Origin of the sequence: Natrinema hispanicum, from assembly GCF_004217335.1 — an archaeon.
GTDB classification, from domain to species: Archaea; Halobacteriota; Halobacteria; order Halobacteriales; family Natrialbaceae; genus Natrinema; species Natrinema hispanicum.
In genome coordinates this window covers 228587-286257 of record NZ_SHMP01000007.1, presented here as the reverse complement: position 1 = coordinate 286257, position 57671 = coordinate 228587, and the positions used below count along the sequence as shown (strand labels likewise).

Annotated in this window: 52 protein-coding genes and 7 pseudogenes (1 of these 59 cut by a window edge); 24 read left to right on the top strand and 35 right to left on the bottom strand. The window is 54.0% G+C overall.

Annotated features, from left to right (window positions below):
* Positions 1-884: 884 nt before the first annotated feature.
* From BDK88_RS17980 to BDK88_RS17930, 10 genes and pseudogenes are all read right to left on the bottom strand, one after another.
* Complete coding sequence (locus tag BDK88_RS17980; RefSeq protein WP_092935826.1) at positions 885-2081, bottom strand: RNA-guided endonuclease TnpB family protein; 1197 nt, start codon at positions 2079-2081, stop codon at positions 885-887.
* A gap of 1 nt (position 2082) precedes the next feature.
* Positions 2083-2475, bottom strand: coding sequence for an IS200/IS605 family transposase (gene tnpA, locus BDK88_RS17975; RefSeq protein ID WP_092935824.1), 393 nt, complete (start codon positions 2473-2475; stop codon positions 2083-2085).
* A gap of 439 nt (positions 2476-2914) precedes the next feature.
* Positions 2915-3187, bottom strand: coding sequence for a PadR family transcriptional regulator (locus tag BDK88_RS17970; protein WP_092935822.1), 273 nt, complete (start codon positions 3185-3187; stop codon positions 2915-2917).
* Positions 3188-3374: 187 nt separating this feature from the next.
* Positions 3375-3668 carry a PadR family transcriptional regulator gene (locus BDK88_RS17965; protein WP_092935820.1) on the bottom strand — a complete coding sequence of 98 codons (294 nt, stop codon included), beginning with the start codon at positions 3666-3668 and terminating at the stop codon, positions 3375-3377.
* Between the two features lie 177 nt (positions 3669-3845).
* Positions 3846-4622: pseudogene (locus BDK88_RS17955) on the bottom strand (RNA-guided endonuclease TnpB family protein); the annotation flags it as partial.
* 38 nt (positions 4623-4660) lie between these two features.
* Positions 4661-5363 (bottom strand): annotated as a pseudogene (locus tag BDK88_RS17950) (DUF7437 domain-containing protein).
* A 218-nt stretch (positions 5364-5581) separates the two neighbouring features.
* Positions 5582-6028, bottom strand: coding sequence for a hypothetical protein (locus tag BDK88_RS17945; protein ID WP_092935814.1), 447 nt, complete (start codon positions 6026-6028; stop codon positions 5582-5584).
* The gene (locus tag BDK88_RS22385; protein ID WP_130501444.1) at positions 6021-6587 is read right to left on the bottom strand and encodes a DUF7342 family protein; all 567 of its coding nucleotides are present in this window, start codon (positions 6585-6587) and stop codon (positions 6021-6023) included. The genes BDK88_RS17945 and BDK88_RS22385 overlap by 8 nt, the downstream gene beginning before the upstream one ends.
* Positions 6588-6754: 167 nt before the next feature.
* Entirely contained in the window at positions 6755-7084 is a 330-nt protein-coding gene (locus BDK88_RS17935; protein ID WP_008015362.1) for a DUF7558 family protein, read from the bottom strand.
* On the bottom strand, positions 7084-7374 hold the full coding sequence (locus tag BDK88_RS17930) for a hypothetical protein (protein ID WP_008015364.1): 291 nt from the start codon (positions 7372-7374) through the stop codon (positions 7084-7086). Before BDK88_RS17930 ends, BDK88_RS17935 begins: the two co-directional genes overlap by 1 nt.
* A 271-nt stretch (positions 7375-7645) precedes the next feature.
* Between BDK88_RS17930 and BDK88_RS21365 the strand changes: the two genes are divergently transcribed.
* Complete coding sequence (locus BDK88_RS21365) at positions 7646-7798, top strand: hypothetical protein (protein WP_160162916.1); 153 nt, start codon at positions 7646-7648, stop codon at positions 7796-7798.
* 168 nt (positions 7799-7966) lie between these two features.
* Here BDK88_RS21365 and BDK88_RS17920 read toward each other — a convergent pair whose 3' ends face one another.
* The 4 genes from BDK88_RS17920 to BDK88_RS17905 form a co-directional block, all read right to left on the bottom strand.
* Positions 7967-8521 carry a DUF7342 family protein gene (locus BDK88_RS17920; RefSeq protein WP_008015366.1) on the bottom strand — a complete coding sequence of 185 codons (555 nt, stop codon included), beginning with the start codon at positions 8519-8521 and terminating at the stop codon, positions 7967-7969.
* 374 nt (positions 8522-8895) lie between these two features.
* A complete protein-coding gene (locus tag BDK88_RS17915) occupies positions 8896-9300 on the bottom strand; it encodes an HVO_A0114 family putative DNA-binding protein (protein WP_092933884.1) in 405 nt (134 codons plus the stop codon).
* 23 nt (positions 9301-9323) lie between these two features.
* Positions 9324-9629 carry a toxin-antitoxin system TumE family protein gene (locus BDK88_RS17910; RefSeq protein ID WP_092933780.1) on the bottom strand — a complete coding sequence of 102 codons (306 nt, stop codon included), beginning with the start codon at positions 9627-9629 and terminating at the stop codon, positions 9324-9326.
* 127 nt (positions 9630-9756) lie between these two features.
* Positions 9757-10221: a hypothetical protein gene (locus BDK88_RS17905; RefSeq protein WP_130501543.1), complete on the bottom strand. Its 465-nt coding sequence runs from the start codon at positions 10219-10221 to the stop codon at positions 9757-9759.
* A gap of 173 nt (positions 10222-10394) precedes the next feature.
* Here BDK88_RS17905 and BDK88_RS17900 point away from each other — a divergent pair, with 173 nt between their 5' ends.
* Complete coding sequence (locus BDK88_RS17900; RefSeq protein WP_092933776.1) at positions 10395-10802, top strand: hypothetical protein; 408 nt, start codon at positions 10395-10397, stop codon at positions 10800-10802.
* A 91-nt stretch (positions 10803-10893) separates the two neighbouring features.
* Here the strand turns inward: BDK88_RS17900 and BDK88_RS17895 are convergent, their stop codons facing one another.
* The 4 genes and pseudogenes from BDK88_RS17895 to BDK88_RS17880 form a co-directional block, all read right to left on the bottom strand.
* Positions 10894-12162: a phage NrS-1 polymerase family protein gene (locus tag BDK88_RS17895; RefSeq protein ID WP_130501542.1), complete on the bottom strand. Its 1269-nt coding sequence runs from the start codon at positions 12160-12162 to the stop codon at positions 10894-10896.
* A 367-nt stretch (positions 12163-12529) separates the two neighbouring features.
* A complete protein-coding gene (locus BDK88_RS17890; RefSeq protein ID WP_207225315.1) occupies positions 12530-15577 on the bottom strand; it encodes a type IV secretory system conjugative DNA transfer family protein in 3048 nt (1015 codons plus the stop codon).
* Positions 15567-16036, bottom strand: a pseudogene (locus BDK88_RS17885) (hypothetical protein); the annotation flags it as partial. The gene BDK88_RS17890 and the pseudogene BDK88_RS17885, both read right to left, overlap by 11 nt.
* Positions 16037-16370: 334 nt before the next feature.
* Complete coding sequence (locus tag BDK88_RS17880; protein ID WP_242611688.1) at positions 16371-17468, bottom strand: ATP-binding protein; 1098 nt, start codon at positions 17466-17468, stop codon at positions 16371-16373.
* 449 nt (positions 17469-17917) lie between these two features.
* On the opposite strand from BDK88_RS17880, the gene BDK88_RS21360 reads away from it, so the two are divergent.
* Positions 17918-18070: a hypothetical protein gene (locus BDK88_RS21360; protein ID WP_165396986.1), complete on the top strand. Its 153-nt coding sequence runs from the start codon at positions 17918-17920 to the stop codon at positions 18068-18070.
* Positions 18071-18788: 718 nt separating this feature from the next.
* Positions 18789-19058 (top strand): HalOD1 output domain-containing protein, encoded by a 270-nt coding sequence (locus BDK88_RS17875; RefSeq protein ID WP_130501541.1) that lies wholly within the window; start codon positions 18789-18791, stop codon positions 19056-19058.
* Between the two features lie 557 nt (positions 19059-19615).
* Here the strand turns inward: BDK88_RS17875 and BDK88_RS17870 are convergent.
* A complete protein-coding gene (locus BDK88_RS17870; RefSeq protein ID WP_130501540.1) occupies positions 19616-20515 on the bottom strand; it encodes a coiled-coil domain-containing protein in 900 nt (299 codons plus the stop codon).
* A 505-nt stretch (positions 20516-21020) separates the two neighbouring features.
* Between BDK88_RS17870 and BDK88_RS17865 the strand changes: the two genes are divergently transcribed.
* The gene (locus BDK88_RS17865) at positions 21021-21575 is read left to right on the top strand and encodes a hypothetical protein (RefSeq protein ID WP_130501539.1); all 555 of its coding nucleotides are present in this window, start codon (positions 21021-21023) and stop codon (positions 21573-21575) included.
* Between the two features lie 60 nt (positions 21576-21635).
* On the opposite strand, the gene BDK88_RS17860 is transcribed toward BDK88_RS17865, so the two are convergent.
* Both BDK88_RS17860 and BDK88_RS17855 read right to left on the bottom strand, forming a co-directional pair.
* On the bottom strand, positions 21636-22601 hold the full coding sequence (locus BDK88_RS17860; protein WP_130501538.1) for a transcription initiation factor IIB: 966 nt from the start codon (positions 22599-22601) through the stop codon (positions 21636-21638).
* A 101-nt stretch (positions 22602-22702) separates the two neighbouring features.
* Positions 22703-22849: pseudogene (locus tag BDK88_RS17855) on the bottom strand (transposase); the annotation flags it as partial.
* A gap of 148 nt (positions 22850-22997) precedes the next feature.
* On the opposite strand from BDK88_RS17855, the gene BDK88_RS17850 reads away from it, so the two are divergent.
* Positions 22998-24839 (top strand): formate/nitrite transporter family protein, encoded by a 1842-nt coding sequence (locus BDK88_RS17850; protein WP_130501537.1) that lies wholly within the window; start codon positions 22998-23000, stop codon positions 24837-24839.
* Positions 24840-24903: 64 nt separating this feature from the next.
* Here BDK88_RS17850 and BDK88_RS17845 read toward each other — a convergent pair whose 3' ends face one another.
* The 3 genes from BDK88_RS17845 to BDK88_RS17830 all read right to left on the bottom strand — a co-directional run bounded on the left by BDK88_RS17845 (position 24904) and on the right by BDK88_RS17830 (position 29071).
* Positions 24904-26175, bottom strand: a complete 1272-nt coding sequence (locus BDK88_RS17845) for an RNA-guided endonuclease InsQ/TnpB family protein (protein WP_130501536.1) — start codon at positions 26173-26175, stop codon at positions 24904-24906.
* Positions 26176-26715: 540 nt separating this feature from the next.
* A complete protein-coding gene (locus BDK88_RS17835; RefSeq protein ID WP_130501534.1) occupies positions 26716-28266 on the bottom strand; it encodes a TrkH family potassium uptake protein in 1551 nt (516 codons plus the stop codon).
* 118 nt (positions 28267-28384) lie between these two features.
* On the bottom strand, positions 28385-29071 hold the full coding sequence (locus BDK88_RS17830; RefSeq protein WP_130501563.1) for a potassium channel family protein: 687 nt from the start codon (positions 29069-29071) through the stop codon (positions 28385-28387).
* Positions 29072-29644: 573 nt separating this feature from the next.
* Between BDK88_RS17830 and BDK88_RS17820 the strand changes: the two genes are divergently transcribed.
* On the top strand, positions 29645-31183 hold the full coding sequence (locus tag BDK88_RS17820; RefSeq protein WP_130501532.1) for a TrkH family potassium uptake protein: 1539 nt from the start codon (positions 29645-29647) through the stop codon (positions 31181-31183).
* Between the two features lie 276 nt (positions 31184-31459).
* Here BDK88_RS17820 and BDK88_RS17810 read toward each other — a convergent pair whose 3' ends face one another.
* Positions 31460-31909, bottom strand: a complete 450-nt coding sequence (locus BDK88_RS17810; protein WP_130501531.1) for a universal stress protein — start codon at positions 31907-31909, stop codon at positions 31460-31462.
* A 59-nt stretch (positions 31910-31968) separates the two neighbouring features.
* Positions 31969-32709, bottom strand: a complete 741-nt coding sequence (locus BDK88_RS17805) for an Lrp/AsnC family transcriptional regulator (RefSeq protein WP_130501530.1) — start codon at positions 32707-32709, stop codon at positions 31969-31971.
* 231 nt (positions 32710-32940) lie between these two features.
* On the opposite strand from BDK88_RS17805, the gene BDK88_RS17800 reads away from it, so the two are divergent.
* The 4 genes from BDK88_RS17800 (at position 32941) to BDK88_RS21880 (ending at position 36124) form a co-directional block, all read left to right on the top strand.
* Positions 32941-33291 (top strand): hypothetical protein, encoded by a 351-nt coding sequence (locus BDK88_RS17800; RefSeq protein WP_130501529.1) that lies wholly within the window; start codon positions 32941-32943, stop codon positions 33289-33291.
* Between the two features lie 268 nt (positions 33292-33559).
* Positions 33560-34246 carry a potassium channel family protein gene (locus tag BDK88_RS17795; RefSeq protein ID WP_130501528.1) on the top strand — a complete coding sequence of 229 codons (687 nt, stop codon included), beginning with the start codon at positions 33560-33562 and terminating at the stop codon, positions 34244-34246.
* A 127-nt stretch (positions 34247-34373) separates the two neighbouring features.
* Positions 34374-35924, top strand: coding sequence for a TrkH family potassium uptake protein (locus BDK88_RS17790; RefSeq protein WP_130501527.1), 1551 nt, complete (start codon positions 34374-34376; stop codon positions 35922-35924).
* Positions 35921-36124, top strand: coding sequence for a hypothetical protein (locus BDK88_RS21880; RefSeq protein WP_130501526.1), 204 nt, complete (start codon positions 35921-35923; stop codon positions 36122-36124). The genes BDK88_RS17790 and BDK88_RS21880 overlap by 4 nt, the downstream gene beginning before the upstream one ends.
* Positions 36125-36218: 94 nt before the next feature.
* Here the strand turns inward: BDK88_RS21880 and BDK88_RS17780 are convergent, their stop codons facing one another.
* Positions 36219-38090, bottom strand: coding sequence for a cation:proton antiporter domain-containing protein (locus tag BDK88_RS17780; protein ID WP_130501525.1), 1872 nt, complete (start codon positions 38088-38090; stop codon positions 36219-36221).
* Between the two features lie 977 nt (positions 38091-39067).
* Between BDK88_RS17780 and BDK88_RS17775 the strand changes: the two genes are divergently transcribed.
* A complete protein-coding gene (locus BDK88_RS17775) occupies positions 39068-39460 on the top strand; it encodes an HVO_A0114 family putative DNA-binding protein (RefSeq protein ID WP_130501435.1) in 393 nt (130 codons plus the stop codon).
* 8 nt (positions 39461-39468) lie between these two features.
* On the opposite strand, the gene BDK88_RS21875 is transcribed toward BDK88_RS17775, so the two are convergent.
* Positions 39469-40320 carry an SWIM zinc finger family protein gene (locus BDK88_RS21875; RefSeq protein ID WP_242611704.1) on the bottom strand — a complete coding sequence of 284 codons (852 nt, stop codon included), beginning with the start codon at positions 40318-40320 and terminating at the stop codon, positions 39469-39471.
* 973 nt (positions 40321-41293) lie between these two features.
* Here BDK88_RS21875 and BDK88_RS17760 point away from each other — a divergent pair.
* From BDK88_RS17760 to BDK88_RS17755, 3 genes and pseudogenes are all read left to right on the top strand, one after another.
* The gene (locus BDK88_RS17760) at positions 41294-41665 is read left to right on the top strand and encodes a MarR family transcriptional regulator (protein ID WP_076610407.1); all 372 of its coding nucleotides are present in this window, start codon (positions 41294-41296) and stop codon (positions 41663-41665) included.
* Positions 41662-41805 (top strand): annotated as a pseudogene (locus tag BDK88_RS21355) (type II toxin-antitoxin system PemK/MazF family toxin); the annotation flags it as partial. The gene BDK88_RS17760 and the pseudogene BDK88_RS21355, both read left to right, overlap by 4 nt.
* 391 nt (positions 41806-42196) lie before the next feature.
* Positions 42197-42694: pseudogene (locus BDK88_RS17755) on the top strand (hypothetical protein); the annotation flags it as partial.
* A 17-nt stretch (positions 42695-42711) separates the two neighbouring features.
* Here the strand turns inward: BDK88_RS17755 and BDK88_RS17750 are convergent.
* Positions 42712-43542 (bottom strand): IS5 family transposase, encoded by an 831-nt coding sequence (locus BDK88_RS17750; protein ID WP_130501523.1) that lies wholly within the window; start codon positions 43540-43542, stop codon positions 42712-42714.
* Between the two features lie 76 nt (positions 43543-43618).
* Here BDK88_RS17750 and BDK88_RS17745 point away from each other — a divergent pair.
* The 3 genes and pseudogenes from BDK88_RS17745 to BDK88_RS17735 all read left to right on the top strand — a co-directional run.
* Positions 43619-44032 (top strand): annotated as a pseudogene (locus BDK88_RS17745) (hypothetical protein); the annotation flags it as partial.
* A 426-nt stretch (positions 44033-44458) separates the two neighbouring features.
* Positions 44459-44755 carry a toxin-antitoxin system TumE family protein gene (locus tag BDK88_RS17740; protein WP_092935798.1) on the top strand — a complete coding sequence of 99 codons (297 nt, stop codon included), beginning with the start codon at positions 44459-44461 and terminating at the stop codon, positions 44753-44755.
* Positions 44756-44773: 18 nt separating this feature from the next.
* Positions 44774-45166: an HVO_A0114 family putative DNA-binding protein gene (locus BDK88_RS17735; RefSeq protein WP_092935796.1), complete on the top strand. Its 393-nt coding sequence runs from the start codon at positions 44774-44776 to the stop codon at positions 45164-45166.
* 188 nt (positions 45167-45354) lie between these two features.
* Here the strand turns inward: BDK88_RS17735 and BDK88_RS17730 are convergent, their stop codons facing one another.
* A complete protein-coding gene (locus BDK88_RS17730; protein ID WP_130501522.1) occupies positions 45355-46242 on the bottom strand; it encodes a DUF7351 domain-containing protein in 888 nt (295 codons plus the stop codon).
* A 111-nt stretch (positions 46243-46353) separates the two neighbouring features.
* Here BDK88_RS17730 and BDK88_RS17725 point away from each other — a divergent pair, with 111 nt between their 5' ends.
* Positions 46354-47115 carry a CPBP family intramembrane glutamic endopeptidase gene (locus BDK88_RS17725; RefSeq protein WP_207225314.1) on the top strand — a complete coding sequence of 254 codons (762 nt, stop codon included), beginning with the start codon at positions 46354-46356 and terminating at the stop codon, positions 47113-47115.
* A gap of 143 nt (positions 47116-47258) precedes the next feature.
* On the opposite strand, the gene BDK88_RS21350 is transcribed toward BDK88_RS17725, so the two are convergent.
* Complete coding sequence (locus BDK88_RS21350) at positions 47259-47432, bottom strand: hypothetical protein (RefSeq protein WP_165396993.1); 174 nt, start codon at positions 47430-47432, stop codon at positions 47259-47261.
* A gap of 590 nt (positions 47433-48022) precedes the next feature.
* Here BDK88_RS21350 and BDK88_RS17720 point away from each other — a divergent pair.
* Positions 48023-49111: a M48 family metalloprotease gene (locus tag BDK88_RS17720; protein ID WP_130501521.1), complete on the top strand. Its 1089-nt coding sequence runs from the start codon at positions 48023-48025 to the stop codon at positions 49109-49111.
* 212 nt (positions 49112-49323) lie between these two features.
* On the top strand, positions 49324-50145 hold the full coding sequence (locus tag BDK88_RS17715; RefSeq protein ID WP_130501520.1) for an IS5 family transposase: 822 nt from the start codon (positions 49324-49326) through the stop codon (positions 50143-50145).
* Positions 50146-50231: 86 nt separating this feature from the next.
* Here the strand turns inward: BDK88_RS17715 and BDK88_RS17710 are convergent, their stop codons facing one another.
* Positions 50232-50846 carry a protein sorting system archaetidylserine decarboxylase gene (locus tag BDK88_RS17710; RefSeq protein ID WP_130501519.1) on the bottom strand — a complete coding sequence of 205 codons (615 nt, stop codon included), beginning with the start codon at positions 50844-50846 and terminating at the stop codon, positions 50232-50234.
* Between the two features lie 480 nt (positions 50847-51326).
* Here BDK88_RS17710 and BDK88_RS17705 point away from each other — a divergent pair, with 480 nt between their 5' ends.
* Positions 51327-51728 carry a DUF5518 domain-containing protein gene (locus BDK88_RS17705; protein WP_130501518.1) on the top strand — a complete coding sequence of 134 codons (402 nt, stop codon included), beginning with the start codon at positions 51327-51329 and terminating at the stop codon, positions 51726-51728.
* A 214-nt stretch (positions 51729-51942) separates the two neighbouring features.
* Positions 51943-52140 carry a hypothetical protein gene (locus tag BDK88_RS17700; RefSeq protein WP_130501517.1) on the top strand — a complete coding sequence of 66 codons (198 nt, stop codon included), beginning with the start codon at positions 51943-51945 and terminating at the stop codon, positions 52138-52140.
* A gap of 497 nt (positions 52141-52637) precedes the next feature.
* Here BDK88_RS17700 and BDK88_RS17690 read toward each other — a convergent pair whose 3' ends face one another.
* Together BDK88_RS17690 and BDK88_RS17685 are read right to left on the bottom strand one after the other, a co-directional pair.
* Positions 52638-53780 carry a tyrosine-type recombinase/integrase gene (locus BDK88_RS17690; RefSeq protein WP_130501515.1) on the bottom strand — a complete coding sequence of 381 codons (1143 nt, stop codon included), beginning with the start codon at positions 53778-53780 and terminating at the stop codon, positions 52638-52640.
* A gap of 263 nt (positions 53781-54043) precedes the next feature.
* Positions 54044-54391 carry a hypothetical protein gene (locus tag BDK88_RS17685; RefSeq protein ID WP_015298774.1) on the bottom strand — a complete coding sequence of 116 codons (348 nt, stop codon included), beginning with the start codon at positions 54389-54391 and terminating at the stop codon, positions 54044-54046.
* Positions 54392-54496: 105 nt separating this feature from the next.
* Between BDK88_RS17685 and BDK88_RS17680 the strand changes: the two genes are divergently transcribed.
* Complete coding sequence (locus BDK88_RS17680; protein ID WP_130501514.1) at positions 54497-56251, top strand: transposase; 1755 nt, start codon at positions 54497-54499, stop codon at positions 56249-56251.
* Between the two features lie 393 nt (positions 56252-56644).
* Here BDK88_RS17680 and BDK88_RS17675 read toward each other — a convergent pair whose 3' ends face one another.
* Positions 56645-57671 carry the 3' portion of a transposase gene (locus BDK88_RS17675; RefSeq protein ID WP_242611701.1) on the bottom strand. Its footprint extends 746 nt past the window's final position, so 1027 of the gene's 1773 nt are visible here — the last part of the coding sequence; its start codon lies beyond the right edge, outside the window; the stop codon is at positions 56645-56647.

Sequence of the window (57671 nt, the reverse complement as noted above, 5' to 3'; positions counted from 1 at the left end):
GATGTTCTTATTGAGCGACCACTTTGAGGCACATCAGGTGTACTCTGACCGCTGGCCGACCCAAAACCCGAATAGCATTACAAGTAGTAGACTGGCTACGATACCCCAAAATACGGAACTTGTGAATAGTCTGAGAGAGAGCATTTCAGGGTAGAGAACAGCCATCCAAAGTGGAATCCCAATCAATAGCCCTGTCGTAGCTGCGAGCATGAATTTAGGATAAGAATTCATTCCTGTTTCCAATTTATATTTATTCACCTATATATTTATTCGCTGTACTTATCGCTCGTCGGGTAATCACAGAGTGGGTATGTGAAACGTTCTATGAACCCTCTGACACTCTCAAAAAAAGTTACCCACAGAACTCTTTCCTAATATCATTTGAACGAAGGTATAGACACTACCGATTATGATGGCAAGTGCCCATAGGTACATCAGTATCTCTAAGAGGCCCATATGACAAATATGTCACTGGTCTTTAAAAATCTATGCGTGATTGTTGGCGGCTAGCGAGAAAATTTATAAGTTACCGACAGCTTCTTTGCCTGTACTAACCGGTAACTACGTGTGCGTACTGATCAGGTGAGAAGACGATTTCCAGTTGCTTTATTGATATATGTCTCGTTGATCAGCGCATGGTAGTCAGCTTGGCCGCGTACGTGTACGCATCGATACGGACGCCCGAACACAAATTTCAGGGATGGTTCGCTTTCGTACTGTTCCTCGCTGATGCCTCCGTTGCAGGTGCGATTGCATCATCTTCCCCGCTGGTGTGACATCCTCCGCGCCGTGAACGGCGCGGCTTCCCTGCAGGGGAATACCGGCTAACTACCGGCAGTGGGTTCCGACCCGACCTCTCCGAGCGTCATCTGCTGTGGTTGGCTCTACTCGGAGGGGGTCGTGGCGCTGTCACAGGCGCTCCCATCCCGTGAGATGTCATCGCCCGCCGGTTTCAGCGGCAGGCTCTCACCCCACGGGTCGTGGCGGTCAGCGATGTTGACCGCTGCGTTGATGTCTGCGTGGTACTCTGTGATCCAACACTCGTCGTTCTGGCACCGGAACTCGTCGCCGTTCCGGTGCCCGATGTAACCGCACTCGTGACACGTCTGACTCGTGTACTCCGGTCGAATGTAGCTAACCGGAAGTCCAGCCTCTCGTGCTTTGTCCTCGATGCGCTGTTGGAGTCGAGCGAACGCCCATGCGTGGAGGCGTCGGTTCATCCACTCACCGTAATCAAGGTCTTCGCGGATGTAGCTCAAGTCTTCCAGCACGAGGACTGGCTTCTCGAACCCGCAGGCGTACTCAACGGCACGTCGAGACGCCTTTTCGATGATGTCAGTGAGTGCGTTCTGGTAGTGGTCGAATCGTTCGTCAATCCGCCACTCTGCGGCGTCACGCTCTTGCAGTCGCTTGAGCGTCGTGAACATCTCTTTGCGAAGGTGACGAGCGCGACCACCGTTGATGAGCAGTGGGTGAGTCGGAGTGCCCTGCTCGCAGGCACAGCCCGCGAGCAGGTGGGCTTCACCAATATCGAATCCCACTGGTGTTACGTCGTCGTCGGTTGGTTCGTAGTCCGGTTCTTTGACCGGGAACTCGACAGTGACGTGGAGCGTCCACGACGTGCGGTGGCGTTGCAGTCGGAGCTGGCCCGCCGAAGCGTCCCCATGTACCAGGTCGTGCCACAGACCTTCTTGGGCGGGATTAATACGAAGCGGTATCCAGAAATTCGTCCCACGACCGGGTTGTGGTGCCCACCACGTGAACTCGTAGTCACGCGCCGGGGAGTGGTCGAACTCGGCGGCTTGGTTGGTGAGCCGAACCGGGTGGTTGTCGTCTAACTCCTGTGCGTCGTAGGTGTCATGAAGTTGTGGAACGTAGTTGCACAGCGCTGCTTTCGCCTGATACGGCAGGTCGTAAGGCGTCACCACGTCGCTGGTTGCACTCATCGTGTCACACCCGGCGTCGAACGCCTCATGTAGTCCCTCACGGTAGATTTCGAGGAGGTCACACAGTTTCCGCTCTTTGTGTGCTGTCGGCGGAGCGAGCGTGGCTTCCAGCGTTTTCGTGGTTGTCGCGGTCATGCTACTGGTCGTCCACGTAGTCCATTAGCACGTCGATGCTCACTTGGCCGGTCGTGGCGAGGAAGTACCCTGGTTGCCAGAACGCATCTTCGAGCGTCTGTGTCACTTCGGGAAACTCCGACCGAATCCGGCGGGACGTGACACCTTTGAGCGAGTTGATGAACTTCGTGAGGTCTGTGGTTGGTTTGGTCCGAAACAGGATGTGAACGTGGTCGGTTCCGCCGTCCACGTTCTTGATGTCAGCCTCGAAGTCATCTGCAATGTCGTGGGCGATTTCAGCGACACGCTCAAGCCGCTCATCCGTGAGAATATCGGCACGGTACTTCGTGACGGTCACGAAGTGATACTGGAGCGCGTATACTGTGTGCGACCCGGTTTGCAGATGATCCTCCATTTGGCCTCTCCAGATACGAGACACCCAAGACGGATAATTCTTGTGACGTGGGGTATTCAGAAGGGAGAAACCGAGTGGGCTGTTGCCCAGAGCTTACGCGATTCACTCCCGCCCTGTTCGCTCCTCGGTTCCGACAGTACGTCGGAACACTCGTCACTCTCCGGAAGGGCGGGATTCTCTCGCTGTATTAAGATAATTCTTGTGACGTGGGGTATTCAGAAGGGAGAAACCGAGTGGGCTGTTGCCCAGAGCTTACGCGATTCACTCCCGCCCTGTTCGCTCCTCGGTTCCGACAGTACGTCGGAACACTCGTCACTCTCCGGAAGGGCGGGATTCTCTCGCTGTATTAAGATAGCTGTCGGTAGCAACGCTCAGTACCGTCACTGTACTTACCGATTCGGGAGGGCAAAGCAAGAATCCAAATCGCTTCCGATTTCGATTAGTCGGTGTACTGGGATTCCCACTCATAACGATCCTCGATCGCTTGCTCTCCCTCGTCTGTAATTGCGTAGTAGTTTGTGCGCCTGTCGAGTTGTCCTTTCTCGACGAGTTCCTTATTCACGACCGTATCGAGATTCGGGTATAGCCGACCATGATTGATCTCTGAACTGTAGTACTGCTCGATCTCGTCTTTGACATCCTGTCCAGATGGCTGGTCAGCGCCCGCGATCACGTACAGCAGGTCTCGTTGGAATCCTGTGAGGTCGTCCATGGCCCAGCCATTCAGGCGAGATGATATTTGTTATTCTATACGTACGTAGATGTAAGCTGATCCAACTAGTCGGTTCTTTATATTACTAGCCGACTCTCTTTCCGTTCACGACATCCTGAGACAGTGATCGGAATGGAACGACATTCGAGGAGCCGACTCAGTATGCACGCTCAGGGTCGTAACCGTCTCACTCCGAACTCGAGAGTAACTCACCGACGTACTGCTCTTCCCACTCTCGCCGGGCCTCGAGTTCGCGTCGGCCACGCGCTGTAATCGTGTAGGAGTTCGTCCGACGATCGACCTTGCCTTTCTCGACGAGCCCTTTGTCGACGACCTCGTCGAGATTCGGATACAGTCGCCCGTGGTGGATCTCGTTCTCATAGTACTCCTCGAGTTCATCTTGGACCGCGAGGCCATGTGGCTCGTCTTGGCCGGCGATCACGTATAAGATGTCACGCTGGAATTTGGTGAGATCGTACATGTTTGAATGTATGTATATGTATTGAGTGATGAAGCTTCCGAGATTAGGAGGTAGTACAGAACGCACGAGACGACTGGATCGACTCAGATTAATCGCATCGAGTCGCCTGGGTCATCGCCAATGATGTCCGCTAATCCGTGAACCGCCTCGGGGTCAAGCCCCGAGGCTTCCCGTGGGTTAGTCGGACACTCCCATCCGACCATCGGCCTGATAGCCTCGAACGGTTGGATGGGTCACGGTCGGGGCGTCCACGGCCCCCGATGCCTGCCGTCGTCGTCCGAAAATCTTCGATTTTCGTGATCACGAAAGACTCCGTCTTTCGAACGACACCTTCCGAACAACGGGAAGGCTGTTGAGAGCAGGCACATTCCAATTGAGTTTCTTCACGCCTTTTACGGCGATATTGACACTTGCACCACGGTCGCTGTGGTCTTGGTGCCCACAGTCCCGACACTTGAACCGCTTTTTATAACGGTTCGCTCGCTCCGTGTGTCCGCATATCGAACACCGCTGACTGGTGTACTTGGGGTTAATCCATGCAGACGGAATCCCCTCGAACGACGCTTTGTACGACGTGTAGTATTGGAGGGCGCGGAACGGGAGGTGGTGCAAGCGTCGGTTCATCCGGGTACCGTAGTCGATACTGTCGCGCATCTCTTTGAGGTCTTCAAAGACGATGCACGTCTTCTCGAACTGACGGCTCCACTCCACAGTATGTCGAGACACTTTGTGGAGCCGGTCGCGAACGAACCGCTCCTCACGCCCTTCCAGCGTGTCGTGGATACTACCTTTCCCCGCGTTCTGTACTCGCTTTCGCATCGTGAAGTAGCGGTGACGCTCGAACTTGATTTCGGGGAAGTCGATGACAAGCGTGTCCTCAACGCCATCCTCAGAGAGCGCGGTCAGAGCCACGTTGTCCTCGTTCACGTCCACACCAACGACTGTTCGTCCTTCTCAGCCGATAGTAGATTTGCATGGCCCATCGAACAGACTCACTCGTGCGGCTCTGACTTCGCTGGGGCACCATCTGCACCGTCGAGATCAGGAAGTTCCATCTGGTCGGCGACATCGGGAAACAGATACTCGAAGAACGGGTCGTGTTCTCTCCCAACAGCGAGTGCAGGCTGGAAGCGCATAGATGATCATCATCGCCTCTGTCTCCCGAACATCGATATCGGTGGCGACCATCCGCTGGGTCGTCTTCCCCGCGAAATGGAGCCCTGCACCCCTTAGTGCAGCGATGAGTTTTCCAGTTCCGTAACGGTCCAAGAAGTAGTCGATATCGTCGTCAACCTCCTGGAGTGCAAGCGCATGCAGGACTGTTGGTGTGATCACGATCGGCGCGTACTGCTCGACAATGATGAGGGGCTCAGCAGTCAACTGCTGCGGACGCGTCGATTCATCTCGATCAACGAGCCCAACGTCAACCAGCTGATCGACGTATTCGTACGTCGTCGATTTTGAGAGCTCGAGGGCGTCCATGATCTCTGGCGGTGAAACGGGCCCCCAGTAGCAGACATACACGTAAACACGAGCGAGTGCTGGCTGGTTGAGGAGTTGCATCACTATCTCGAGCTTCGGCGCATTCTGGGCCAGCGCCTTTGGCTCGAGCGTTTCCTCATCCAGAATGTCTGTTGGTGGTGGATCTAATGCATCGATCCCGCCGTCAGGACGAATTCGATCGTCAGCAGTCATAGTCACTTGTTCGAAGTCCATGGACTTCAGACTTCCGGCGACTATTTGGCAGCACCACAGACTCTTTCAACGAACAGTCATTCCACTCTGTCAGTCACGATCAAAAGGCGGCGTTGGGTCACCCGGTGCTTCCAAACAGGGTTCGAATCCAACGCCGCTGATAGAAAATATAGATAGTCTCACAAAGATGTACTGATATGAGTGAGATGCGGTCAGATTTACTCCCAAAACGCTTCGATTCGATCGTCTAAGTCGCCAAGTACGTCCGAGAGTATATCTCGCCAGTCTTCCTCATACTCTACATCATCCCCTGGTGTCGCTGCATCTGGAGGCGGATGAAAATGTGAGCGAGTATTGTGATCATTTGGATGGCGGTCCCACCGACACTCCCAGCGGTCTCCGGTGTCGTATTGTTCAGAGTAGTGGATGTTGAAATCGTCTGTCTCGTACCAGCGAACCTGAAGATACGCACGCTCGATAGCAGTTGGAAAGTACCCCATGTCGTATTCAGCGACGACTGAACTTGGTGCGTACTCCGGCTGAAAGACGGTCTCTGAAAAGCGATTGGTTCGTTCAAGATGCTGCCCAATTTGTTCGAGAATGTCGGTATCGATGCCACCGACCTCTGGGACAGTATCGTCGTCAACTGGCCGGCGTTCAGGCATCGACTTTGGCACCGCCACTCGAGGGATGGTCGTTCTGACGTGCTGTATCTAACAGCTCTGCGCGTTGTTTGAGCGTTTTCCACTCACTCAGTGCTTCCCACACTTCTTCGACCGACGCTTCCTCGGTGCGATCCATGAGAGACACGTCTTCCGGACTGTCAGCATCGAACTGGGCACGATGCTCCTCGATTCGTTTCATCGTCTCTTTGAGCTCTTTGACGATCTCTGCCTCAGAATATTCGTCTCGGATTTGCTCAACTCTGCGCCACTGGAGATACGATTCGTTGCGTTCGTATCTCACAGGTCGTCCCGAGATCTCACGCGTCATTCCCATCGAGGTGAACCATTCAAGGTAGTCCCTTGCAGTCTCAGTATCGCAGTCTGCTTGCTCTGCAATTCTGGACACTTTTGTTGGAGTCCGTAACTGTAAAATAACACTGAGCAATCGTTCTCGTGTTGGACCTCCTTTCAAGACCTCTTCAGGAGAGTCCCATTCGGTAAAATCAGGTGGACTCTCAGTTGAATCACGAATGTCGTCGGGAGTATCAGTCAAGTCCATCAGTGTTCACCTACATCCAACTAACGATATGATCGGCCATATATCTACCGCACGCTGAATTATTTCTGCTTCGTTCAGCGAGTTACGTCGCTCTCTGTTCAGAACCATTGACGTATTTTCTTGCTCAACAGGAATTCCCAGCGTGTTCTCACATTCGCATCCAGTACTTATGCAGTCTTCACGATGTGCTCCTCGAGATCGCGCGTCCAGTAGGTAGCTGGCCCACCGGTACTACATCGCGCACACAGCTGTAGCGCCCCCTCGAGGTGACCAAGTTCAACGCGGAACCGCGTGAGCGCCGCGAGCGCGTCGACGATGAGTCCGCAGCCATCGCAGGTGCAGTGATCGAACTCGTCAGGGTCCGGCTCCGTCTGGATAGCGCAGTCGACACAGATAGGGTGAGAGACTCGCTTGTCTTTTCCCCAGGTATGTGCCTCACCGGCCTCGGTGCCGGGCAAGGCGTCGCAGAAGGCACAGCCAGCGAGCGTCTGCTGCATCACTCACCCTCCTTGTCGGCGTTGCGGGCCGCCGTCCAGCCTTGATGGAAAACAGCAAGCTGAGTGCTCGAGTCAAAAGCGGTCCCACTTGGCTCGTGGATGAACACCCGCTTGCCAGGGACCGGCGTCACCACACCGGTATCGATGAGTTCCGTAACGAGCTGTCGGGCGGTTGTCTCGCCGAGATCTGCTGTTACAACGCGAGTTGCATCCTGATCACGGGCAACGAGTCTGGCCTCGAACCGGCTGTAATCGTCTGCAGTGTCGTCAATCGGATTTGGATCAGTCATTGGAAATTCCATGACGGCTCACTGTTGAGCGCGCCTCGTGCCTCATGGCGCCAAAAATTCACTGCTGGAAGTACGGTCAGAGGGACCGTATCAGAAGGAGAATACAGAGATCAAGCAACCGTTCAATTAGGAGTAACCGGGTTCACTCTGGAATCGTCTCCTCGAGTTTTGGAGGAAGTCGCTGAAGACAGGTTTCCAGAAAGCTTAGCGGCGCTTCTGCTTCGAGATGTCCTGGTTCGTGGGTTAATTCCTTATCGGTCTCGATCTGGAAATGGGTTGTCCCAAGGTCTTCATGATCATCGTCTTTGTGCCATCCCAAGCTGACTACGTCATCAGCCCACTGAACACGCTGAACATCAATGTCGGCACGTGGCCGCCATGTGACCTCAAAGGTGGCCTGCTGCCGTGGGAATTCTTCGCCTAAGAATATCTCAGTCTCGACGTCAGCAACGACAGATCGAGGCCGGAGTCGAGATGGTCGATACCGAACATCGGAAAACCCCGGTTCTTTTTCGAGTCGTTCTTTGAGGCGACGAAGTCCTTCGCGCCGAGTGAATCCTCGGCCACCAGCAAGAAAGAGTACCATCTTTCCCTAGCCCTCTTGGGGAAGCGTATCTGAACCACGATTTGCGAGACGCGGATCTGCATCAAGTCGCGTTAGTGAACTCTGAAGGCTGATCGCAAGCTGAAGTGCTTCACGTACCTGAATGTTGTATTCCCATTCTTCGATCACTTCGAGGCGCTCGCGTCGATCGTCAGCCGACAGATCCTCACGTCCAATGCTCTGTCGAAGTTTTTCGAGAGATTCAACATTATACGTTGACTTCCACGAGTCGATTTCCTCACCAATCGCACGCAGTTCATTAGTGAGTTCGTCTACTGACTGCTCTTCAGCAAGGGAACGAACTTCACGGAGGAAGTGCGTAATCTCATCGGGCTTGTAGCATGTGCCGTCAGCTGTTTCAATGGCCTCGAGCTCTCCTTGATCAGCCATTCGATCAAGGTATTTAACAGCCGTATCTCTCGAGACATCCGCCTCTTCGGCGATCCAACCAGCATTCCGTGGTGTCGTTCGCGTCAAGGCGACATGCCTGACACGGTCTGCACTGTCCATCTCTTCTGGCCACACCTGTGATCGGTCGCTCATTGCTCTCTTTATGACCTCTTCGAACTAATAGTTTAGTGTCGGTCAGGATTATTTTGTATTCCAATGCTGGAAGTACAGTCAAGTCGAAGACACTGCGTGATGCGTATGGAGTCAGTGATCGATATTCAACAGCGGGCTGGAGTACTGACGGCTGGTGATTACCTCTTGCTGGTCCGGCGACCTGTTCGCAGTTGCCACGTCGGCTTCACCCTGAACGTATCTGGCTCCTCAACAGGATGGGTATGACTCTGATTCGTCGCCAGTGACGCAGGCTGTGCGAGGCGGTTGATCAGTTCATCACGTACGTCCGTCGACCACGTGTAGCGAGAACAGAGAGCGAAGGGTCGTTTCTAGATGGCCAAGAACAGGATCTTTCAGGGTGCTGCTGCACCGACACTCCCATTCGATCCTGCAAACGGGATATCAATTTCAAGACCGTCGTAGGCCAGTTTCGGCTTCTTTGCCTGACCAGGCCCGCCATTTTCAAACTCAATGACGCCGATGTCTTCGAGTTCGGAAAGGTTCCGATGGACCTGTTTGTAGTCTCGCTCCACCAGGTCAGCGGCTTCGCGGATGCTCTCGGGCTGGTGTTTAGAGATTGCTTCCAACAACTCTAGATTCTTTGGGCTAAGAAGGCGACTGAGCTCTGTATACGATCCGAAGTTCAACACCGGCTGGGCATCGTCAAGGTCTTCACCCTCTTGGGCAGCCTTGATGCGGCTACGCGTGCGCTGGTTGAGGCGATCACGTTCACCGACGGTGACTTTGAGCGTGGGCATGGTGTATACCTCCTGGAGACGTCCTACTCCGACCAGTTCCATGAGACAGGCGACATCTCCTCGGTTTCGCGTTGAAAGCGATCGTAGAGCGTCAACATCCCGGGGAATTCGATGATTTCAACATCGTTTCGGGTGTGGCGCTCATGGCCTTTCGTCAGTTCATGGGCGTTGTCGTATCGAAGGATGGTGTCGCCGCCGACTTCCCCGTGGTGTAGGCTGTAGTCCCATCCACACGGGTACTTCTTATCCTCCGTCTGCCGGATGGTCACATCGATGACGTACCCATCTTCGACATCCTGCCAATCTTCGATGGTAGTGTAGGACGCCACCCGTCATCTTATGTGATGGCCTCCATAGGCATAAATCTATGGACTTCATAACATAGGTGTGTGGTTTGCTTCTTTGCAAGAGCATGAGCCGCTTGACCAACCAGATTCAGAGACATTGAGAACGAGTTCACCTCTTGCTGGTCCGTCGACCTGTTCGCAGTTGCCACGTTGGCTTCACCTGGAACGTATCTGGTTCTTCAACAGGATAGGGATGACTCTGATTCGTCGCCAGTGACGTGGGCCGTGCGAGGCGGTTGATCAGTTCATCACGCACGTCCTGCCGAGACATCGTCTGTTCGTGCCAGCCGAGCCGTTCGTCGTAATGACGCTTCCTGAAGAGATGGCCAGTCGTCTCGGCGGCGATGTACTGGGTTCGTTTGACTCCCCAGACGTTCGACGATCGATACTCGGCACCGACGTCTGCATGCGTGAGTTCAACGAGAACACACTCGACGAACGAAATGAGTGACTCTCGACTCCGGTCGTTCGGAACCCGTAACTCGAGGCCGGACCAGGGTGGTTCAGTGGGCTGTCGGTGGGTTGGTGCTCGATCAATACCACGGTCTCGCGGGTGCTGTCGCTCAGAAGTCATACGCTATCTCGGGGCAGTTCGATCGCCCCGCACCCTTCCCAGGGACGAAAAACACGACCTCACAGTCACGAGGGTATCGGTGGGCCGTTGTCTGTTTCTTTATTCTGAACGGCTCACGAAACTCGCGGTCAGTACAAATAACATACTTACTTCGGCCGAATGTAGTCGGATATGTGCAACGCCGCCACGCCCTCCTCTCCGCGACGGCCGTGTTGTCCGGGTTCTCCGGCTGTATCGCCCCGTTCACGTCTAGCGGATCCCTCAGAGAGGTGAGTGTCGAACTCCGGAATGCGGACGATGGAGCGCGGACGTTCCACCTCGCGCTCGAAACCGAAGCTGGCATGCTAGACTGGGGGTCACACCGTGTCGACGCGGGCGTCGACGAGATAGTGACAATGGCTCCGGATGAAGACGTCTCCCCGGTCGCGTTACACGGAGTCGTTGAGGATTTCGCAGGGAGCGTCGATATCTTGGGTGTTGATGATCTCGACGAGAACTACTGTCTCCAATTCCATTTCTGGTACTCGCATCCAAGCGACGAGCAACCGCAGTTGGCTCAGGTCGCCGACATCGAATGCTAACCGTGAACCTATTCTGCCGATAGATTCGCAGACTTACTTACCGAGTTGAGTGCCTTACTCTGAATTGAAGAAACGATCCTCGCAACGACTGTTACTTGGAGCTCTCGCCGAATAATCGTCCCCACAAAGAGGATGTCTCTGAAGCGGTGTCACAGTCAGACGCTGTGTCGACTTGTTCTTCTCGAGCCTGCTTGATCTCTCGGTTACGCTCTGCAAGTTCGGTTTTGAGATCCTCGATCGTTGCCTCGAGGAGATCGATGCGCTCATTTTTCTGTTCGAGCGTGGCCTCGAGTTCGTCGACACGGCCAGTCAACAGTCGGTTCTTCTCAATCAGATACGCACGATTCTGCTTCCGATCCGATTTGTCACGGCTAGCAGTGGTCGACGGCTCGCTCGTTCTGGGAGCAGATTCGGTTGCCGTCTCTCGAGTGTCCGGATCGTAGAACTCAGAGATACTCGCAACCGCTCGTTCGATGGTCTTCTCGCCGTACGTAGAGCCGTCAGCATAGTGGACTTCATCCCACTTGTTTCGGAGCAGTCCCGATTGGCGGAAGAGCCGATCCATCTGCTGGAGGTCACCGCCAGTCCAGAATGCCAGCAAACAACACAGCGCCATGTCCGCCTCTGACTGACTCTCGTAACCGGCAGTCGAGCCACGCCACAACCGCTCGAACTTCTCACCGTTCGATGCGTTCCGTGCTCGCTCGAGCAGGTCCTCGTCCTCGAGATCAACGTCAGTATGGGCTGCACTGCCCGTCGTTTTCGTCACGTCCATACTGCGACGGTTCCCAGATTCGTGCTCTGGATCTGGGTCAGAGTCTTGGACGTATTCACGATGGATCGCTACCAGCGCGTCCTGCCGGCGTGCAACGCGAGGCGGCGTGTCCTCGAGGTAGTCGCCAGTCACGGTGAAAAACCGAGCAGTGTCATACAGTTCGATGCTACCACGGCGGTTCCGTCCATCCGGGAGCTCTCCCTTGATGAGTACGTGGAACCCAGTACCCGAGGGAGAAATCTCCGTATAGGAATCGAGTCGCTCGATGATGTCCAGCGCTATGTCGTCGACGTCGTCGCTTGCGGGATCTCGACAGTCATCCAGATCCACACAGACGATGGGATCGTCGTCGGTAAAGACGAAGCCGATGCCATCGGCGTTCCCTGTGTCAGCGTACTCGAGGGCTGTCTCGAACGACGCCCATGTTTCGGGATCCGTCGATGACGCGAACGCACCACTCCCTGGCGTCACTGGTATCTTCGTCGGCTTCCCATCCCGAAGTTCTTCTTTCCAGCACACCCACTGGTCACGATCTCGCAAGTCTGCTGGGAGTACTGTTCTATCGAATGATGGTGTAGAACTCATTGGCAATACCCCCGAGGGGCACTTACTGAGTCCCTCGAACAAACTATATCAGAATGTAGATAGAAGTGCCGATTCTGTGTATGGTGTCTAAGCTCCCTGTCCCCGCATCGTTCTGCGGATGGAACCCAGTGTATACTAGTTGGTTTTGGGTGGTGTTTTTGCGTGGACAGCATTCCCGTCATGCGATTCTGCGTGGACATAGGTGTCCATGCAGTTTCCGTGGATAGCCGATCTGCGTGGACAAGTGATGAAAATGCTCTATTTTGGCGGTATAAGCAGCTATGGCGACCAATGTCGAAAATTGAATTCCCTCGGCTAACGAACTCTCCTGAGACGTGATTACAGTACCTCATAGTTCTGATAGTAGTCATTGATCAAGGAGTGAGTACCCGTCTTGAGTCAGAGTCAGGCCGGTGTAGAACTGGATACGTTCCCCGTCCACTCTAGAGCGATCAACGTCGAAGTCAACAACATCCTGTAACTTTCGAGTGAACCAGCCCTTGGTTGTCCCATTAACATCCTGCTGCTCAGTCCAGATATCGTACGCCTGAAACAGATCATCCTGTGATACTCTAGCACCCTCGATCTGTCTGACATACATTGCTGCAAACGCCTCCACACCATCTCCGGTTGGATCGATCTCGATCGACTCGTCCATCGCTGACGAATCAGAACTTGGTAATGCTGACGGCCCGTTCTGATCAGTATCAGCGACCGGGTTGTCAAATTGGGCTGACTCACCAGTCGGTCCAGTAGGCCACAACTCCTCGCGACCAGGGTTTGCGGGGAGCCGATATGTCTCACCAGACTGGAAAACCAGTGGGCCGCCACCGGGTGGTAGAATCAACACGACATAACTGTCACGCGAATAGTCTGCGTCTGGCAGGTCGACAGCAGGAATGAACGGTCGTTTGATCAGCGTCCAGTCCTGCTCAAAGTCGTCTTTGGAGTCGTATACATGGGTCTCTCCAGCCTGATAGACAGTATACTGGCCAGTTTCATGGTCATGGCTGTAATAGGCCGGAACACTGTCCTTCGAGAGTACTCCGTCATCAGGGACGCGAGCAAACTCTGTGTTCCCATCGGAAAGGACGTACTCACCGTTGTCGCGCGTCCAGACAGTCTGATTTGTCTCGGTCGTCCGTGGTCGAACCGCAGTGACGCCGCCGTGAGCCGTCGCACCACCGCCGAAGGTCACAACCTCGTCGCAGTTATAGAACTGTTCAGTGCCGTCCGTTCGCTCTCGGAACGGCGGTGAGAGAATACTCTCGACTCGTGACGCCACTTGTGTCTCAGACTTACCAGGACGGACAACGAAGATCGGAATGCGGTCTTCCTCGTGAGCGCGTTTGAGATTCTGCAGAACCTTCGCCGGTCGGTCTGGCGTCGTTGTCTCAGCCTCGATGTTAAACACCACATCGTGATCTGGGTGCGTCGCAACGGCGTCAGGTTGCTCGCTCCCATCTTGCTCGAGGATCTCGACACTGAACCCGCGTTCAGTGAGCGCTACCTCAGTATCCAGAAGCACTGCGTCGTGGCTGGTTCCACCAGCTGAGCCAACAGTGCCCGTCTTGGGCCGGACCAACTCTTCACCCTCGTCGGTGAGCCGAGCGACGATCTCATCGTTCTGCAGGTCGACCTCGATCAACCGCGAGGCATCGCGCACGTCCGGCAGGTCTTCGTATGCATAGTCAATCTCGGGCTCGGTTTTCTCGAGGCGAGCCACGAGTTCCTCGTCAACAGCCGTGACCTCGACCCAGCCATTTGCCTCTCGTGCACCCTCTCGAATTTGGACTGTGCGGAGAGCTTCTGCCATTGTCTCACCCAGTATCTTCGTCGGGTTGGCGGCTTCATTGGCGTCGCTGTAGATGAGGTTCTGGAGGATCTCTGCGTCCGTTAGCGGGTCAGTTCCGTAGCGCTCTAAACTCTGTTCGATAAGATCGTCGACAGTCTCGGTTGACCGAAGCGGTGGATACGGCGGGAACGAGTTGATGAGGACCGGCTCAGAATAGCGCCCACCCTCGAGCGGAAGTTTCGTCCAGGCCTTGTACTGATCAGTTGAGATCAAATCCTCCGCCGTGTAACCCTGAAACCGCTTCATTAGCAGTTGGGCGTCGTCGACATCGTTGACCGAGAAGGCAAGAAGGTTATCACAGTTGTTCTGCATCGCTTTCAGCGTATCCTCATCGAACTGCGAGGGGTACTGGGAAGCGAGCGTCACCGATAGTCGCATCGAACGAGCACGGGCCAGCATCGACTCGATATCAAGATTGTCGCTAGCAATGTCGTCGAACTCGTCACACAGGACAAAATAGGGGTCTGGATCGGTATCGCGTTCGTACGACCGGTGCTGAATGGCACTCCAGAGGTTGCGCATCACACCGAGCGTGACCATCTTCTTGATATCTGTATTCTCGACGGGCGTTCGAACGATAACGATCCGATCGTTGTCGATGATGTCTCGGAAATCGATCGTACTCTCACGATGGGCAATGATCCGACGAATCACCGAATTCTCGACCCATGACTTGATCCGTTTCAGGAGGGGACGGATCGTCTCCTCCTCCATATTCGCAATCTCGAGGCAGAACTCCCTGATGTAGGGATCCTCAACGTCGAGGGCGAAGTCTTCGCGCCGCTCGGCGTTGAGCAACGTGAAGTACATGTCGATGATCGAGAACGGCTTCTCCGATTTCATCATCGCTCGAGCCATTGACTCGGTGATCGCCTCCATGTTGATGCCCCAGTAGTCGGAGGTGTCGAAGACCGCTTTCAGGTTCTCGACTCGGTTTTCGATCTCGTTCTCGAGTTCTTCGGTCGTCTCGCACTCGGGCACCTCAAGGAAGTTCATCCCGATCGTCTTCTCATGGGTGGTCGAACCGGGCTCAATCCAGACCACGTCCTCGAGTCGATGTTCAGGGAGTTTGCGCAGGAGCTCTCGAGAGTCTCGGCCTTTCGGATCGAAGTACGTGAAGCCATAGCCGGAGTAGGCCCACTGGACCATCATATTCAGTAGCGCTGTAGTTTTCCCGTAGCCAGTGGTGCCCGTAATCCAGATATGGCGGAAAAGCGAGTCAAAGCGGAGTGGAACTTCACGGAAGCCCCGCTGTGGGTCCTTATCGTAGCCGACCCAGAGTGGTGCAGACGGTGTCTCGACGCCTGCCTCGAACATCTCGCGGACAAATGGTCCTGCAACAGTGCCCTCCTGAGCCGTTTCGGTGATAGCTTGCTTCCCTCCGATGGAACTGGTCTTCTGCTCATCGATATCGTATGTCTCGCCGAGTTGGGATTGGGGAGCCGGTGGTGAATCGAGCGGAGAGTCACCGTCACCAGTAGCTTGTGTCGCTGGCTCGGTCACCATATCTTCTGTTGCCTCTTCGGAGTTGCTACGGTCAAAGAATCGATCAAACACCATCGTGTCCTCTGTTAGTAACGTTGTGTTCGGTGGAAGCGCTGCTACCGGTGGACTGTTCGTATTGGCCTAGATCGGCAGGGGCGCGGTCACCACGTCGGGTATATCGCCAGTCGATATTCGGCGTCTCAATCTCTGCATTGGGGATGTGTGCGACGCCGGCGAGTTCGTCGACGGTCATAATCATGTGCCGGTCGATCCACTCGCGGTCACACATTCGCTCAACGAACTGTCGAAGCTGCGTGGCATGTTTGCGCTCTCGCCGATGCCAAACAGGGTTGTCGTCAAGGCCCTGTTCAGTGATCGCGTTGTAGTACTTCCTGAACATCCCCGCGACGCCACGAGCACGGGCCTCAGCCTCGTCTTGCTCGCTCGAGGCAGCAAGCACGCGCGAATGTTCACGTGGAAGGCCTGCTGGCCACGTTGCTGTTCGATGGTTTTCGCAGCCTGTTTGTCCTTCTCGCATCACACCTGTCTCTGGTTCGTGCAGTGTGACTCCGGCATTCAGACGGTCAACGATCGACGGGAGAGATGGGTTCTTGTTTTCCATTATCAGATTATGCTTAGCCATAGGTAATTTCCTATAATAATAGTTTACCCAAATATATTTTACAGAGAACGTTACTACGCATACCAATTTATCGTCTAACTTGGTGCAACTCAGAAATAGTCAATTGCCAAATCAGTATCTCTAATCTGGAATATCCCATGCAGTGTCGGTCGAAGATTGAGCTGGACTTGCCAGTAGAGTCACAATCCCAGTTTCAACCAGAGGACGCGTATCTCGAATTAATTATCATTCCGATATTTCTTCCTGTACATCTGCGCGTGGAAGTTCCACAACGAATGTTGAACCACACGGCTCATTATCTTCAACTCGAATATTACCGCCATACGATTCAACTAGCGTCCATACCAAAGAGAGACCTCCGCCCCTGTCTGTCTCCGTTCCGTTCGTATTGAACAGTGTTTCTTTCTGTTTGTCAGAAATACCTGGCCCGTTGTCGCTGACAGTCATCCTGACAGTATCCACGTCAGCCTTCACCATGACTTCGATCAGAGAATCATCCCGATCGTTGTGTTCGACAGCGTTCTCAAGTAGGTTGTCTACAACCGACCGAAGACTGGCGTTTGCAGTGACGAGTGCTTGGTCTGGAAGATGAGTTGTTACAGCAGCACTGGACGAGGTCTCAACTTGAGAAGCCAGTTCAGCAATAACCGCAGCAAGATTAACTGGCTCAAGATCGGTTTCACCGATTAGTGAGTCAATGATTGCACGAGTAGCTTCAATTCGTGTAAGCGCTTCCCCGGTTTTCTCAGAAATCACCTCGAGATTATCACTTTCTGTCTCAGCAGTTGCAGGGGTTTGCTGATGGCTGATGAGTTCAGTATAGCCTTGGATCACAGTTAGATCATTACGGAGATCGTGACGGATGAGATCATTGACAAACACCAGTGTATCACTAACCTTTTCAGCGCGCCGAGCGTCGGCATGTGCTCGAGCGTTGTAATAGCCGGCGATCATTCCTGCAATCGCTCCTGCCTCAACTGCAATCAGAAGTGGAAAGACAGGTTCGGCGATAGGACGTCCTTCGAACAGTCGTACAAGAACTGTTGTTCCCATTGCGATCAGAAACACGACGCCTCCTATGAGAGACCAACTAACGACGATCCATCGACTTTTGAGTGTGAACTCGATTTGAGAGAGACAGTATCCCGCATAGATGAGTCCAAGTGCAGGCACCCCATCCAACAAAAGCGCAACCAGTGGCCCGATTAGAGTATTCAATACAAGAATTTCATGTGCATAGTGAACACCTGCAATCAGAAACAGTATCGCCCCGAACGCCATGAGGAGAAACGGCGACTGCTCCCTCATCTGGCGTTGATCCATATTCCGGGATAGCTATCGTTTCCTTATACGAATTCTGAATCGCTAGGCCTTGTAGTCCGAGTGTCAAGTTACTGTACCGAAACAAGAATAATGTTTCTATTATGTATTATTATGGAACGCACAAACAGCACGCATATTGATTACACCCTTCTATACAGTTCTTGTACCCTGCAAAAATACTGGACAGAGACCAACATGAGTTTTTCAAAGTTCGGATGGAACTCAAAAGCCAGAGATCGGAGACGAAACCAGTTGTGGATCTTGTGGGACGTGCCGATCTCGGCTGGCGTGGACAAGTGTTCCCCCTGACTTGTGATCGAGGAAGGGGCAACGATACAGGAGTGTAGGTTGACCCACCTTGTCCGCGCCAACCCGTCATATGTCCCATAGAGTTATCAACTTATTCCCTAACTGTACTAAGACGGTTGACTACATATTCTCCGAGAGATATGAATAGCCGACTTGCCTCCTGCTGTCTTCTGGGCTGTCTTCCCACTCTCAAGGACGTCGACAATCTCGGCGGACTCAACATCATGTGTGAGGTGACGATCGTCGGCCAGTTGCTAAGCGTGTTCGACAACTCGAGATCAGCCTGTTCGTAGGAACTGAGAACTCGGTCAATGCGACTGCGACCAGGGAAACCCCTTGTCAGTCGGTCGGTCGGTCGGTCAGTGCTATCATCGCCATTAGCCGTGGCTTCAGATATCAACTTCCGAATCTTGCAGAAACGCCGGCCAGAGGCCGACGTTGGCACACTCATGTCCCAGGTGGTGTGTCAGTGGTAGGTGATCTGAGATCCTGATGGCACCAGACAGTGGTGGAGCAATCCCAGTTGCGGCGAGGAGCCGTGTGTCTCGAATCGACTGCATTCCCTGTCTGGAGATCGATTAGAGCCACACTGTCCCTCCCCACGTGTGCTCTTAGGATATGTCTCGTATGAATCTGTCGAATAAGTTACCAGAATGTAAATAGTTAATAATGATCACCAATAACAATCAATTGCCTCCAACTCCCCCATGTTGACGGAGGCACTACCCCCCATCCCCATCGCCGACACTATTTCCCAGTCCAAGTGGGAGAGGACCTGGATTCGCTTCAAGTCAAAAGCGAGCTCGATATCCGCCTTCCGGAATTCCATAGCGGTGAGTCTGAGTATGTCATGCAGTGCCTCGTCATGACCAGCGCTGTTCAAGTTTGGTGCACAACACCGCTTTCGGATCTCTATTTCTCCAGCTTAGCCAGTAATAAGTTCTCCACGATATCATAGAAATTGGTATATTTGGCGTCACATATTAGTGCTCGAAAGGTCTATCCACCACTATGGAAAGAAGTCTTGGGGAAGAGAGTAATATTTCTTTGCAGATAGTTGATTGCGTTGCTAAAAGAGAACACACGGATCCACTGGAACTTCCCCCATTGTATGATGCGGTCGATCCAGATGCGCTCGACGATCTCTTTACGTCGGGACGTCAGAACGGGACGACCCAATCTGGCCGGATCAAGTTCCAATACAATGGCTATACGGTTATTGTCGAATTCGACAACGGACCAGAAATCACGGTCAAAGAGGAGCCAGAGCTCGTTGAGTAACACAATCGAACGAAAAATCACTTCTCAAGACAGGGTACCGACGGAGCCACCGAACGCTACCCTTTCCAGGTTGTACTGTTTGTCCCAGATGGCTCGTGTAGAGACGAGTATTCGACACGGTCCGTGTGTCTGAGTTGTGCCTCTGACTGAGCGTGAGCGCTATCTCCCCACCGCCTATCCTCACGCCCAAGTCACTGTCTGTATCACAGCCATATCAGTCTTTATGGTTTGACACAATACTACACAATAGTTCATTGTGGTCTGTTGAATGGGGTATCATCATACCAGTCCACGAGGTCATTGACATCCACCCCGAGAAGGGACAATCGCGTGCAGACCACAACTGAGCGGTCATGATCACACCCGTTGTGAGTGCGATCATAGCTATCACTGCAGAATGAGCGTTAGAGGGACAAACACTGTCTCTGAAAGGGAGGGTCTTCTCCTACACCTGCAGCTAGCGATAGCGGCGACGTCGTCAAACGAAGACGACGACCAAATCCGTTCGTTTGCTCGTCAGAGAGATTCTCCCTCTCGGGATGGATTCAGCCGTTCTCTCACACCCCCACCATGCTGGTTCGGGTCACAACGGGTGTGACGCCACCAGTGACCTGTCCATCCGAGTCGAGCAATTCGAGATGGTGATAGCGGGCCTCGAGCAGTCCCTCAGCAGTCTCGATGTCCATCGCGATGATCTCCGTCGGCGTCTGTTTCGCAGAAACACGACGCTCGGTGACATCGATGTCCGAACTTCCGAGCGCGACCATCTCGTCCCACACGCGTTTGAGTGTCTGTGCGTGGGGGCGCTTTCCGAGGATTGCAGTGAGCGCATCCCGGACATCGTCTCGCGTCCAGAAAATGCTGCTTCCGTTCGTACGCTTGGTTGCGAACTCGTTCCAGCGCTTCATCACAAGGAGTGCCCGGAATCGGTTCTTCCGCGGCGTCCCCTGGTCGACGAGGTGTTTTTTGACGCGGTGCTGGCGGCAGTTCGCAAGGAAATCCAGCGGACTGCTCGAGGGCTCGATGCCACCTGGCAGTTCCTCTGGATCCTCGCGATCGAACGCAGTCTCACCAGTCTCGGCAATCGACTTGGCCTGCTCTGCGTTCGCATTTGCAGTCTTCGCGATTTCCTTTGCATGGTCAGCCGTCTCGTCGGTTTCGGCAACCGACTCGGTGATCTCGTGGAGTTGACCGGCGATCTCCTTTCGGTTGCGATCGGCGCGGTTTTGTTCCTGCTGGAGTTCGTCAACACGCTCCTCGAGGCGGTCGATCGTCTGTGACTGCTCTTGGATGATGGCCCACATCTCTGCGCGACTCGGGAGTTCATCATCACCGTCGTGGGCCGTCAGGTCTGTGCTGGTGTGCGTATCGACGCTGTCGAAGCCAAGAGCGGCGGCAACGTCATGATCAGTGGGCGTTTCTGCGTCAACTGCGTCCGGATCTTTTCCAATTGTCATGGAGGGTCGTTGTGGTCGTGTGCTGCTGGTTGTCGGTCGAGGCGCGCTGCTGCTGGGGAGAGAGACGACTCTCGAAGGAGACGAGACGCCGTGCTGGACAGAGCCACAGCTCCTCGAGAGGCAAACTTTTATATCGATCCGGGTCGCAGGAGTAGGTAGCCAACCAGGGGGCGAATTGACGCCCCCGTTCTCCTGCAACCCACATCGATGAGCGGTGGGTATATTCTCCTATCTTCTTGCCTCACTGATAGTCATGGATGTCACTTAAAACTAGGAGTCCTCACTAGCGGCTCTTCCTCAGTATCGAACTACGGTAATCGCAAGCAGGCTCACGCATTATCCCCGATAAAACCAGTGCCAGACCGTCGTCAACATGCATCGAGAGCCATGGACTGTATCCAAGGACGACAAACGAGTACCAGTGGGGACTGTCCGAGATGTCTGGGCCCGTATTCGGGACGATATTGCTATGTGGCCCGAGTAGTCAGTCTATTGTATACAGAAGATGTCGGCAACTGAACAGGGAGTGGGTCGTGAGGCCAGATATACGCTGCTCACGGTGTTCCTCGTCGGACTCCGACGCCGGGATCCAGGCGCGGTCGTCAATGCCGTCGTTGCGGCAATCGGCACATACCTTCCCACGGTCGTCACGCGTGCGTATGGTGTTAAACTCCAGCCGTGGCAGCGAGCTTACGTGAACACCGCGATGGTTACTCATGCTGTCGGCATGCTCGGTCCCTATGACGACGTCTGGTGGTGGGATCACCTTACACACGCACATTCCTCGTCGATTCTGGCCGGAATCGTCTATGTGGTCAGTCGCAGGAAGGGGCGCGATCCTGGCCCACGAGTCGTTGCCGCCGTCATTAGTTTCGGGCTTGTCTGGGAAACCATCGAGTATGCTATTCACGCAACGGCGAAACGCCTGGATCTCGAGCCGATACTCGTCACGTACGGCCGGAAAGACACGTTCTTGGACATTGTCTTCGATCTGGTCGGCGCATTACTCGTGGTTGCGTTCGGTGACCGTGTTCTTGACGAGCTCGCGGCCAACGAGTAGCCGGTCTGGCAGCAGTCAGTCGTTTCGTAGCAGTGGTGTATTTCGTCCTCAGCCTCAGTGTCAGTTGAGACCCATCGCTTCGATCTGTTCTTGATACCGATTCCGAATGGTAACCTCAGTCACCTGTGCAACCTCAGCAACTTCCCTTTGGGTCTTTTTCTCGTTACAGAGGAGTGATGCCGCATAAATGGCTGCTGCCGCAAATCCCGTTGGCGACTTCCCTGAAAGCAGACCCTGTTCAGCAGACTCATCGATAATTTCGATCGCCTTCATCTTCACTTCTTCACTTGCCTCGAGGTCAGAACAAAACCGTGGGACGTACTCTTTAGGGTCGGCTGGTTTCATCTCGAGGGAAAGTTCCTTGGCAATATAGCGATATGTGCGGCCGATTTCCTTCTTCCCAACGCGAGAGACCTCAGTCACTTCTTCAAGACTCCGCGGAATCCCCTCTTGGCGACAGCCAGCGTAGAGACAGCTCGTGGCGACGCCCTCGATAGACCGTCCACGAATCAAGTCATTGCTGAGCGCTTGTCGGTAGATCACTGATGAGACCTCTCGAACAGAACGGGGGACACCGAGTGACGACGCCATGCGATCGATTTCCGAAAGCGCAAACTGGAGGTTTCGTTCACCTGCATCCTTGGTTCGAATCCGTTCTTGCCATTTGCGCAGTCGATTCAACTGATTCCGCTTCTTTGAGGAGATCGATCTTCCGTGTGCGTCCTTGTTTTTCCAGTCGATCTGGGTGGTCAACCCTTTGTCGTGCATCGTCTGGGTTGTGGGTGCACCAACCCGGCTTTTGTTCTGCCGTTCGGCATGATTGAACGCGCGCCATTCTGGCCCGTGGTCGATATTTTGCTCTTCGATAACGAGGCCGCACTCCTCACAAATGATTTCGTTACTATCGTTGCTAGCAACGAGAGCGCCTGAATCGCATTCAGGGCACGTCTGCTCTTCACTCTCATTTTCGTCGGCTTCCGTTACCGACATCTGGTCACGCTCGCGCTGCTGCGTTGGCCGCACCATGAATAGACATTCTGACTACTCGTATTGAATTCCAATAATGATTTTGCCCCATCTTCCAGAATTATTGGCTGTGGTGAATCGCCATACGGCATTGGATTTACCTAGATCACGGCACGCTTGATGTTATAGACGGCACACATCAGGACGATTTCACGGAACTCTCGATACCAGCTTCGCGCACGCACGGCATCGCCGAGCGTGCGCTTAATCACCGAGAAAACGGTCTCAGACAACGCTCTCTGGCCATAGAGAGTCCTGAACTAAATTCATCACCATCCATACAATTCGCTCAATAACTGTCGGACTCGATATACCGGCCAATAACGTTCCTGATCGAGGAGGTGTCACGATGGCAGATGCTAAACGGTTAGTTCCTCTAGGGGCGCGTAACTGATAATGAGCAATGCCAGCCCACCTGATCAGACACAACCTGACCGCGATCCCCCCGAACAAGAACAGGTCCGTGAAGCAGTTGAGCGGTCACGAAGCGGCGCACCGGCAGTCGGTGCAGTTGTTCGCGATCGTTTCTCGTCGGACGAGATCTTCCAGCGAATCGTCGCCGCAGCCGACGAGGAGGTTACCTCCGGGAGTCGCGAACTGTTCTTCAGCGCTCTAGCCGCCGGCTTCGCGATCACGATCACGTTCTTACTGTATGCGTCTCTGACAGCGTCGACCGACGGCCATCCGATCTTAAGCAAACTCCTGTACCCGCTTGGCTTTATTTATATCATCATCGGTGGCTACCAGCTCTACACCGAGAACACGCTGCCGCCGGTTGCGTTGACCTTAGAACGGCTCGCGAGTATTCCAGCATTGCTGCGCCACTGGTTGATCGTCCTCGCGGGCAACTTCACGGGCGGTGCCCTCGGTGCGATCGCGCTGTCATGGGGTGGGGTTTTCGACGAGCCAGCAGCCACTGCAGCGATGGAATTGGCCCAAAAAGGCGTCGCGACGCCGTGGTGGACGCTGTTCTCTAAGGCAGCGTTCGCGGGCCTGATTGTCGCTGGCGTCGTCTGGATCGTCTACGCCTCCCAAGACACCATCTCGCGGCTCGTCGTCGTCTACATGGCCTTCCTCGCGATTCCGCTTGGTAATCTGTTTCACGTCGTCGTCTCCTTTACTGAGATGGTCTACATGGTGCTGGCAGGCGAACTCGCCCTCATCGTCGGCGTGACCGAGTTCGTTCTGCCGGTCTTGCTCGGAAACACCATCGGCGGCATCGTGCTGGTCACCGTCGTCAACTACTTCCAGACCAGCGAACGCCGTCTCGAGTCAGCCCGGTTTGAGGGTGCCGATCGCCAGCTCTCGATTCGGGAGTGGCTGTTCGGTAGCCGCGCAGGCCGGTCGTACGTCCCGTTGATCGACACTGCCGAAACTCACGGGACTGGCAACGGTGACTATCGCGTGGTCGTCCCGATCGCGAATCCGCGAACCGAGTCGACGATCGTCGATCTCGCCTGTACCCTCGCCAGTGGCCACGAGAACGCGACTGTTCACGCCGTCCATATCGTCCAGATGCCGGGTCGCGCCTCGATGCGTTACGGGGCTGGACAGACCGACCGGATCGTCTCTGAATCCGAACAGCGGATGGAAACCGTCCGACAGCGGGCGCGATCCTACGACGTCGGCTACGAGACGTCGACCGTCGTCTCCCACCGCTCGTTCGAGGACGTCCTCCACACCGCGGAACGCGAACGCGCCGACCTCGTGGTCCTCGGCTGGGGTGACGACCGACCGTGGGGCGAGGGTCGTGCCGAAGGCCGGATCGACGAACTAACCAGCAACCTCCCCAGTGACTTCCTCATCCTCAAGGATCGGGATCTGGACACCTCGCGTGTCCTCCTCCCGACCGCTGGCGGTCCGGATTCGGATCTGAGTGCCGAGGTCGCGCGGACGCTTCGCGACCACGCCGACGCGGAGATCACGCTCCAGCACGTCGTCGCCAGCCCGGACGACCGCGAGCGCGGCGAACAGTTCCTCACCGAGTGGGCCACAGAACGCGACCTCGAGGACGCCGACCTCGTCGTCGACGATTCCGGCAACGTCGAACGGGCAATCTGTCGACAGGCCGAAGATCACTCGCTTATCCTTATCGGCGCAACAGAGGAGGGTGTGATCTCGCGGCTGATGAGTGACTCACTGCACATGGATATTGTCAACGAGATTGATAGTTCAGTGCTGCTTGCCGAACGACCGAGTGATCGAACTGTATTCCAACGACTGTTCGGCCACTGGTAGTCGCGGACACACATTATGTCACCGTGAACCGCCACGGGCGCGGTGGCCCGTGGCTTCCCGTGGATTAGTCGGACACACCCGCGACACCATCGGCGTGGTGACCTCTGGCGGTGTCGTGGGTCACGGTCGGCTGGGTCACACAGCCCGATGCCTGCCGTCGCAGCTTCCGCACGTTGGGAAGCGTCTTGAGAGCAGGCACATTCCTATCCAGTGTCGCCAATCCCTTCTTGGCGATGTTGATAGCCGCGTTCCGGTCAGCGTGGTCTTGCCGCCCACAATCCACGCACTTGAATCGCTTCTTGTTCCGGTTTGCACGAGTTGTCTGCTCACACTCGGTGAGTGAACACGCCTGACTCGTGTATTCCGGGTTGATTTCGTCGGACGGAACCCCCTGGAACGCGGCTTTGTACGTGATGAACTCTCGAAGTTTGCGGAACGGAAGTGAGTGGAGGCGACGGTTCATCCGGGTGCCATAGTCAATCGAGTCCCGCATCTCTTTGAGGTCTTCAAAGACGATAACGGACTTCTCAAACTGAGACACCCACTCCACGACTTGTCGAGAGACTTTGTGGAGTTGGTCGTGGACAAACCGTTCCTCTTGTTGCTCGAACGCCCGGTCGAACGACGACTTCCCGTTGTTTTGCATCCGCTTTCGCATCGTGAAATATCGATGGTGTTCCTCCTTGATTTCAGGGAAGTCGATGACCACCGAATCAACGATATCGTCCTCGTGGAGGGCAGCGAGCCCAACGCAGTCCTCGTTAATATCCACACCCACCACCATTCGTGAATCCTCTTTGTCTCGGACATTGGCCTCCGTGTGGGTGATGGTGATGTGGAGTTCGTACTTCTCGTTCCGCCTCATTGCTTCTGCCGTTCCGACACGCCACGCATCGGATTGGATGGCGTGGCGGAGTTGTTCGAGGGCGTCGGGTGACCCGCAAAGAGTGCCTTTCACCGGGGTGTATGGCTTCGCGCTGAGACGGTAACGGATACAGTTGTCTTCGAGGAACAGGTTGTACCCTTCCTCGTAGTTTGACCGGAGCGGGTACGCGCTGTCTGTGGTGTGGCTGGGTTGGTTGTAGTCGTCGTGCTCGTAATAGTTTTCCATCGCTTCGAGCGACTTCTGTACGACGAGTTGGGCGGTGTTGTTCACGAGGTCGGCGTCAGACTCCAAGTCTTTCCGAATCTCATCCCAGTCATCACCGTTCTTTGCTCGGCGGATGGTTTCGTTGTACACGCAGCGGGCTTCGAGGAAGGCGTCGTCCAGAAGTTGCTGACCGGACTCGTCTGGGTGGAGTTGGAAGACGAGTGTTTTGGTCAGCGACTTCTGCATATTCTAATCGTGGTACTGCGGTCTTGTAAAGGTATGAAAGAAGAGTGATAGGTTGGCCGAGTGTCGGGCTTCACCCCCGACCACGGTGGGTCGGGGTACTCACCCTCGTTTCTCTAGTATAGATTACGCGATTCACCCTCGGGGTCAAGCCCCGAGGCACTCTCGCTGTATCTCTGTAGACAACTTAATAACTAGACCATGACAACCGTCCGCCGGACAGCTGACATCACTTCACCCGTTCAGCGGCGGGACCGCTATCGGACGAGTGTGCCGATGTCTCGCTGAGGATGACAATGTTGTCGTCTGTGATTTCTTTTATTTCTGGCTTACCTCATTGTGCTCCTTTGTGTATGCCTTGATACAGGACATACCCGACGAAACTTGAGAGATATGCGACTGCGATAGCGGTCGTAAGCACCGATCGTCCGACGATGGCGATAAGTGCAATGATGACTGGACCAAGCAATAATAGCGAATCAAAGACTTGGTCCTCAGCACCGCCCTCAAGAGGATCGCCGACAAACGGGAGGTCACCGATTTTCATCGGTATAACCCTCCACGATCCAAAACTGTCCGCAGTGTAACGAGGACGGGAATAATCTCGAGACGGCCGATCCACATGTTGAATAGGAACATAATCTTACCGAGCGTCGGCAGCGACTCAGGACCGGTGATGCCTGCAGAGAGGCCGACGTTGCCCTGTGCACTGGCGACTTCAAAGATGACGTTTTCAAGAGCATACTCGTTCTGTGGAAGAATCACTAAAAGGATGAAAGTACTGACAGCAAGGAAGACAAACCAGAGGAAGCCGATGATTGCCGCCTCTTCGAATTCTTGGCGTACCTCTCGTTCGTTGAGACGGCGACCGTTGATTTGCAACCGGCGAACGGCTGTCTCAGGATAAAAAACCTCCGCGATACGGAAGCGGATCCCTTTGAGGAGAGTGAGTGACCGAATTAGCTTGATCCCTCCAGCTGTCGACCCGGCTGCACCACCGACGATCATCCCAAAGACCACCGTGAGCTGGGCGTGAGCTGGCCACCGACCAAGTGCGACATTAGTCGTATCGGTAGCAGTCTGAAAGCCGGCGCAAGTCGCTGCCGAAACGAACTGAAATGAACCGTAGCGAAACGCAGTAAAGAGAGTCTCATACGTCTCGGTGGCATAGACGAATGCGGTGAGGACGAGTGTACCAGCACTCATATAAATAAATACCCACCTCGTCTGGAGATCTGTATAGAAGTTTCGGAGGTCGCCTTGCAGAATGAGGTAGTGGACTGGGAAGGCGATACTTCCAAGCAACATGATTGGCAGAAGTGCAAAGTCAATAGCAGCGCTATCGTAGGTGGCGATCGAGTTGTCGGTAATCGAGAATCCTCCAGTCGAAAGTCCCGTCATCGCGTGGTTGATCGCACCCCAGAGCGGCATCCCGACAACCCAGAGTAGAAGAATTGAGGCAAACGTGAACAAAAGGAATATCCACCAGATTGTCTGGACGGTCGAAACAATGCTCGGGTGAATCCGCTCGGACCGAGCTTCACTCTCGTAAAGCGTCAGTGACCCACTGCCAGGACGGGCAAGGATCGCCGTCGTGAGAACGATCACGCCGACACCGCCAACCCACTCAATGAATGACCGCCACCACTGCAACGTTCGCGGCAAGACTTCCTCGTTGTCGGTCATTGTTAGCCCAGTACCAGTAAACCCACTCATGCTCTCGAAGATGGCGTTAAGCGGATTGGTGAAAGCCGAGAGCGTCGCTGTCTGAGACGGTGTCTCAATGACCGGCAATCCGATCTCAACTGTCCACGCGATGAGAAGGAACGGGACCGATCCGAAGAGTGCGACGCAGAACCAGCCCGTCGCGGCGATGATCATCCCATGTAACTTGCTGGGTTGGGCAGCCCCCTGAAACCGTGTTGTTAGGATATAGCCGATGAGGAACGGTAGCAGTCCAGAAACGAATAACGCTGGCATCGCCCAATACTCGCCCCAAACCAATGGAACGAGCAGCGAAATAAGCAGGAGACCAGCCAACGCCTGAAAGATCCGCCCTAGATCTCGGCCAATCGTTTCGGCCGCCTTATTCATATATCGCACACTGCCCGGTCGCGGTTGATATACACGTCGAAAACTGAGATGTGTCCAAACCTAGTCTTATCGCAGTCGGTGTCGACAGCTACAGGTTCGCAACCGGTCAGGTAGGTCATCATTTCACTCGATCCTCATAGTGACCAAATACGTTCGTAAGTTCGGGATCGGCACCGAATCCCGAATAGACAGTCAACAAATCGCCTGTTTGGATGGTCGTACTTCCCTGAGGGGTAATCGGAGGATCCTGGCCTTCACGTTCGATGGCGACGATCAAGACATCGTCAGGAATGATTTCCTTATTTGCTGCCTCGAGGATTGTCTTCCCGACGATCGGTGCGTTATCAGTGACCCGGATCTCAAACACCTCCGCCTCCTCGCCAATTCGCATATAATCAACAATGGCTGGCCGGGCGACCGACCGGTAGAGATATTCGGCAATAAGTTCTTGTGGGTTCTCCATTGTATTGACCCCAATTTGGCGAAACACATTCATGTGATCGGGATCATGGACGACTGACACGATCGCGGGAACGTTGTGTTCCTGTGCGAGCAGACAGACCATGATGTTGGTCGCATCCCGGTCAGTTGTGCTAATCAGGGCGTCGGCCTTCCCAATTCCGGCGTCAATAAGCGCTTCGTGGGACGTAGCATCGTCGTTGAGGATCAGACAGTCGTACTCACCGGCAGCCCGATCCGCACGCTCGGGATCTTTCTCGATGACGACGACTTCATTCCCTGATTGGGTCGCGATGTCGATTAGGGGGATACCGATATCGCCTGCCCCGACGACAATGATGTACATTGTGTCTGCCTTATTGCGTCTCCGATGAAAATATACCGCTTCGGTGACGTGCATATCGCGGCCTCAAGCGACGTTAGCCAACCTACGGGCGGAGCAGGCCGAATGTCTCGTGGTCAAGCCCCGAGACGGGCCAGGTGAAATAACAGCCACCGCCGTTACTGGTCCCACCAAGGCGGTTGCTTCCCTCGTTGCTTCGACCGTTCTTCGGATTCGGCTAGGATCCGCTCAATTGCCCATCCGGCCCATAGAAAAACTATCGCCATGAACACGACCATCTCAATCCGGATAAATGAGCCATGCCAGATGGTAAGGACAAGGGCCATGATCGCCACCGCAATAGCGGAAACACCGAAGACATCGTAAAACGAGTGCGGATGGCGAACGCTTGGTAATCGAATGTGCATAGTTCATAATACACACGAGCCGCATAAAGAACCTTCACTCAACCATACTTGAGGTCAAGCCCCGAGCACTCCCTCGCTTACCTTGTGGCAGTCACGATGGATTCATTATGGCCTTAGCGAAAGGCCATTACAACTATGTCTATATGTGACTATGCGAGTGGGGTGTTCGATGCGGCTCCGAACTGACTGGCGCGCCAGCTTCGCGCTCGTCGGGACCGTTCTCAAGTATCTCTCCGTTCCGTTAGTGATCCCAATCGTCGTGGCGCTAATCTACGGCGATCCCCTGTTCCCGTTCATCGCAACAATTGCACTGACGATCACCGTTGGCTACGGACTCGAGCAGCTCGAGGTCGAGCCGAACCTGCAGATCCGGGAAGCGATGTTGTTTGTCGCGATTTCATGGCTCGCCGTCGCCGCCGTGGGCGCGGTTCCGTACGTACTCGCGGGCTGGGGGACCGAGTCGACGCTTGCCGATCCCGTCAACGCGCTGTTCGAGTCAATGTCCGGCTTCACGACGACTGGGGCGACCGTCCTCGGGGAAATCTCGCTGGAGCGGCACTCCCATGCCGTGATGATGTGGCGACAGCTCACCCAGTGGCTCGGCGGGATGGGGATCATCGTGTTGATGGTCGCGATCCTCCCAGAGATCGCCGTCAGCGGTGCTCAACTCATCGAGTCAGAAGCCCCGGGCCCGGAGCTACAGAAACTGACACCGCGGATCGCCGAGACGGCACGGATCCTCTGGCTCGTCTACTTCGCCTTTACCGCAGTCTACATTGCGTTGCTCTACGGCTTTCATCTCGCAGGGATGGCCCCCAACATGGGGCTGTACAATGCTATCGCCCACGGGTTCACGACACTCCCGACGGGCGGGTTCTCTCCAGAGGCCGATAGCGTCGCGGCCTTTTCTGCGATCGTCCAGTGGACAGCAATCCCCTTCATGATCATCGCTGGGACGAACTTCGCCCTGTTCTGGCACGTCTTTAGCGGCGAGGGCCACCGCTTTGTTCGCAACTCCGAGTTTCGCGCCTACATCGCCGCGATCGCTGGTCTAACCGTCCTCCTCGCCGGAATGCTCTACTCTGGCACCGCACCGGCGCTTGCGGGCCTTGGCGGCGTAACCGAGGGCATCCTCGAGAACTCGCTGCGACAGAGCGCCTTCCAGATCGCGTCGTTGCTGACCTCGACCGGCTACGCGACCAGCGACTTCGTCGAGTGGTCCTCGACGGGGAAGATCGTCCTTCTGTTTGCCATGCTCGTCGGCGGTTCGGCTGGCTCGACCGGTGGTGGTGTCAAGGTCGTCCGGTGGCTAATTGTCCTCAAGGTCCTCCAACGAGAGCTGTTTACGGCCTCCCATCCCGAGGTCGTCCGGCCGATTCGCCTGGGTGGAAACGTTGTCGACGAGGATGCTATCCGCGGCGTCCTCGGATTCACGTTCATGTATCTCTTTATTTTCGCCATTGCGACGCTGTTTCTCGCGCTTGATGCCAGTCGCATTGGCTACACGCTGACGCCGCTCGAGGCGTTCAGCGCCAGCCTCGCGACGATCGGCAACATCGGCCCCGGGTTCGGCTCAGTTGGACCCTACGGGAACTACCTCACGTTCCCGGACAGCTCGAAGCTCGTCATGGTCTTTCTCATGTGGATCGGCCGCCTCGAGATCGTCCCCGTGCTCGTGCTGTTCACTGGTAGCTTCTGGAGACGGTGAATTCCTACAATTGGGCTGACAGCCATCAGTTGTCGGATGCCGAATTACACATTGAAACGGATGATACCGAGACTGTGATTGAGCGCATCAATGCTGATCACGATTTTGTCACACTCGGTTTGGCAGAGCATCGACTCCTGTCACGGGTCGTTCGGAGTCACTCGTATTCAAGATTATCGAAAATTTCGACACACCAGTGTTGTTAGCTGAACGCCCATCGTCGCGTTCGTTCCGTGATAGACTGTTTGGCTGTCATTGAGAGCCGAGAGTGTGAGATCACTCGGCTGACTCGTCTCTATCTGCCTGTGGCAGTGCGATAACAGGCCGATTGGCTTGGGTAACGAGTTTGAGCGAGCGATCTCCCGACAAAAACTGCATGATTCGGTTTCCACCACGGGAACGATACGCGATAGCGCTCGCATCAATCTCAGCAGCAGCTTCGAAAATAGCGTCAATGACATCCCGACCATAGGTAGTGTGATCATCAGCATTAGGAAATACCCTACGGACAGCGGCGTACGATTCTGCAGCGATGTTTTCAGATTGCTCAACGGGTGTCTTATCCGGAACGCCTTCTCCCTTTTCGACAACATGAAGCACTGTCACCTTATCTGGATCGTACGGTTCAAGCGCCAGCGCTGTCTTCTCGGCATCGTTCTCGTTTGCGACCGGAACAAGAACGTGTGCAAGAAGATTACCATGAGAGGAATCAGGTGTACTGCCCATACAAGAGAAAGAAGATAACACACAGCATAACAGTTGGGTACCTCAATTACACTGCCAAATCAGCCAGTGAATACCTCTAAGGTATCATCAGTGATTCCCGATCGTGAGTGAATCGTCACGAAGTCATCCTCTCTGACTATGGTCTCTCCTGTTGGAGTAATGGCCTGATCATCCCGATCAATTCTCACCACCAGTACGCTTGCGGGAATGAGGCCCTCTTCGTTGGCTTGTTGGAGCGTTTTGTCAGTGATTGGTGCACCTTCCTTCACGATGACTTCGATTACATCTGCATCTCCAGCAAGACCTGCAACACCGGTTACTGGCGAAATTGGTTCCTTTTCCCGAGGACCGAACTGAGCGTATGGGCGGACATATTCTCTGTGAATAAGACCCTCATCATCAATTTCGATACCGAGAGCTGTAATATCCTGTGCGATGCGTGTGAGGTCATCGGTATCCATCCCGACGACCTTGATTTGGAGATCTCCTTTGCCAGTCATGATCTCTCTGACGTTGATAACACCAGGAATATCAAGCACCCGCTGGGCCTGTTCCTGCCGATCAGTCGCCGGTGTGGTACAGGTGAACAGGTTTGCTAATCGACCGTCAGCTCGCTCGTAGTCCACATGAGCATGGTAGCCCTTAATGATCCCATCTTCTTCGAGACGGCGAATCCGATTACGGACAGTCGGAGCAGAGACATCTACTTTCTCAGCGATATCTGGTGCAGATGTGTGACGGCCCTCCCGCGTAAGATAATACAGTATCTCCTCATCGATCTCATCGATACCTTTGGACATACTTATACGAGACAATTGGTTCCCTTTCGGCATTTAATTTGACTTTTGTTCTCGATTGGAACCAGCATCGACCGCACCACAGATGCGATGCTGTCTGATGGATAAGTAGGGATTTCACTGGGGACACGGCACCTCGAGAGCATTAAACGATAAGAAAGATTGCCGTGATTAAGAGAACGAATCCGTAAATACAGCGGAAGTTATTTTGCTTTCCAGAATGGCGATTCATGTATGAGCAATTCAGACAACGGACGAGCGCCCACAGAGCGGCTCCCGGATACCCTTGTTGAGCAACTTGATACCCTTGAGCCACCAGAACTTCGCGCAGTACACAAATATGCCGAGCAGCTTCTGGAAGAGGCCCATCCGCCGCTAGAGCAACAGATCCGCGAAGAAGCAAAAGGGGATGTCCTCTCGATAGAGGATGAGGGAGTATACACGTTAGTCAGAATGCGGTCTCCTGACACGGACGATTCCGACGGCGATTCGTCCCCTGTTTCACTCTACCATGTGACTCGGGAGAGACATCCAGATGGCGAAGAAACCCTCAACTGGTCATTTATCGGAGATTTGAGAGAGTGATCTGCTAATGCAAATTCTTGTAGAGTGTATCTCTGTACCACGTTGTTCCAGTTTCCGACGAGGCGAACGCATGGGACACGGCAGCTATCTTCGAACGCTATCAGTTCCACCGCGTCACAGGTATCCATGCCGTAGAAAAGACGATGGCTCCCTTGTGGAGAGCATTGGCGAACAAACAGACGGAACAATCATGATGGCACGTGGGCCAGAGGAGTCTCCCATGTCGATTCGGGAAGCGATCATGCAGTGACTCGAGGTATAAGTATACATGTATATTATCATTGTTGGAGCAGGAGATATCGGAACGCCATTGATGAACATCGCGACTCGGTCAGGCAACGAAGTCGTCGTCATCGAGAACGACGACGAACGGGCCGATCGAGTTGCCGGTGAGTACGATTGTCTGGTTCTCAATGACGATGCGACGGCCCATGGGACACTCATGGATGCCGGTATCGAAGAAGCAGACGCTCTAATCAGCACTACCGACCGAGACGCAACCAATATCATGGTCTGTCTGCTCGCGCAGGAACACGAGGTACCAGCAGTCGTCTCAGTCGTGCACGATCCTGAGCACATGAACGTGTTTCGCCAGATCGGCGTCAATACGATGGAGAACCCGCAGGAGCTCATCGCCGAATATCTCTACCGCGCGGTCGCTCGACCGGCGATCGTCGACTATATGCGAATCGGCGAAGAGGCAGAAGTCTTCGAGATCACTGTTACCGAAGATTCTCCAATCGATGGCAAAACGATTGTCGAGGCAGCGGAAGAGGAGGTTCTCCCTGACGACGTTCTAATCGTTGCGATCGAGCGCGAAGGTCAGGACTCACCACTTACCCCAAAAGGCGGGATGGAGATCAAAGCCGGTGATCTACTGACCGTCTATTCGGCGTTTGGCGCTGCTCCCGAACTGACCAATGTATTCGGTCATCCCGAAGACCGAACCAAATGATGACCGAAACTAGAGATCAGAGTTTTTATATGTATGTACTACTCCAGCTGCGGCAGCGAATCAGAGCTCAAACAGCTGATCAGTACACCGCTGCAAGTGGGAATACGAAACTGGAGGTGAAGCGTGTATGAACGAAGCGATGGAAACGATCAGCCGAGACTTAGGGCGCATGTTCCAAGCGCTGGCCGGATTACTGTTCGTTTCCCTGCTTGTCCCGCTTGTCTGGGGAGAATACTATGCGATTCCGGCTCTTGTCGTCTCCGGGTTGCTCCCGCTTGGTATCGGCTATGCCCTGGCGTCGACGTTTGAGGAAGCGACCCAGCCTGGGAAGCTACACGGGATGATCATCGCCGCGACGGGCTGGTTCTGTGTCGCGCTTTTCGGATCGGTCCCGTTCCTCCTCATTGCGTGGACCGTTGAGCTTGGGCTCCCAGTCCTCGAGACGCCGGCACAGACGGAGACACTCGCGGCGTTTACTAATCCACTCAACGCCGTCTTCGAGAGTATGAGCGGCTTTACCGGGACTGGCCTGACGATGACCGACAACGAGGAGGTCTTACCACGGACGCTGCAGTGGTGGCGGTCGTTCATCGAGTGGGTCGGTGGCGTCGGCGTGATCGTTCTCACGACGGCGATCCTTGCCCGTCCTGGCAGTGGGTCACTGACGCTCTATGAGAGCGAAGCACGATCCGAACGGATTCATCCAAGTATCGTCTCCACGGTGCAGACGATCTGGTGGATCTTCCTCCTCTTTACGTTCGTCTCGATCCTGTTACTCTGGGTCGTCGGGATGCCACTCTGGGGTGCAATCAACCACGCGATGACAGGCTTATCAACTGGTGGATTCTCGATTACCGACAACTCGATCGCCACCTACGACAGCGCCGCTATCGACTTCGCGCTCCTGCCGATCATGCTGCTCGGTAGTATCGCCTTCCCAGTGCACTATCTCATCCTGCAAGGCGACCTCCGAAATCTCTATACGGATCTCCAGACTCGGTGGGTATTCATCTACATGAGCGCTGGCACGCTCGCTCTTACCGCGCTCGTCTACGTCACCGAAACGTATGACACCCTGTTTACGGCGTTTCGCTACAGTTCCTTCCAATTCGTCTCGGCGGCGACCTGCGCTGGCTTCCAAACTGCAGTCGACTCGACGAATGTCGCGCTTGGCCGGTGGCCAGCACAGGCCCAACTCACGGTGGTCTTCGGGATGATTGTCGGCGGTGCAGCTGGGTCGACAGTCGGCGGAATTAAGCTCATCCGGGCGCTCACGCTATTAAAAGGAATTCGCTTCCGTATCATGGATGTCTTTTATCCTAAGACAGCAGTTCGCCGGTTGAAAATAAACGGTCGCCGACTTACCGAACAAGAAGTCCGTCAGGAGTTCGAGGAAGCAGCCATCATCGGCTTTCTCTGGTTTGTCTTCCTTGGCATTGGGATGTTTGTGCTTCTCCTGATACTTCCACAGGGTGAATACTCCCTCGAGAACGTCATCTTCGAGGTTGCGAGCGCTCAGGGCAACGTCGGCCTCTCCGCGGGCATCACCGGGCCGGAGTCGCTGCCGACGCTTGGGAAACTCATGTTCCTGTTCAATATGTGGATCGGTCGCCTCGAGATCATCCCCGTGCTGGTGACACTCCGAGCACTCTTCCGTCGTGGAGGGATCTACCAATGAATCTTCGTGGCCTCCCGGTCGTCGGAGACCTCCTTGAGGCAGGTGCTGAGGATCGGGTCTTCGATGTACTGCTGCTTGTTGGCCCACTTCTCATTCTCTTTATCGCTGTCGTGGGACGGTCGGTCCTCACGTCTGGAGGCGCAATCATCTACATACTATTTTTCATATTATATATTATTTATCGAGGAACACATCAATAAGACGATTAAACACTGCACTTTGAGATTTTCTTCTGGAGACTCGCTAGAATCCAGTGTGGTTTTTTCGACCGTGCGGCAGAATGCAACGCGATTCTTAGGTACGAAGGTGTGGGTGGCACTGCTCGAGTGCCTCATGAACCGCGTTTCGCCGACCGACGAACGTGAGATGGTCTCCGTGTTGAAGAACCAAGTCTGCATCAGGTACTTCCGACTCACCATCGCGACTAACGAGTGCAACTAAGACGCCATCTGGGAGTTCTTGATCGAGTTCGCGAATCGATTTGCCGACCAGTTTTTCGGATGTTACTTCAATTTCTTGAACGTCGCCGGATCGACCGAGTTCAGTCATCCACTCCGAGAGAGCAGGCCGTTCAATTGCATTATCCATGGACTGGGCGATCGATTCATCAGCTGCAATTGCTCGCACACCCAACTCCTCAAATGCATCGGCGTTACCCGGTGTATTCACCCGAGCAATGACTGTCTCGCTGTCAAACTTCGAGTTTGCCAGTTGAGCGATGAGTAAATTTGTGTCATCGTCACCCGTTGCCGCAGCGACAATTTTCGCATTCGCCGCGCCCGCAGATTGCAGAACGGATATATCTGTCCCATCGCCATGGTAGACAGTGAACCCAGCGTTCCGTGCCGTCTCGACTTTATTCTGATCATCGTCGATAAGAATAACATTTTCACCACGATCCTCCAGCCGTTCGGCGAGGCCGCGACCGACACGACCACCGCCAACAACGATTACGCGCATTGGTAGTACCTTGAGTACTTGTGCGATATGCCTGGCAAACCCTCCTTCGAAAATGACCGTTGTCAGAATCACCAGAAACACAGTTCCGACGAGAATAGTCGCCGCTTCGGGGTTCGACGACCGGAGTTCAAGTGCAAAGAGCGTCGCCACACTTGCCGGGATGATCCCCCGTGGACCAACGACACTCATGAACAGTTGCTCACGGAACGAGAACTGTTCTCCGTGCGTACAGAGAAGCACTGAAACAGGGCGAATGACTGCTATTACAGCAAGGACGACGACAACACCACCGACTCCAAGTGAAAAGAGATCCTCGAGAGAGAGGAGCGTCGTAAGTGAAATGAAGACAAATGAGAGAACGATCAGCGTGATATCTCCCTTGAACGCCTCAATCTCGTCCTCATAGGGAACTCCAGCATTTCCGAGGAGTAGCCCTGCTGTTGCAACCGCCGCAATACCTGCCTCTGTGATAATCGTGTTTGCGATTCCATAGGTGGCAAGCGCTCCAACGAGAACGATTAGTCGTGAATTCCGGACTGCATTCGACGGAGACAGATCAACGTGGTTGAGGAGATACCAGAGGAACCCTGCCGCCAGGACACCGATGAGGAGACCAATTCCAAGTCGGGAAACAAATTCTTCGACTAACACCTGTATCTCGGTCTCCTCAGAAACAACCATTTCGAAGACAGCGACAGCCAAAATCGCTGCGGTCACATCGTTGACTATCCCTTCCGTTTCGAGCGCTGCTGCGACGCGATCTCGGACCGGGACAACATCTAAAATTGGTGTGATGACCGTCGGACCAGTCGCGATGAGGAGTGAGCCAACAAGAAACGACAACTCCCACGAGACGTTGAGCGCGAATCTGACAACGGCAGCTGTCCCAACAAGAGCAATGAGTGCACCCACTGTAATCAACCGAATCGCTTCACGCGGTGTCTGTCGGAGTTTTGTAAGCTTTAGGTGGAACGCACCCTCAAAGACGATAATTGCGACAGACAGTCCAACAATTGCTGAGAGAGGACCGGGACCACCGAACGATTCTAATCCGACAAGATCAGCCCCTTCAGGCCCAACAGCAACTCCTGCGAGAATGAGAAAGAGTACACTGGGTATCTCCAAGCGGTCAGCTAACACCTGCGAAGCAACACCCAATCCTAAGATGATTACGACGAGAGCAACTAATTCAGTCCCAGCACTCATAGAGGATACACCTATATGTTTAACTAAACCCCTACTATAAAACCACCATGAAACCAACTGAAACCGGAAGTGGTGTTAGCTTCTAAAATCTTAGTCGCCAGAAGGTACACAGATACTATTGAAGTCAGATTTTAACGTCAAAAGTACAATATTGGGTGCGAAATTTTTCCTGTCATATGTGGAGAGGTTGAGAATAACAGGAGGTGAAAAAAGAATATTAATCACTCAAGCAATATTTGGATGAGAAACGCGACCAGGATCAGAAAGATACCACTGTATCCGATTATATTCAGGATCGAATTTGGAACTGGATGTGGAAAAACACCTGATTGTAGAGTTATAGAAATAACAGCAGATAGGAATCCAAAAAGCATGACATAACCAATCCACCAATAAGCTGGTTCTGAAGGTTGACTAGTTTGTTTAGACATACAGAAGTTACATTCTAATATCGGAAGAGCATTTATATCATGCCCTCGCTGGATATATTTGGTGAACTATCACTATTTACTTGTCGTCTTCAATATCTATCTATTCTGCTTGTACCGTTCCTGTTGTATCTTCTGGAGACGATAATTGACACCCCAGATGACCCAAATAAGGAGAATTCCAGTTCCGATGAGGGATTCTAACCGTACAATTGGCCCGTCAAGAATGTAAGCAGAAGCGAACACGATAATAGTCCAAACCATAATAACATAGACCATTTGGTCAAGTGAGTCCGGTCCCACAACCTCCCGGATCGACATGGTTCTACGTTTGCAAACAATACCGATAAAGTTCCCGGCGATCTTGTAGAAACCAGCACACAGAGTGTCCTATATGAGAATAGATTTGAACAGTTTTCTTGAATTACAAGTGGAATCGCAATCTTCCTACGAGGCCGATATCCGGGACTGCAGACGCTGTATCGTGCTTGGCGTTCGGCACTTCCGTTCGCCAAACGAACCGGCTGGTAATACACCGATCCCACACCCATGACCCAAACACTTCACGTCCGTATCAACTCATCGTCCGACCGTAGCGATCTCGAAGACACGCTTGCTGCTCTCGATGCTGGCGAGAGTGTCGACCCCAAGCCGTCGACGCTCTCGGTAGAGGACCTCGAGACGTTCGGTCGAATCTTTCGGTCGACGAATCTCAAACTCCTCGAGGCGATCGCTGATCATGAGCCAGACAGTATTCGTGAACTCGCTCGAATCGTCGGCCGTCATCCGCCAGAAGTCACTGAGAACGTGACCGAACTTGCCGACTACGGACTCGTCGAACTCGAGCAAAACGGTCGCGCAAAGCGTCCGGTTGTGTGGTACGATGAGATCGATATCGACCTTCCCATCGGCCAGCACTCCCCCGATGTTGCACCAGCGTGATATCCTGCTCAGTCTTCGCTCAATTCCTCATAGAGGCGCTTGCGAAGCCCTATATCTTCGTCCGCGATCTCAGAAAGTACACTCCGGAGCTCTTCGGCGGACGCCGCTGCAAGGAGAGCTTCCAGCGATTGATCACCGCCGGCGGCTTCGACGTCACCGCTAGCCAGTACGGCTGCGACGATATGCTTACACGGCACTGCATCATCAGGACAGCTACACTGGCCACTGACATAGCTTCCCTGCGAGAGTGTAACCCGAACATCGTATGGACGGCTCCCTTGGACTGTTGCTTGGAGAGTATCGTCTACGTACTCGAGCTCAGTCACTGATCCACGTTCGTAGTAGCGGCTTCCTCGCTCATAGCGGCCTGGCTCGGTTACTTCTTGAAGTATCTCGAGATCGACTGATTGAGATGGTGTCTGTGTTTGGAGACGTGGAAATGCGTCTCCAACGGGCTCGTCACCAGGAATAGAGGGATCAGCTGACCGACGGTGGATCCACCCTTGCTCTGGCCATCCGATCGGGTACCACTTGGTCGGATCGCTCACGACATCCCAACACGTTCCGATCACCGATGAACTATCCTCGGGAAATATTCCTTTGATCGTTGCCGTACGCGGCGTCATACCGATATCTAGCGTGACATCAGTCTGGTGGGCGGTGTCGTCAGCAACTCGATCGGCGTAGTTCGAACGAATCTCCTCGAGTGCAGCGATCCCGTCGGCTGAGAACGCGTGGCCGGTTCGCTCGAGTTCAAGCACCAGCTCAGCATATTTGTTCTTTTCGCGGTATTTGATCAGTGGGCGATTGCTCCCAACCAGTTCAGTGGGGTCGTAGTCTGGGAGTGTTGCTCCGAACACAATCGGCTCAACCGGCTCTGTTGGCGTTTCCGGCAGGAGATCTTCGTCTGGTGAATTTTCAGCAGTTGGCTCACCGAGTGATGTCTCGAAGAGGCGGCCACAGGCTGGACAGACCGTACAGTTGAGCTCACTACTGTGCCATGTCGTGAGTTCGTGGGCGCAGCACCAGTCACAGGGGCGTTTAGTCTCCTCTTCAACCATCTCCCAATCGATGTCACGAACCGGCGTCACTCGCTTGAGTTGAGTGATGACTTGTGAGCGCTGCTTCTGCTGTTGTTCTAGTTGTAGGCGGCATGACTCACACACGTCAGGGCTCTTCTCACGAATGTCAGTCGGGAAGACAAGACGCTGCTCAGTGGTTCGGCCCTGTAGAACGGGTCTCCCTGTAGAGGAGAGTGATCTCGAACGAGATTGAGTACTGTCTGGTGATTCGGGTGGTTCGTATGCGACAATATCTGTTGCTGTGATGGACTTATCTGGTGAGTTCCCTGTCTCATCAGCAAATGCTCGTCCATATCGGCATCCATCAGGCCCGACGATGTGCCATTTCCCAGATTGTGTTCGGCCAAACGTTGGCACGGTTGCTTGCGAGAACGAGACGAACTCCTATAGAGTCTTTCAAGCACTTGTACTCGAGTATCCGGAGGAACGTTCCCCACCCAGATGTTACGTGGGAACGCTGTCATCAGTCAAGTGACGGTCATCATCAACGAAGCGCTGGACATTCGCAATCGAGAGAGCAGCGTTCGCGAATGCTAGGTTGCGGCGGATCGTCTGCCATTTTTGGATCGTCTCGGCGTCGATGTCTCGTTGCACAGAGGCAGATTCAGAGAGTGCTTGGTTTGTCTGCTCAATGGCCAAACTCGTCCACGAACGCGTTCAACCGTGTAAGAATAGTGGATAGCATTTCAGTGTTTTCGTAGCTTTCACTCCTAACACTCTTTACAGTGCATAACGTATCCCCCATTCAACGATGTCCATCGACCGAGATACCTTCGAGAACACGAGCGAGGACGAGCTCGCGGATCTTTCGGTCGCAGATCAGGTCCTCGGGTTTCTCGCCGCCAACGAGGAGCGAGCGTTCAAGGCCCGCGAGATCGCCTCTCAAATTGGCGTCGACGAGGGTGCGGTTAGCACCGCTCTCTCGCGATTGAAGAACCGCGACCTGGTCGAGCACAAGGCAACGTACTGGGCGGTGACCGACGACGCAGAGCGCCTCGACGGATACAGCGGCTACGAGCGGGCGACCGAACTGTTCAACGACCAACTCGGTACCGAGGACAAGGAGGCGTGGCGCGAGCACGCACCTCAGAAACCACACCCGAGCGTCGAGGACGAACAGTGACCGACGAAGAAGCAGCCCCTGTTTTCGAACGGGGCGATGTCGTCTACGGCGATGACCCATTCAAAGGTGACGAGGACGCTCGGCCCTGGCTCATTCTCTCGAACCACGAGGAACGTCCGTTCTACGGCGAGCAATATATTGGTCCCGTCCCAAAGTCGTCTAAAGTTTGATCCCGTTCTAAAGTCGTCTATGCTCGTATCTGGTAAGCCAACGAACATCAGCAGTGTGATGGCTGTTTTGGCCGACTGTTTGAGTAGTTCGTCGACGAACACCACGGAGCCATTCCAGAATCGAAGAATAAGGGATATTCGGAGTCGTAAGATCGGTAGGCGACCCGAAGAAACCCTATTTTTTCGAGTGAAAGAGCCACCGTTGCTGGAGCGACTGATCAACGACGCTCAAAAAGACATCAACAACGACCGATACTCCAAGAGAGGCCCGCTACCGCTACACAGCCGAGGGCTGAGGTTTAGCTAAAGACAGATGAAAACAGGACTGCTTTACCGACCCACCTCAAATACCTAGAGAGAAATGGACCGGCTCGTCTTCTATCATCATCCACAAGCCGAAAGTTTCTCACTCAAATTTAGCTCAGCGTCACTGACAGAGATCCGTTCTCGGCGAGAGCAGTCCGATGAGCCGACCAAGCTGATCGGTTATCCCTTTGAAACACCAGTTTATGTACTCTACGAGGGCGATACAGAGATCGAATCTGCCCAAGAGATTGACTTCGACAGGAAGTGGCTGAGTGACCGTATTCGTGATCTCCCTCGTGCTGGGCAAGTTGTCGCATTCCGGTTAGTGGAACTGCTTGAGGCCGCTGTCGATGCCCGAGAAGCAGATGAGTTCCGGCTCTACAAGGAGTTCGAGCCGCAAAAGATCCAACAGGCACTCGATCACGTGTCGTGGGGATCATCGGTTCATGAAGTCGCCGGCGAAGTGATGTCGAATTTGATCCTCCGGCATTCTCTCCCGAATGCGAATCACCGAACCGGCATTGCGATGCTTCAATTCGGCTGTGTTGAATCGCCATACGGCGGTGGATTTCACCGTTTGACGGCCCGCTTGATGTTATAGACGACACACATTAGGGTTATTTCACGGAACTCTCGGTACCAGGTACGCGCTCGCACGGCGTAGCCGAGCGAGCGCTTGACTGCGGAGTTCACGGTTTCAGTCATTGACCGCTGAGCGTACCGATCGTCGTCAATACGAGCGTTGTGAGCGTGATCGTAGGGAGCAAAGATCCGGTGTTTGATCAGCGGACGAATGTCGAGTTCACGGAGCTGTTCGCGGAGCGCTTGCTTATCGTAGCCCTTGTCAGCGGCAAGTGACCGCAGATCGCCCGCGTTCCGGCGGGCGATCTGCTCGGCGAGGTCTGCGTCGCTTCCTTCTAACGTCGTCGAGCAGTGAAGATCGAGAACGGCTTGCGTTGCTGTATCGACGAGTTTTGTGACTTTGAGCGTTTGAACGCGGTAATTTGTTCGGTGGCAGTAGTGGCGGCTCGCACGATCACGTTCGTAGAATGTTGCATCGATAGCAGCATGTTCAGAGGGGTCGTGCAACTGCGCCGACTGGCGCAGTAGCACTCGACAGACACTCATCTCGATCCGATCAAACGCCTTACACAGCGTAGATGGAGCGGGGAGATCGGCCACGTCAAGGCCGATCTCCCCTGTTATTTGCGGCATTTCCTTCAACAGATCGATCGTCATCCGGTAGGACGTATCAAGGTAAATCCGGAGGCAATGCAGCGAAATGAGGGCATAGTCGGCGAATCCGCCGCCACCAGTCGGGGCGGCGGATTCGCCTCGTTCACCCGTAACTCTTTGTGCAATCGAGACGCAACGCTCGGTGAAGCGGGAGATTTGCGTCATGGACAACCAAGTTTTCCCGCTTCAACTCCTTCGATTTACTGACCTTCCCCGACGCCGTCTAGTGATTCAACGCAGCCTTCAATTCTGTATTGAGAGTATCGAACCGGATTTTGAGATGCCACGAACCCACGTCGACGATAATACCTGGCGTGAGTGGGTCGATCCCTACATCGTCGATTCCAAACGGCTCATCACAGTCCGCCGGAATAATCTTCGATTCAAGAAACTCGAAGAGTTAGACGTTGACCTCGTCGAACGGAAAGATGGAATCCAAATCCGACTAACCAAATTCGAGCTGGATATGCACTGGCGAGAGGCCCTCACGGAGTACGCTAGTCTGCACGAAACACACTGTACGGAATTCGCTCAGGCAGTCCTCAAACGTGCTGAACGGGATTATCTACTCGATCAGCCAGGGCCAACGAAACAGGAGTTCATCACGTATCTGGAGGAAGGACTCGTTGAGCGAGACTTCAGGGAAATGTTCTGATCAGTCGCGAAGCTCTGCGACCGACTGACCGACCTCACGGACGTGTTCACTTCGCTCGAGGTCAAGTTCCTCGGCGAGGTAGTCAACTGTCTCTTTGAGGCTCATACTGGAAGGAAGTCTGCCGAGCGGTATAAACCTAGTGCTGGAGCAGTTATTTTGTGCCGTCTCAAAGTGGTCTAGAGTTTCGCGCTGTGGGTGAGTAGACGGTCAGTAGTGCCTACCTCTAACGCTCTCTCAACTACGTGCACTCGGTGCACGCCATTCTAACGCAGTATCACTGTCTGTAGTAGGTGTCGCCGCGACTCTCAGCGGCAAACTCGAGACGGCTTTGCAACGCGACCAAATGATCGTGGTCGCATATTCCTCAGGCTATGTTAGGGAGAACCCTAACGCTTATCGTGTTAGGACTCATACTAACAAACAGGGATGAGTGATGACGTCACAGTTGTTCGTGACGAGATTGAAGCCTATTCGGATGGTACTGTCGCCCGTGTCCGCGTACTTTCGGTGCCCGAGTCCGAGAAGTTTCCAGACGGCATCAAGTACGCCTTCCACTACGGCGTCGCCGGCGCTGATGATCCAATCATCCGATTCGATAACCACCACGGAATTCACGAACTGCATCTTGACTCGGAGGTCTACGAGACCGACTATCCGGGACTACAGACGCTGTATCGTGCTTGGCGTTCGGCGCTTCCGTTCGCCAAACGAACCGACTGGTAATACACCGATCCCACACCCATGACCCAAACACTTCACGTCCGTATCAACTCGTCGTCCGACCGTAGCGATCTCGAAGACACGCTTGCTGCTCTCGATGCTGGCGAGAGTGTCGACCCCAAGCCGTCGACGCTCTCCGTGGAGGACCTCGAGACGTTCGGTCGAATCTTTCGGCCGACGAATCTCGAACTCCTCGAGGCGATCGCTGATCATGAGCCAGACAGTATTCGTGAACTCGCGCGAATTGTCGGCCGTCATCCGCCAGAAGTCACTGAGAACGTGACCGAGCTTGCCGACTACGGACTCGTCGAACTCGAGCAAAACGGTCGCGCAAAGCGTCCGGTTGTGTGGTACGATGAGATCGATATCGACCTTCCCATCGGCCAGCACTCTCCCGATGTTGCACCAGCGTGATATCTTCCTCAGTTTTCGCTAATCACCGCAACCCACGCTCACTGGCGTCTCTGGCAGCATCGTCGGATGCACCGATACATCCGGAACAGCAGCGTGCTTTCTGGCGCGGCTCGACATATCCGCGTAGCCGTCTCCACGATGGGAGACCAGAGTGAGGATGTTAGACAAACAGCCGACTTCGAGCGCTATCAACGCCGGTGATCGAGGACACTGCAGGTCTCGTCAAGATCGAAGACCACCTGATTGTCTCTGAGTTCGACGACGATTCGAGCAGCCGGTGAGTCTCTTTCGGAAAGAGACACGTCACTCACTCGCGCCAGATCGTGTGGCCCGAGCTGAGCGTCCCGTGGTCCGAGCCCACAGTTGGCGTATAGCGTCTCGACGGCAGGGTGACCGAGAATCGTGTGTGCGATCGGGATCGGATACGACAACCAGCAAATGTCACATGCTGCAGTCGCGTACGGTACATCATCGAGGAGGTACGTGTCCGGGACGGAGTCGCGAGGAAACGACAAATTGGCAGTTCCCCAGCAGTGTGGACAGACACCCTCCCGAAGCAGTCGCACGTCGCAAGCGTGTTTCCGTAGCGAGCAGTCGATGACTTCGTCTATCGTCCGGCTCCGGGCCGCCCGTGGAGGCGTAGGATACGCGACCGCAGCACCATGCTCAGGACAGCCGACGTACAGCTGGTGGTTCCGGTAGGTCGCGACGAGCGCTTGATCACAGTGCAGGCACTCACAGTCTATTTCTCGTTGCTCAATGTCGCTCTCCTCGTCGCCAGCTCTAGCTTCGCCATATGTGCCCGCCCGAATCGCGGCCACGATTTCGAGAGCCGCCACTCGTGGCAGATACCGCCCATCGACTTTGCGGACGAACTCGTCTTGGAGTTCGGTGAGGTGATAACTGAAGCGGCTCGTGTCGTTCACACCGACCTGCGTGCGCAACTCTGAGAAGGTGGGCCACTCAGACGACCATGCCTCGTCGTATCGGTCCGCGAGCGCGAAGAGGATGCGAACGCGGGTCTCGTCAGTCAACACCGCGTAAGCCGCTTCCCGTGTACTGTCCTCGTCCGTCATACTCTGGATACCTGATTTCTGCCCCGTACGTATTCCGGTCAGACCTGTCAGCCTTTCAACTTAATGGTCATTGAGATAACACTTACAACTGATCCAGTACAGTCACTTACCGTGCCAGATTCGCCCTCGATGCCGACCGCGGTCATCCCTAAGCGACTCGGCGACAAGACTGGAATTGCTCGCACAGGAATCTTCCTCGCTGGCGTGGTGCTGGCTGCGGTGGTCGGGAACTTCGCGGCATCACTGGCCGTCGTCGTCACGATCGGCCGCGACGCGGGTGAGGTGGTCACTTTCGTTGCGGGTACTCTCGGGACTGAACTGTCTTTCCTCCTGATCGGGGCGGCCTATCTCCGGGTTGGGTCGTCGTTCCGCCCGTCCGTCCAGATGCTCAAGAGACGGGCCGTTCCCTACCTGATCAGTGGCTTGCTCGCGAGTTTCGCTACGGCGTTTCTCTCGCTCGCGGTCACCGATGCGGTCGTCCCGGCGATCGACCTCTCGCCAGGGTACATGGAGTACAGCAATCTCGGCGAGCCAACTGGTGCAGGGCTGGTTGCCGCAGCAGTCCTGTCACTCGCGGTGATCGGGCCCGTTGAAGAGTTGTTCTTCCGTGGCGTGATCCAGAGTCGGCTTCAGGCAGCGCTCGGTTCCGTGAGTGCTATCAGCATCGCGGGCGCGACGTTCGCGCTGTTCCACGTCTACCCTGTCGCTCTACTCTCGCCACCAGCGATCATTATCAGCCACATGGCGGCATACTACACGCTTATGGGGGCAATCTTCGGTTGGGTGTACTACCGAACAGACACCCTCATTGCACCCGCTCTCGTTCATGGGACGTTCAACGCTACTGTGTTCACGCTCCCGCTGTGGATGTAATGGCAACCCGCACCGTCTCTTGGGAAGGTGAGCGTGTCATAGAATCGGTCACAGGCCAATTCGACTCCGCAGTGTACGGTCGGTATAGGGCAAGCAAGTAACAGAGTACGATTAAATATCTTAGACACACTTTTTTATTCCATTTAGAATGGAGACGGGACACTCCCAAAAAGAAGGTCAAGAAGCATGTAAATCGCCCAGAAAACCCCCCACAGTACGACACCGATTGCTATCCACTTGGGAACGTTCCCTGAGAGACTGGGAGTTTCTGATGGGAAGTACGGCGACAGTGGGTTGTTCGGCTTCTTATCACTCATGCTTAGACCTTGTTTCGAAAACAGTTTAAATCCTCACATTAGTTAATTGACTATAACCTCCATTAGTGTTATCTTCGCACATCTACTCACCGGCTAATTCACTCAAAGGGAGTTGAAACAAATTGCCTGCGAGTCTTTCTATGACAGACTCAAGGTAGCATCCGCGGACACCACGACCGGAAAACGGCACGCACGAACGGGACTGACTCGCCGACATCGACACACTCATGTCCCAGATGGCGTGTCATCAGCGGGAGATCTGAGAGGATAATGGCACCAGACAGTGGTGGAACAATCCAGTTGCGGCGAGAGATCGTGTACCTCAAGTTGGGTACCGTCTCAAAGCGGTCTAGAGTTTCGAGCTGTAGGTGAGTAGACGGTCCAGTAGCGCCTATCTCTAGCGCTCTCTAAACTACGTGCACTCGGTGCACGCCATTCTAACATTGTAATAAGGTGCCACCGCGACTCTCAGCAGCAAACTCGAGGCGGCTTTGCGACGCAACCTACCGATTATCGCTGAGCGGATGAACTAAGTTCACTCACGATATGGGACCAGATAACCCAGATTTTCGCGGGTGTGTGCCCCCATAATGAAGAAATCAGATTGGCCTCGGGATGAGAGATTGATTGGGAATATGATTTTTGCAATTACCAACATTGTTATCCTGACAGGGACTTTCGCTGCAGTTATCGCGTTTTTATCTCGATCCCTCATCATTCTTATTTTCGTCAGACCGCTGGATAAGATCCCTCATAGCCTCATTTCTATTGTCCCTGGTGGAATTCCGTTGTGGCTGTCGATGGGTGTTCCAATCTTCATCACGCTCACCATATTTATTGGATTGCCGTTACTGAATCGTTGGCTACGTGGATTACTCATTCAACGATTTGAATCTGGGACTCATGATCCACCTGCTGACATCCATCAACGGGTCACAATGCTTTCAAAGAGTGCTAATATGCCACCGCCGTCAGTTGCAGTGGTGGACTCAGAGGTTGCGACCGCCTTTACCACCGGTTTACGACCTAACGAAGCACAGATCACCGTCACCTCTGCGCTCATCGATACATTATCTAAATCTGAACTTAACGGGGTTCTAGCGCACGAACTGAGTCATATTAAGAATCGAGATGTTACAATCATGACTGCGGTGATGATCCCTATCGTTGTCGCTGCTGGACTGTGGACAGTTATGACAAACGACACCAGTCATCAACCTGGGCAAGCATACAGACACAGAAACCAGAACACATCACACACATTTGATGGGCTTATCTCAGGAATGTTTGGACTGATCGCTGGCATGTTCTGGGTACTAGCCTGCCTTTGTACGGCTCCGTTTGCGCGATACCGCGAGTTCGCTGCAGATCGAGGTGCCGCCGTTATTACAGGAGAACCAGCAACCATCGCGGCAGCATTAGAGACTATCGATAGCCGAAGTCCGCCTACCGTTGATATGAGGTTAGTCGACATGTCACCGATGGCAATCCTTCCAATCACGGATACTACAGATGTCTGGACAGCAGGATGGGATACACCGTCTGATTGGCTCCCTGAAACATTTCGTGAACAATTGTCAATATACTCACGCACTCACCCAGAGACCAAGGAGAGACTTCGCCGACTTCGGGAACTCGAGAAAACACTCCATGGAACAGATACATCTGGGTCCAATTGATCAGTTAATCTCTCTCTGTTAGTTTGATCCGGACGTCGTCAGTAGTAAACTGCTAGTCGATGGATCGATTGGCCGCGTCAAATGAAAGGCCATTTATTACCACTATATATTTAAAAATTGATTGGATAAAAACAACATATCATTAGATTTTGTCCATCGAGGCTCTGTTGAAATCCTCAGAGAGTTACAGGTTCGTCTAGTAGTCTGACTGGATGGAGTCCCTCCCGAAGTCGCGGTTACTCCGGTTCGTTGAGCAAGCGATGCACTTGGCTCGGCGAGCTGTCGCTCGTTACTCGTCGAAGTTCTCGAAACGGCGGTACACACTTCATCAACACATCGTCCTGCTCTGTCTCAAGGTTCGGAAGAATACGACGTACCGGACGCTTCTGGACGAACTTATCGAGATGCCTCGGATTCGAAGCGTCCTCGATCTTGAGGAACTCCCGTCTCCTTCGACATTGTGTAAGGCGTTTAACCGCCTTGGTATGGCTGTTTGGCAGGTTCTTCTCAATCTCTCAGTCACGCTTCTCCCGAGCAACGGTGTCGTCGGGATCGACGCCTCTGGATTCGACCGCAGTCACGCCTCTAAGCACTACACGAAACGAACGAAGCTGACGATTCAACAGTTGAAAGTTACACTTCTCGTGGACACGAGAGTGAATGCAATCATCGACTTACACGTGACGACGACCAGAAAGCACGACTCGAAGATCGCGCCTTCGCTAATCAGGCGGAATACGGATGACGTAACGATTCTCCTCGGTGACAAGGGATATGACGACCAGAAGATTCGCACGTTAGCCCGTGAAAATGGTGTTCGTCCGGTCATCAAGCATCGAGAATTTTCGTCGCTTCACAAGGCGTGGAACGCTCGGCTGGACGCCGACCTCTACGGTCAACGTAGTCAGAACGAGACGGTGAACTCTCGGCTTAAACGGAAATACGGCGCATTCGTCCGCTCACGGCGCTGGTGGAAGCAGTTCCGCGAACTCGTTGTCGGCTGTCTCACTCACAACATCGACAAGGGACTCTGAACGTGCAATATACTACACATAGTCAGCATCGAACTCGGGTTGTCGGAGCGCGTTGATTGGGAGGAACAGTCTGGACCCCTTATGATCTATTCACATTCCTCTTCATCTGGATCAAATGCTAACATTGTCTGGCCAGCATACACGGTATCACCAACTTCAACAGCGAGATCTTCTTCCGTAAATCGAGGTGGGAGAATAACATCTGCTCGACTTCCAAAAGAGATATGACCGATACGGTCCCCTTTTGAAATTCGATCCCCTTCCTCGATGTACGGGTGTATTCGTCGTGCAAACCACCCTGCGATGAGAATTACACTATAGTCTTCAAAGTCTATTTGCAGTTGTTCGTTGTTCTCAGACTCCTTTGAGAATGCCAGTTTATACGCACCTGGCCGGTGTGTAATCTCATTTACGCGACCAGTAAGTGGAGCACGGTTAACATGAACATTTGTTGCGCTCATGTATACCCCTATTCGGAGCTGACCGCCTTCGTCCCTAACCACCGAGACTGTCCCATCGGCGGGTGAAGCAACGCCAATTGGTGCAATCTGGCGGTCCGGATCACGATAAAACGCTAAAATTGAGGTTGAAAATATGATACCAAATACTGCTGCGAGTGGGGTGATAATCGATGCGAGAACCCCCGCAACAAAAGTTAGTATCGCATATTTCCAACCATCAGGTGCGAACTGAGTTTGCATAAGCGGCTTATATAAATATACGTGTATAGCTCTTCGGTATTGGATGCTTGCCGACCATGTGAAGAAAACATCACCCCACCGACTGTTACTTGGAGTCTCATCCGAATAGTCGTCCTCACAGAGACAATGTCCCTGAAGCGGTATCACAGTCGGACGTTGTCTCGGCTTGCTTTTCTTGAGTCTTCTCTATCTCTCGGTCACGGTCTGCAAGTTCGGTTTTGAGATCCTCGATGTGGTCTTGAGGCGATCAATGCCCGGTCCTACCTAACGGCTGTTTCAGTGGGAAAGATGTCGAGCTAATAGGATTTCAACAGAGCCGAGAGGATAGATGCAGCGAACCGGCTTCGTTTGTTTCACGTCGAAAGAGGTGAACCATCTGGTCACTACACGCACGAGTGTACCCGTGCTTGAGTAGCCAGTCGAACTCCCACCGTCTAGCCCTACGGAAATTTATGTTATTAGAAACTTTTAGAAGTAAGTATGGTGTCACCTCCCCGCATCCACACTCTTCCTCCAGCATGGCGGTTCGCGCTTATCGGTGCGTTAGCCTCGCTACCTGTCATCCCCATTCTAAACCGGCTGCCAAATTCGGAGGCGACTGTCGGCGGTGGTATAATGATAATTGGAGCGTTCATTGCAGGAGTCCTCGCTGCGATCTGCTCGTTAGACCCAAGTGCTGCGGGACTCCGTGCTGGGTTCATTGGTGGCACCCTCGGGCTGCTTATATTCATTGTGACAACAGGGACGACAGCAACATGGTCACTCTCTAGGGTCGTATTTGTCGTCTTCGCCAGTGGGCTGGTAATGGGTGTTGCACCCCTATTCGGTCTCGGATCCGGTCGTGTCGGTGGTTGGGTGGTAAATACCGTTAGATCCCGATAGACGACCAGCGCAGACGCATCGTAATTGCACGCTTCGCACAATCTATCCAGTAGCTGGTAGACAGCGCGTGCAAGATACAGAGCATCAGTGCAGCACGGCAACCGAGTTTGTTTCACGGTAGGTCTAATGAATCAACCGTTCAGTAGAGATGCGAATTGAACGGCGAAGGGAATATACACAAGAGGATAGAATTTACTCAACAGGCAGACATAATATGAATGAAGATTTATTTGTTCGTGTAGTCGGCGGTATTGGGACGATAGCGATTCTACTCGTTGCGGTTACAGTAGGCGCTTTGTTGGGGAATGATCCTGATGAAATGTTTGCTTGGTCAATGATTAGTACAGTCACACTCTCAATAGGTGCGGTTATAATCATCTATCGTTTCGAAGATAAAATAGATTCAATGTAATGAGCGATCGAGAGCATGTACTGACCGATACGTGGTTTCCCTGTACTGACCGATCAAGAGAGTAGCTGAACAACATTCGAGTTAAGAACCATTATGGACTAATGAAATGAGCGGGAGCTAGTGAACTCGTCTATTCCAAGTTCTTAAAACCCAATTGAATCTGCTCCTTGATCAATTATGTCCTGAGCACCGTCTACACTGTCCTCATATAGATCTTCAGTACTATCAATCCCCTTATCAACAAGGACGACCCGGCGATCGGCAAGTGAGAATCGTTGGTTCGAGACGTGCTCGCTGCGACTGACCTGCCGGTCGCGACGGAGTCCGCCAGTGAGGCCCCGCTGCCCGATGATCTGAACTATGACTCGAGGCGGACCTATGCAGGGAACAAAGCCCGAATCGATCGGTTTCGGGCGTCTGAGTCACTATGCTCGAGCAGTTCGTCAACGAACACCGCGAAATCATTCCGGATACCGAAGAGTAACTCGAGTTTGTTCTCAGCCACGCACGTCGTCAATCGAATCGGAGACGTCCTTCATCTTGACGTCGGCGTAGGCCTCGTGAGTAGTCTCGATCGAGTTGTGTCGTAACGCTTCCTGAGCCTTTTCGGACATCCCGCTGGTATAGAGGTCGCGTCCGAGTGCCCGGCGAGCGCCGTGCAGCGTCAGATAGTCGTACTCGCCGTCCGGATCGATCCCGGCTTCGTCGGTGAGCCGTTTCAGCAGTCGGCGAACGCCCTCTTTCGAGATCGACGGCGGCGGAACCTCGTGCTCGCGATGTAGACGGTCAAGCACCTCGGTCTTACCGGCATCACCCCTCTCCTCGAGCGCCCGAGAGACTTCCTTCTCGCCGAGTGCATCCTCGAGCGTGCGCTTTTTCGAGCCGTAGTGACCGGTCGGAAAGACGGGCCACGCCTCGGTCATCGACTCTTGCACCCGGTACCATCGCTTGAGGACATCGTGGACACTCGCAGGAAACGGGGCCTGTTCGTACTCACGGGACTTGCCGTAGACTTTGATCAGCCGTTCGTCGAAATCGACGTCCTTCCACTGGAGGCCGTTTCGTTTATCGTCTTTCGGATCAGCGAACAACTCAGCACCACGCGCCCCCGTGCCATCGAGCATGACGACAATCGCCCGGTCACGGAAGGCTGTATCCGCGTCAGTCCGGATGGTTCCCTCCAGAGCCATGTCCACGCGCTTGGTGGCGTACTCGAGCAACGTCTCGCGGTCCTCGGCGCTCCAGTACTGGCGTTTGCGTTTCCCGTCGTCCTCTGGCAGCGGATCCATCGCAGTGTTCGTATTTGCCGGGTTCGACTCGAGATGTTGTTCTCGCACCGACCAGGAGAGAAAGGCCCGGACGTACGCGAAGTAGTTGTGAGCGGTTGAAGCCGCCAGGTCCTCATCGATTACGACGCGGTCGTAGAGGTGCTCGCTATAACTGCGGACATCGTGGGGTATGAGCTCGTCGACGAACTCGAGATCACGCTCGTCTCGACAGTGGTCAGCGAACTCACGCAGTGGGGAACGCATGGTCGTCTTCGAGCCGTCGGCATTGATCTTATAGCGCAGGTAGCTCTCGATGGCCTCGTGGACGGTCGTACCCCTGGAGGAAGCCCGTCGTTCCGTCGATCCAGACATTCGTATGTGGGGTACAGTGTCGACCCTCGTAAAGTCCCTTGGTTAAACGTGAATTTAACCAAGTGAATAAAATAGGACCTGATACTGGCGTTCGCGGGACTCTCAGGTACTCGAGACGGTCAAACGCACATCCATAAATCACATAGCGCTATAGCTTCTTCGAAGCTGGGTGCCACCACAACTTCGGGATCTCAAATTCTACAAACCACCATACAGCTGACACCCGTTACGATCGTCCTCAGAGAAGCTGTTTGAAAGAGAAACTATTCTTCGTCTTCCGAGGCAACAGCGCTCATAGCGTCCATTCCTTGCTGAATCGGATGCTCTTCGTAGAGTTCTTCGCTTCGCAGAAACCCATCTGAGAGGATGTTATCTTCCATACCGCTCTCGTAGATAATCCTCCAGCCGTGACCTGCTTCGTAGGTCACGGCTGTCACCCAGTCGTAGCCAATGAACATCGCGGTGTCCATAACCATCCCGTGTTCCGGATCAAATTTCGTCGTCTGAGGCATTATTGACTGGATGCTCTCGTGTCGTTCGAGTGAGTCACGCTCAGTATCCTTGAGTGGGCGGTCTGGAAGCGATTCAACAAGGGATCCATCTTGAGCCATACTCCAAGTAGCTCTTGGCGCGTAAATAACCGTTCGGCGTAGGTCCAAATGAGGTGCCCTAATGGGGAGTCTCTCCTTCGGTTTCAGTATCTGGACTGACTGTTAATGGCATCTAACATCACTCCTGCAGTTGATGACGATGCCCCCGCTTTGGCGGGGGCGATCGTCATCCACGCCAAGAAAGTCTGTGAAACAGCTGATCATCTCTGGCGTGTACTTGGAGACGTCTCGATTCCCGTAGATGGACTAACAGACACTCGACAACAGCACAAAGTCTCGTTCGGAACCGAGTCAATGGCACGAGTCTACATCTACCAGGCGATCTACGACCTCGCCCAAAGCGAGGTCGCAGATCGGCTTGAGAACCGTCCAGCACTGCTGAAACAGCTAGGTTTGAACAGGGTGCCGACTCAGCAGAATCTCTCATACGCTTGGAACCAATTCAGCGAGCAGACCAAGACCACGCTTGAGGCCGCTGCGAAGGGAATAGCTCGTGAAGCCCGTGATCACGACGTTATTTCGGAGGCACTCATTCCAATTAACCTGGATGAAAAAGAAGCGAACGACGATAAATCCGATTCGACAGTGTCTCGCGCACACGTGCGCGAGCACGGGAGTAAGGTCGTCGAACTCGCTCGCCGACACGGCTTCGCCGAGTTCGACTCCGATAGAGCCGACAACAGGGTCTATGAGGATGAACAGATCCTTGATCTGTTCTCCAACGCGTGCCTCACGCAGGGGAGCGCTCATTCAGAGGGAGAAGCTGGGTGGTTCCTTGAAGAGAACAAGATCTGTGACGGCTCGACGTTTCTCCGAGTAATCAAGCAGTTTGCGACGCCATCCGACGAGGAAGTAACGCGCTCCGTTCAGGAGTTGCAGATCGAGGATATCGTCGCGTTCACTGAGCTGTATCGAGAGGCTGTGATGGCCTCGTTCAACGCGGCGACCGAAAATATCCTCAAGACGATTCGTCACGAGGATCCCTTCGACGACCGCCACGTCGTGGCGGCCGTCGACTTCACACACGTTCCCTACCACGTCTGGCCGTGGATCGACAAGGACGAGAAAATCCCGAAAGCAGAGTATCCGCCGATGGTCAGCGGGTACAAAGAAGACGGTGAAATCAAGCACGGGTATACGTTCGCGACGATCACGATCGTCGGGAACGATGTCCCAATCATCCTGGGTATCGAGCCAGTCAAGGAACGCTCTGCGTGGGAACCAGAAGATGCGCCAGCCGATTCGAAGGCGGATGTGGTTGACGTACTGCTGGACACAGCCCAGCAGTACGTCGATCTCGACGAAGTGCTCCTAGACCGGGGATTCTACAGTAACGAGGTGTACGCAACGATTCACGACCGCGGGCTTGTGTACATGACGCCAGTGCCGAAGTATGAAGACGATTACGAGGCAATCGGGAAAATCAAGAGCAAAGAAGGAGTTGACGCCGCTGTCAAGAACGATGTTCCGTTCGCCATTGATGGCGAACTCCACCACACCGCAGAGTTCCTGTACGTACCAGCGACTGATGAGGAAGCTGACGGAAGCTATGCCGTGTTCGTGACCAACCGTGATCACGTCGCTCCCGAGGAGATCATACACGTCACCAACAGCTACAGCCGACGCTGGGATATCGAAAATCAGTACAAGTCGGTGAAAGCATTTCTTCCCAAGACGTCCTCGAAGGACTACCGTGTTCGGTTGTTCAGCTTCACGTTCGCAGCATTGTTGTACAATCTCTGGAGGCTTACCGATTACTTGGTGAAGCTCGGAACAGATCGCGAGATCAGATCGCCGCCGGTCGTGACCGCCAGGACATTCGTCCGGACGGTCAGTCAATCACTTCGACAAGGTGGCTAAGCGGAAAGCACTCGGTGTGGCTCGCCTGCGGCAAGCCGCAGGACTCGCGTTCTATCTCCTAAATCGCGTGTTGGACGCTGCTCAGCACATCTTGCTTAGCGAACCAAGAATTGCGACATAGGATTCGAGAGAGTTCTACTCGGATTTTATTTGATTCCTCCGAAGCTCGTTTGTAGACGCTCTACATCCCAGAAGCGTGGGGTGCTGCGAATACCCCAAAATCCGTGCACGAGATTCGCGTCTGTCGGTAGGAATCGATCCCGAATACAGGGCCGATCAAGGAATCACGACCGCCACTCACCACCTGTGAGTGGCGGTCGGGTGGGCGAAAACGGTATAATCAGTCGATTTAGACAGTGATACCTCTCAGGAAGGGCAAGCACGGGGCGGGATCTACAGCAATGCGCTCACCTCCCTCCGGAGGAACGCACGAAACCGCGGGGCAGTCACCCGCGGTTTCGTGCGAAACTCAATGATGTCGATCAACGTCTGGACGAGAAAGTCCACAAGCAACCATAGATCGTACAGTAGAACTGCGAAGCCGAAGTGGAATAACCGGATAGAGAAGTTTGTCGACGTCGTCCACGGTGCGAACTCCTTGATCTTACTATAGGCCGTTTCGATCCCGCCTCGGCGTCTGTAGCGAGTGATTTGCTTTTTCGTCAAGCGACGGTCAAGACCAATCTCGTCGTTTACGTCGAGATTGGTCGCAAATACCTGCATCTCGTCGCAGTCCTCGTCTGGCGGGAGTCCAACCAGCGTCGTCTCAGCTCTGGTGTTGGAGACACCATGTTTTACCGGCCCGTACACCGCGTGCTCGGATTTGACTGTCACTTGCTTTTGTCCCTCTACATCCGTGTCCATGCGCGCGATGAACCGCTTGACGCGGTCATCGCGCGGTGCCGGAATCACGTAGAAAAGGTCTCGCTGTTCGAGTACCGAAAATACGTCCGTGGCGTAGAACTCCCGATCAGCGTAGAGTCGCCGCGTATGAACGCGACAGACGTCGTTGACGTGGTCGACGAGTCGGCGAACGATATCGCCGACTCGGTAACTCCTGTTTTTGCCAGGATAGCTCTCTGGGTCGTGGTAATCAGCGTGCCCGACTGGAAGCATCGCAGCTGCGAAGTGAACGTTGTCTCCAACAACGTTCGCGGTTGCAAACTTGTAGCACCAGTTGTAGGACTTGTCCTTCGGCGCACCCTGGACACGTACGAGTTCCTCACGCTCCCCGTAGAAAGCGACGTAGGTCATGTCGATCGACAGCATGACTGGTGTCTCGAACTCCAAGCGAGGCTTGGCCCGCGTCAAGACGCGGGCCGCGCTTTGGTTGACCATCTCCGCGATTTGTGTCGGTGAAAGGTCCTTGATTGCCTCCAGAAGCGTCTCTCCACTCGGTCCGTCCTCGTAGAAGGGATCG

Bases quoted from the DNA above. Each gene is read 5' to 3' on its own strand.
- BDK88_RS17860 (WP_130501538.1), bottom strand. From the start codon at position 22,601: ATGGTGCGGCCAACGCAGCAGCGCGAGCGTGACCAGATGTCGGTAACG.
- BDK88_RS17790 (WP_130501527.1), top strand. From the start codon at position 34,374: ATGAACGAAGCGATGGAAACGATCAGCCGAGACTTAGGGCGCATGTTC.
- BDK88_RS17795 (WP_130501528.1), top strand. From the start codon at position 33,560: ATGTATATTATCATTGTTGGAGCAGGAGATATCGGAACGCCATTGATG.
- BDK88_RS21350 (WP_165396993.1), bottom strand. From the start codon at position 47,432: ATGAGTGATAAGAAGCCGAACAACCCACTGTCGCCGTACTTCCCATCA.
- BDK88_RS17730 (WP_130501522.1), bottom strand. From the start codon at position 46,242: ATGACGGACGAGGACAGTACACGGGAAGCGGCTTACGCGGTGTTGACT.
- BDK88_RS17865 (WP_130501539.1), top strand. From the start codon at position 21,021: ATGTCGGCAACTGAACAGGGAGTGGGTCGTGAGGCCAGATATACGCTG.
- BDK88_RS17870 (WP_130501540.1), bottom strand. From the start codon at position 20,515: ATGACAATTGGAAAAGATCCGGACGCAGTTGACGCAGAAACGCCCACT.
- BDK88_RS17890 (WP_207225315.1), bottom strand. From the start codon at position 15,577: ATGGTGTTTGATCGATTCTTTGACCGTAGCAACTCCGAAGAGGCAACA.
- BDK88_RS17875 (WP_130501541.1), top strand. From the start codon at position 18,789: ATGGAAAGAAGTCTTGGGGAAGAGAGTAATATTTCTTTGCAGATAGTT.
- BDK88_RS17710 (WP_130501519.1), bottom strand. From the start codon at position 50,846: ATGCAAACTCAGTTCGCACCTGATGGTTGGAAATATGCGATACTAACT.
- BDK88_RS17800 (WP_130501529.1), top strand. From the start codon at position 32,941: ATGAGCAATTCAGACAACGGACGAGCGCCCACAGAGCGGCTCCCGGAT.
- BDK88_RS17780 (WP_130501525.1), bottom strand. From the start codon at position 38,090: ATGAGTGCTGGGACTGAATTAGTTGCTCTCGTCGTAATCATCTTAGGA.
- BDK88_RS17915 (WP_092933884.1), bottom strand. From the start codon at position 9,300: ATGCCCACGCTCAAAGTCACCGTCGGTGAACGTGATCGCCTCAACCAG.
- BDK88_RS17810 (WP_130501531.1), bottom strand. From the start codon at position 31,909: ATGGGCAGTACACCTGATTCCTCTCATGGTAATCTTCTTGCACACGTT.
- BDK88_RS17830 (WP_130501563.1), bottom strand. From the start codon at position 29,071: ATGTACATCATTGTCGTCGGGGCAGGCGATATCGGTATCCCCCTAATC.
- BDK88_RS17760 (WP_076610407.1), top strand. From the start codon at position 41,294: ATGTCCATCGACCGAGATACCTTCGAGAACACGAGCGAGGACGAGCTC.
- BDK88_RS21365 (WP_160162916.1), top strand. From the start codon at position 7,646: ATGGGTTGTCCCAAGGTCTTCATGATCATCGTCTTTGTGCCATCCCAA.
- BDK88_RS17750 (WP_130501523.1), bottom strand. From the start codon at position 43,542: ATGACGCAAATCTCCCGCTTCACCGAGCGTTGCGTCTCGATTGCACAA.
- BDK88_RS17965 (WP_092935820.1), bottom strand. From the start codon at position 3,668: ATGTACGATCTCACCAAATTCCAGCGTGACATCTTATACGTGATCGCC.
- BDK88_RS17720 (WP_130501521.1), top strand. From the start codon at position 48,023: ATGAAGAAATCAGATTGGCCTCGGGATGAGAGATTGATTGGGAATATG.
- BDK88_RS17690 (WP_130501515.1), bottom strand. From the start codon at position 53,780: ATGTCTGGATCGACGGAACGACGGGCTTCCTCCAGGGGTACGACCGTC.
- BDK88_RS17835 (WP_130501534.1), bottom strand. From the start codon at position 28,266: ATGAATAAGGCGGCCGAAACGATTGGCCGAGATCTAGGGCGGATCTTT.
- BDK88_RS17895 (WP_130501542.1), bottom strand. From the start codon at position 12,162: ATGAGTTCTACACCATCATTCGATAGAACAGTACTCCCAGCAGACTTG.
- BDK88_RS17700 (WP_130501517.1), top strand. From the start codon at position 51,943: ATGAATGAAGATTTATTTGTTCGTGTAGTCGGCGGTATTGGGACGATA.
- BDK88_RS17805 (WP_130501530.1), bottom strand. From the start codon at position 32,709: ATGTCCAAAGGTATCGATGAGATCGATGAGGAGATACTGTATTATCTT.
- BDK88_RS21880 (WP_130501526.1), top strand. From the start codon at position 35,921: ATGAATCTTCGTGGCCTCCCGGTCGTCGGAGACCTCCTTGAGGCAGGT.
- BDK88_RS21360 (WP_165396986.1), top strand. From the start codon at position 17,918: ATGAATAGCCGACTTGCCTCCTGCTGTCTTCTGGGCTGTCTTCCCACT.
- BDK88_RS17735 (WP_092935796.1), top strand. From the start codon at position 44,774: ATGACCCAAACACTTCACGTCCGTATCAACTCGTCGTCCGACCGTAGC.
- BDK88_RS17685 (WP_015298774.1), bottom strand. From the start codon at position 54,391: ATGGCTCAAGATGGATCCCTTGTTGAATCGCTTCCAGACCGCCCACTC.
- BDK88_RS17845 (WP_130501536.1), bottom strand. From the start codon at position 26,175: ATGCAGAAGTCGCTGACCAAAACACTCGTCTTCCAACTCCACCCAGAC.
- BDK88_RS22385 (WP_130501444.1), bottom strand. From the start codon at position 6,587: ATGGACTTGACTGATACTCCCGACGACATTCGTGATTCAACTGAGAGT.
- tnpA (WP_092935824.1), bottom strand. From the start codon at position 2,475: ATGGAGGATCATCTGCAAACCGGGTCGCACACAGTATACGCGCTCCAG.
- BDK88_RS17970 (WP_092935822.1), bottom strand. From the start codon at position 3,187: ATGGACGACCTCACAGGATTCCAACGAGACCTGCTGTACGTGATCGCG.
- BDK88_RS17850 (WP_130501537.1), top strand. From the start codon at position 22,998: ATGAGCAATGCCAGCCCACCTGATCAGACACAACCTGACCGCGATCCC.
- BDK88_RS17930 (WP_008015364.1), bottom strand. From the start codon at position 7,374: ATGACTGATCCAAATCCGATTGACGACACTGCAGACGATTACAGCCGG.
- BDK88_RS17880 (WP_242611688.1), bottom strand. From the start codon at position 17,468: ATGGATCAACGCCAGATGAGGGAGCAGTCGCCGTTTCTCCTCATGGCG.
- BDK88_RS17775 (WP_130501435.1), top strand. From the start codon at position 39,068: ATGACCCAAACACTTCACGTCCGTATCAACTCATCGTCCGACCGTAGC.
- BDK88_RS17705 (WP_130501518.1), top strand. From the start codon at position 51,327: ATGGTGTCACCTCCCCGCATCCACACTCTTCCTCCAGCATGGCGGTTC.
- BDK88_RS17935 (WP_008015362.1), bottom strand. From the start codon at position 7,084: ATGCAGCAGACGCTCGCTGGCTGTGCCTTCTGCGACGCCTTGCCCGGC.
- BDK88_RS17680 (WP_130501514.1), top strand. From the start codon at position 54,497: ATGGCATCTAACATCACTCCTGCAGTTGATGACGATGCCCCCGCTTTG.
- BDK88_RS17820 (WP_130501532.1), top strand. From the start codon at position 29,645: ATGCGGCTCCGAACTGACTGGCGCGCCAGCTTCGCGCTCGTCGGGACC.
- BDK88_RS17920 (WP_008015366.1), bottom strand. From the start codon at position 8,521: ATGAGCGACCGATCACAGGTGTGGCCAGAAGAGATGGACAGTGCAGAC.
- BDK88_RS17715 (WP_130501520.1), top strand. From the start codon at position 49,324: ATGGAGTCCCTCCCGAAGTCGCGGTTACTCCGGTTCGTTGAGCAAGCG.
- BDK88_RS17980 (WP_092935826.1), bottom strand. From the start codon at position 2,081: ATGACCGCGACAACCACGAAAACGCTGGAAGCCACGCTCGCTCCGCCG.
- BDK88_RS17740 (WP_092935798.1), top strand. From the start codon at position 44,459: ATGAGTGATGACGTCACAGTTGTTCGTGACGAGATTGAAGCCTATTCG.
- BDK88_RS17905 (WP_130501543.1), bottom strand. From the start codon at position 10,221: ATGACTTCTGAGCGACAGCACCCGCGAGACCGTGGTATTGATCGAGCA.
- BDK88_RS17945 (WP_092935814.1), bottom strand. From the start codon at position 6,028: ATGCCTGAACGCCGGCCAGTTGACGACGATACTGTCCCAGAGGTCGGT.